The sequence below is a fragment of the Bacillus sp. Au-Bac7 genome, assembly GCF_021341655.1.
Lineage (GTDB): Bacteria > Bacillota > Bacilli > Bacillales > Cytobacillaceae > Niallia.
On sequence record NZ_JAJTTG010000008.1, the window covers coordinates 1 to 57,671 of the forward strand.

55 protein-coding genes and 1 other annotated feature (1 of these 56 running past the window's edge) are annotated in these 57,671 nt (G+C 37.1%); of the genes, 21 read left to right on the forward strand and 34 right to left on the reverse strand.

Annotated features, from left to right (window positions below; genetic code table 11):
- Nucleotides 1-123 precede the first annotated feature (123 nt).
- Nucleotides 124-777, forward strand: a complete 654-nt coding sequence (locus tag LXM54_RS19700; RefSeq protein WP_233316945.1) for an HAD family hydrolase — start codon at nucleotides 124-126, stop codon at nucleotides 775-777.
- A gap of 58 nt (nucleotides 778-835) precedes the next feature.
- On the opposite strand, the gene LXM54_RS19705 is transcribed toward LXM54_RS19700, so the two are convergent.
- Both LXM54_RS19705 and LXM54_RS19710 read right to left on the reverse strand, forming a co-directional pair.
- Complete coding sequence (locus LXM54_RS19705) at nucleotides 836-1,750, reverse strand: ROK family protein (RefSeq protein WP_233316946.1); 915 nt, start codon at nucleotides 1,748-1,750, stop codon at nucleotides 836-838.
- A gap of 580 nt (nucleotides 1,751-2,330) precedes the next feature.
- Entirely contained in the window at nucleotides 2,331-2,522 is a 192-nt protein-coding gene (locus LXM54_RS19710) for a hypothetical protein (RefSeq protein ID WP_233316947.1), read from the reverse strand.
- Nucleotides 2,523-2,836: 314 nt separating this feature from the next.
- Between LXM54_RS19710 and LXM54_RS19715 the strand changes: the two genes are divergently transcribed.
- Nucleotides 2,837-3,832 (forward strand): hypothetical protein, encoded by a 996-nt coding sequence (locus LXM54_RS19715; protein ID WP_233316948.1) that lies wholly within the window; start codon nucleotides 2,837-2,839, stop codon nucleotides 3,830-3,832.
- Nucleotides 3,833-3,899: 67 nt separating this feature from the next.
- Here LXM54_RS19715 and LXM54_RS19720 read toward each other — a convergent pair whose 3' ends face one another.
- The 4 genes from LXM54_RS19720 to LXM54_RS19735 all read right to left on the reverse strand — a co-directional run bounded on the left by LXM54_RS19720 (nucleotide 3,900) and on the right by LXM54_RS19735 (nucleotide 9,977).
- Nucleotides 3,900-4,769 (reverse strand): methyl-accepting chemotaxis protein, encoded by an 870-nt coding sequence (locus LXM54_RS19720; protein ID WP_233316949.1) that lies wholly within the window; start codon nucleotides 4,767-4,769, stop codon nucleotides 3,900-3,902.
- A 20-nt stretch (nucleotides 4,770-4,789) separates the two neighbouring features.
- Complete coding sequence (locus LXM54_RS19725) at nucleotides 4,790-6,247, reverse strand: aldehyde dehydrogenase family protein (RefSeq protein ID WP_233316950.1); 1,458 nt, start codon at nucleotides 6,245-6,247, stop codon at nucleotides 4,790-4,792.
- 462 nt (nucleotides 6,248-6,709) lie between these two features.
- The gene (gene pdxR, locus LXM54_RS19730; RefSeq protein WP_233316951.1) at nucleotides 6,710-8,149 is read right to left on the reverse strand and encodes a MocR-like pyridoxine biosynthesis transcription factor PdxR; all 1,440 of its coding nucleotides are present in this window, start codon (nucleotides 8,147-8,149) and stop codon (nucleotides 6,710-6,712) included.
- 241 nt (nucleotides 8,150-8,390) lie between these two features.
- Complete coding sequence (locus LXM54_RS19735) at nucleotides 8,391-9,977, reverse strand: catalase (protein WP_233316952.1); 1,587 nt, start codon at nucleotides 9,975-9,977, stop codon at nucleotides 8,391-8,393.
- Nucleotides 9,978-10,225: 248 nt separating this feature from the next.
- On the opposite strand from LXM54_RS19735, the gene LXM54_RS19740 reads away from it, so the two are divergent.
- Complete coding sequence (locus LXM54_RS19740; RefSeq protein ID WP_233316953.1) at nucleotides 10,226-10,939, forward strand: CPBP family intramembrane glutamic endopeptidase; 714 nt, start codon at nucleotides 10,226-10,228, stop codon at nucleotides 10,937-10,939.
- A gap of 57 nt (nucleotides 10,940-10,996) precedes the next feature.
- Here the strand turns inward: LXM54_RS19740 and LXM54_RS19745 are convergent, their stop codons facing one another.
- The 14 genes from LXM54_RS19745 to ssuE form a co-directional block, all read right to left on the reverse strand.
- Nucleotides 10,997-11,737, reverse strand: a complete 741-nt coding sequence (locus LXM54_RS19745) for an amino acid ABC transporter ATP-binding protein (protein WP_233316954.1) — start codon at nucleotides 11,735-11,737, stop codon at nucleotides 10,997-10,999.
- Nucleotides 11,734-12,444 carry an ABC transporter permease subunit gene (locus LXM54_RS19750; RefSeq protein ID WP_233316955.1) on the reverse strand — a complete coding sequence of 237 codons (711 nt, stop codon included), beginning with the start codon at nucleotides 12,442-12,444 and terminating at the stop codon, nucleotides 11,734-11,736. Before LXM54_RS19750 ends, LXM54_RS19745 begins: the two co-directional genes overlap by 4 nt.
- Nucleotides 12,445-12,461: 17 nt before the next feature.
- On the reverse strand, nucleotides 12,462-13,295 hold the full coding sequence (locus LXM54_RS19755; RefSeq protein WP_233316956.1) for a transporter substrate-binding domain-containing protein: 834 nt from the start codon (nucleotides 13,293-13,295) through the stop codon (nucleotides 12,462-12,464).
- Nucleotides 13,296-13,320: 25 nt separating this feature from the next.
- Nucleotides 13,321-14,088, reverse strand: a complete 768-nt coding sequence (locus LXM54_RS19760) for an amino acid ABC transporter permease (protein ID WP_233316957.1) — start codon at nucleotides 14,086-14,088, stop codon at nucleotides 13,321-13,323.
- An 18-nt stretch (nucleotides 14,089-14,106) separates the two neighbouring features.
- Entirely contained in the window at nucleotides 14,107-14,670 is a 564-nt protein-coding gene (locus LXM54_RS19765) for a GNAT family N-acetyltransferase (protein WP_233316958.1), read from the reverse strand.
- A gap of 241 nt (nucleotides 14,671-14,911) precedes the next feature.
- The gene (locus LXM54_RS19770) at nucleotides 14,912-15,976 is read right to left on the reverse strand and encodes an LLM class flavin-dependent oxidoreductase (RefSeq protein WP_233316959.1); all 1,065 of its coding nucleotides are present in this window, start codon (nucleotides 15,974-15,976) and stop codon (nucleotides 14,912-14,914) included.
- A gap of 32 nt (nucleotides 15,977-16,008) precedes the next feature.
- Nucleotides 16,009-17,643 (reverse strand): ABC transporter substrate-binding protein, encoded by a 1,635-nt coding sequence (locus LXM54_RS19775; protein WP_233316960.1) that lies wholly within the window; start codon nucleotides 17,641-17,643, stop codon nucleotides 16,009-16,011.
- A gap of 32 nt (nucleotides 17,644-17,675) precedes the next feature.
- Nucleotides 17,676-19,682, reverse strand: a complete 2,007-nt coding sequence (locus LXM54_RS28315) for an ABC transporter ATP-binding protein (RefSeq protein ID WP_325169589.1) — start codon at nucleotides 19,680-19,682, stop codon at nucleotides 17,676-17,678.
- Entirely contained in the window at nucleotides 19,682-20,575 is an 894-nt protein-coding gene (locus tag LXM54_RS19790; RefSeq protein ID WP_245400082.1) for an ABC transporter permease, read from the reverse strand. Before LXM54_RS19790 ends, LXM54_RS28315 begins: the two co-directional genes overlap by 1 nt.
- A gap of 14 nt (nucleotides 20,576-20,589) precedes the next feature.
- Nucleotides 20,590-21,516, reverse strand: coding sequence for an ABC transporter permease (locus LXM54_RS19795; RefSeq protein WP_233316961.1), 927 nt, complete (start codon nucleotides 21,514-21,516; stop codon nucleotides 20,590-20,592).
- A gap of 14 nt (nucleotides 21,517-21,530) precedes the next feature.
- Entirely contained in the window at nucleotides 21,531-22,862 is a 1,332-nt protein-coding gene (locus LXM54_RS19800) for an LLM class flavin-dependent oxidoreductase (protein WP_233316962.1), read from the reverse strand.
- Nucleotides 22,863-22,926: 64 nt separating this feature from the next.
- Nucleotides 22,927-23,184: a glutaredoxin family protein gene (locus tag LXM54_RS19805; RefSeq protein ID WP_233316963.1), complete on the reverse strand. Its 258-nt coding sequence runs from the start codon at nucleotides 23,182-23,184 to the stop codon at nucleotides 22,927-22,929.
- A complete protein-coding gene (locus tag LXM54_RS19810; protein WP_233316964.1) occupies nucleotides 23,184-24,212 on the reverse strand; it encodes an LLM class flavin-dependent oxidoreductase in 1,029 nt (342 codons plus the stop codon). Before LXM54_RS19810 ends, LXM54_RS19805 begins: the two co-directional genes overlap by 1 nt.
- A gap of 20 nt (nucleotides 24,213-24,232) precedes the next feature.
- Complete coding sequence (gene ssuE, locus LXM54_RS19815; protein WP_233316965.1) at nucleotides 24,233-24,748, reverse strand: NADPH-dependent FMN reductase; 516 nt, start codon at nucleotides 24,746-24,748, stop codon at nucleotides 24,233-24,235.
- A gap of 149 nt (nucleotides 24,749-24,897) precedes the next feature.
- Between ssuE and LXM54_RS19820 the strand changes: the two genes are divergently transcribed.
- Nucleotides 24,898-25,800 (forward strand): LysR family transcriptional regulator, encoded by a 903-nt coding sequence (locus tag LXM54_RS19820; protein ID WP_233316966.1) that lies wholly within the window; start codon nucleotides 24,898-24,900, stop codon nucleotides 25,798-25,800.
- A gap of 37 nt (nucleotides 25,801-25,837) precedes the next feature.
- On the opposite strand, the gene LXM54_RS19825 is transcribed toward LXM54_RS19820, so the two are convergent.
- From LXM54_RS19825 to LXM54_RS19850, 6 genes are all read right to left on the reverse strand, one after another.
- Nucleotides 25,838-26,314, reverse strand: a complete 477-nt coding sequence (locus LXM54_RS19825) for a DMT family transporter (RefSeq protein WP_233317076.1) — start codon at nucleotides 26,312-26,314, stop codon at nucleotides 25,838-25,840.
- A gap of 8 nt (nucleotides 26,315-26,322) precedes the next feature.
- Complete coding sequence (locus LXM54_RS19830; protein WP_233316967.1) at nucleotides 26,323-27,024, reverse strand: Crp/Fnr family transcriptional regulator; 702 nt, start codon at nucleotides 27,022-27,024, stop codon at nucleotides 26,323-26,325.
- 15 nt (nucleotides 27,025-27,039) lie between these two features.
- Nucleotides 27,040-27,465 (reverse strand): DMT family transporter, encoded by a 426-nt coding sequence (locus tag LXM54_RS19835; protein ID WP_233316968.1) that lies wholly within the window; start codon nucleotides 27,463-27,465, stop codon nucleotides 27,040-27,042.
- A 208-nt stretch (nucleotides 27,466-27,673) separates the two neighbouring features.
- Nucleotides 27,674-28,624, reverse strand: coding sequence for a hypothetical protein (locus LXM54_RS19840; protein WP_233316969.1), 951 nt, complete (start codon nucleotides 28,622-28,624; stop codon nucleotides 27,674-27,676).
- 1,142 nt (nucleotides 28,625-29,766) lie between these two features.
- A complete protein-coding gene (locus LXM54_RS19845; RefSeq protein ID WP_233316970.1) occupies nucleotides 29,767-31,203 on the reverse strand; it encodes a cell division protein FtsZ in 1,437 nt (478 codons plus the stop codon).
- The gene (locus LXM54_RS19850; RefSeq protein WP_233316971.1) at nucleotides 31,203-31,619 is read right to left on the reverse strand and encodes a hypothetical protein; all 417 of its coding nucleotides are present in this window, start codon (nucleotides 31,617-31,619) and stop codon (nucleotides 31,203-31,205) included. The genes LXM54_RS19845 and LXM54_RS19850 overlap by 1 nt, the downstream gene beginning before the upstream one ends.
- Nucleotides 31,620-32,746: 1,127 nt before the next feature.
- Here LXM54_RS19850 and LXM54_RS19855 point away from each other — a divergent pair.
- Nucleotides 32,747-33,172, forward strand: a complete 426-nt coding sequence (locus tag LXM54_RS19855) for a hypothetical protein (RefSeq protein WP_233316972.1) — start codon at nucleotides 32,747-32,749, stop codon at nucleotides 33,170-33,172.
- Nucleotides 33,169-33,756, forward strand: coding sequence for a hypothetical protein (locus LXM54_RS19860; protein ID WP_233316973.1), 588 nt, complete (start codon nucleotides 33,169-33,171; stop codon nucleotides 33,754-33,756). Before LXM54_RS19855 ends, LXM54_RS19860 begins: the two co-directional genes overlap by 4 nt.
- A 278-nt stretch (nucleotides 33,757-34,034) precedes the next feature.
- Here the strand turns inward: LXM54_RS19860 and LXM54_RS19865 are convergent, their stop codons facing one another.
- The 4 genes from LXM54_RS19865 to LXM54_RS19880 all read right to left on the reverse strand — a co-directional run bounded on the left by LXM54_RS19865 (nucleotide 34,035) and on the right by LXM54_RS19880 (nucleotide 39,590).
- The gene (locus LXM54_RS19865) at nucleotides 34,035-34,343 is read right to left on the reverse strand and encodes a hypothetical protein (RefSeq protein WP_233316974.1); all 309 of its coding nucleotides are present in this window, start codon (nucleotides 34,341-34,343) and stop codon (nucleotides 34,035-34,037) included.
- Nucleotides 34,344-34,405: 62 nt separating this feature from the next.
- Entirely contained in the window at nucleotides 34,406-34,750 is a 345-nt protein-coding gene (locus LXM54_RS19870) for a hypothetical protein (protein ID WP_233316975.1), read from the reverse strand.
- Between the two features lie 750 nt (nucleotides 34,751-35,500).
- Complete coding sequence (locus LXM54_RS19875; RefSeq protein ID WP_233316976.1) at nucleotides 35,501-36,940, reverse strand: hypothetical protein; 1,440 nt, start codon at nucleotides 36,938-36,940, stop codon at nucleotides 35,501-35,503.
- A gap of 1,234 nt (nucleotides 36,941-38,174) precedes the next feature.
- Nucleotides 38,175-39,590, reverse strand: coding sequence for a hypothetical protein (locus LXM54_RS19880; protein ID WP_233316977.1), 1,416 nt, complete (start codon nucleotides 39,588-39,590; stop codon nucleotides 38,175-38,177).
- 318 nt (nucleotides 39,591-39,908) lie between these two features.
- On the opposite strand from LXM54_RS19880, the gene LXM54_RS19885 reads away from it, so the two are divergent.
- A complete protein-coding gene (locus tag LXM54_RS19885) occupies nucleotides 39,909-40,673 on the forward strand; it encodes a MerR family transcriptional regulator (RefSeq protein ID WP_233316978.1) in 765 nt (254 codons plus the stop codon).
- Nucleotides 40,674-40,723: 50 nt separating this feature from the next.
- Here the strand turns inward: LXM54_RS19885 and LXM54_RS19890 are convergent, their stop codons facing one another.
- Nucleotides 40,724-41,044 carry a HesB/IscA family protein gene (locus tag LXM54_RS19890; RefSeq protein ID WP_233316979.1) on the reverse strand — a complete coding sequence of 107 codons (321 nt, stop codon included), beginning with the start codon at nucleotides 41,042-41,044 and terminating at the stop codon, nucleotides 40,724-40,726.
- Nucleotides 41,045-41,246: 202 nt separating this feature from the next.
- Between LXM54_RS19890 and LXM54_RS19895 the strand changes: the two genes are divergently transcribed.
- On the forward strand, nucleotides 41,247-42,212 hold the full coding sequence (locus tag LXM54_RS19895; RefSeq protein WP_233316980.1) for an NAD(P)H-dependent flavin oxidoreductase: 966 nt from the start codon (nucleotides 41,247-41,249) through the stop codon (nucleotides 42,210-42,212).
- 56 nt (nucleotides 42,213-42,268) lie between these two features.
- Here LXM54_RS19895 and LXM54_RS19900 read toward each other — a convergent pair whose 3' ends face one another.
- Nucleotides 42,269-43,039 carry an SDR family NAD(P)-dependent oxidoreductase gene (locus tag LXM54_RS19900; RefSeq protein WP_233316981.1) on the reverse strand — a complete coding sequence of 257 codons (771 nt, stop codon included), beginning with the start codon at nucleotides 43,037-43,039 and terminating at the stop codon, nucleotides 42,269-42,271.
- 214 nt (nucleotides 43,040-43,253) lie between these two features.
- Here LXM54_RS19900 and LXM54_RS19905 point away from each other — a divergent pair, with 214 nt between their 5' ends.
- From LXM54_RS19905 to LXM54_RS19920, 4 genes are all read left to right on the forward strand, one after another.
- Nucleotides 43,254-43,739, forward strand: coding sequence for a MarR family transcriptional regulator (locus LXM54_RS19905; protein ID WP_267913446.1), 486 nt, complete (start codon nucleotides 43,254-43,256; stop codon nucleotides 43,737-43,739).
- Nucleotides 43,740-43,743: 4 nt separating this feature from the next.
- Nucleotides 43,744-43,956: a binding site (T-box leader), on the forward strand.
- 43 nt (nucleotides 43,957-43,999) lie between these two features.
- Nucleotides 44,000-45,250 carry a tyrosine--tRNA ligase gene (gene tyrS / locus LXM54_RS19910; RefSeq protein WP_233317078.1) on the forward strand — a complete coding sequence of 417 codons (1,251 nt, stop codon included), beginning with the start codon at nucleotides 44,000-44,002 and terminating at the stop codon, nucleotides 45,248-45,250.
- A gap of 105 nt (nucleotides 45,251-45,355) precedes the next feature.
- Complete coding sequence (locus tag LXM54_RS19915; protein WP_233316982.1) at nucleotides 45,356-45,757, forward strand: hypothetical protein; 402 nt, start codon at nucleotides 45,356-45,358, stop codon at nucleotides 45,755-45,757.
- A gap of 157 nt (nucleotides 45,758-45,914) precedes the next feature.
- Nucleotides 45,915-46,862: a cation diffusion facilitator family transporter gene (locus tag LXM54_RS19920; protein ID WP_233316983.1), complete on the forward strand. Its 948-nt coding sequence runs from the start codon at nucleotides 45,915-45,917 to the stop codon at nucleotides 46,860-46,862.
- A gap of 50 nt (nucleotides 46,863-46,912) precedes the next feature.
- Here the strand turns inward: LXM54_RS19920 and LXM54_RS19925 are convergent, their stop codons facing one another.
- Nucleotides 46,913-48,334, reverse strand: a complete 1,422-nt coding sequence (locus LXM54_RS19925) for an NAD-dependent malic enzyme (RefSeq protein ID WP_233316984.1) — start codon at nucleotides 48,332-48,334, stop codon at nucleotides 46,913-46,915.
- A gap of 438 nt (nucleotides 48,335-48,772) precedes the next feature.
- Nucleotides 48,773-49,264 carry a hypothetical protein gene (locus LXM54_RS19930; protein ID WP_233316985.1) on the reverse strand — a complete coding sequence of 164 codons (492 nt, stop codon included), beginning with the start codon at nucleotides 49,262-49,264 and terminating at the stop codon, nucleotides 48,773-48,775.
- Nucleotides 49,265-49,517: 253 nt separating this feature from the next.
- On the opposite strand from LXM54_RS19930, the gene LXM54_RS19935 reads away from it, so the two are divergent.
- The 9 genes from LXM54_RS19935 to LXM54_RS19975 form a co-directional block, all read left to right on the forward strand.
- Entirely contained in the window at nucleotides 49,518-49,820 is a 303-nt protein-coding gene (locus tag LXM54_RS19935; protein ID WP_233316986.1) for a hypothetical protein, read from the forward strand.
- Between the two features lie 72 nt (nucleotides 49,821-49,892).
- Entirely contained in the window at nucleotides 49,893-51,311 is a 1,419-nt protein-coding gene (locus tag LXM54_RS19940; protein ID WP_233316987.1) for a right-handed parallel beta-helix repeat-containing protein, read from the forward strand.
- A gap of 179 nt (nucleotides 51,312-51,490) precedes the next feature.
- Nucleotides 51,491-51,943: a helix-turn-helix domain-containing protein gene (locus tag LXM54_RS19945; RefSeq protein ID WP_233316988.1), complete on the forward strand. Its 453-nt coding sequence runs from the start codon at nucleotides 51,491-51,493 to the stop codon at nucleotides 51,941-51,943.
- A gap of 206 nt (nucleotides 51,944-52,149) precedes the next feature.
- Nucleotides 52,150-52,539, forward strand: coding sequence for a MerR family transcriptional regulator (locus tag LXM54_RS19950; RefSeq protein ID WP_233316989.1), 390 nt, complete (start codon nucleotides 52,150-52,152; stop codon nucleotides 52,537-52,539).
- 42 nt (nucleotides 52,540-52,581) lie between these two features.
- Nucleotides 52,582-53,913, forward strand: a complete 1,332-nt coding sequence (locus LXM54_RS19955; RefSeq protein ID WP_233316990.1) for a hemolysin family protein — start codon at nucleotides 52,582-52,584, stop codon at nucleotides 53,911-53,913.
- Nucleotides 53,914-53,957: 44 nt separating this feature from the next.
- Nucleotides 53,958-55,010, forward strand: coding sequence for a hemolysin family protein (locus tag LXM54_RS19960; RefSeq protein ID WP_233316991.1), 1,053 nt, complete (start codon nucleotides 53,958-53,960; stop codon nucleotides 55,008-55,010).
- 21 nt (nucleotides 55,011-55,031) lie between these two features.
- Nucleotides 55,032-55,709 carry a zinc metallopeptidase gene (locus LXM54_RS19965; protein WP_233316992.1) on the forward strand — a complete coding sequence of 226 codons (678 nt, stop codon included), beginning with the start codon at nucleotides 55,032-55,034 and terminating at the stop codon, nucleotides 55,707-55,709.
- A gap of 205 nt (nucleotides 55,710-55,914) precedes the next feature.
- Complete coding sequence (locus LXM54_RS19970) at nucleotides 55,915-57,096, forward strand: pyridoxal phosphate-dependent aminotransferase (RefSeq protein WP_233316993.1); 1,182 nt, start codon at nucleotides 55,915-55,917, stop codon at nucleotides 57,094-57,096.
- 83 nt (nucleotides 57,097-57,179) lie between these two features.
- Nucleotides 57,180-57,671, forward strand: partial view of an SOS response-associated peptidase gene (locus LXM54_RS19975; RefSeq protein ID WP_233316994.1) — the 5' portion only. Its footprint extends 183 nt past the window's final position; 492 of the gene's 675 nt are visible here — the first part of the coding sequence; the start codon lies at nucleotides 57,180-57,182; its stop codon lies off the right edge, out of view.

The window sequence follows — 57,671 nt, forward strand, 5'->3', positions numbered from 1 at the left end:
CTTTGTGTGGGGTTTTTTTATGTTTATTTAGATTATGTTAATATTATGAAGTGTAAGGGTACGTATTGAACCCCTACATACCCTCATGTTAATGTTAACAAAAGTGTATCTAAGGAGGAACATATGATAAAAGGTATCATCTTCGACTTTGACGGGCTTATTTTTGACACAGAAACACATCAGTATCATTTATTGCAAGAGCTGTTTGCAGAACACAGCTGTGAATTGCCATTAGAATTATGGCAAAAGGAAATAGGCACACACACCGATTTTTCCCCATACGTATACCTGGAAGAGCAAGCTAAGAAAAAACTGGACTTAGCGGTAATAGAAAGTACCTTCAAAGAGAACTTTTTGAAAAAGCTGGCATCAGAACAGGAGCGACCAGGAGTAAGAGATTATCTGGAAACAGCCAAATCAGCAGGCTTAAAAATCGGCCTTGCATCCAGCTCCAATTATGAGTGGGTTTCAAGTCATTTAAAAAGATTAGGTCTATTTGATTACTTTGACTGTATCAAAACCTCTGATGATGTAGAAAAAGTAAAACCAGATCCAGCACTTTACATAGAAGCAGCCCGCTGCCTGGGATTGGAGCCGAAAGAATGTATCGCATTTGAAGATTCAGCACACGGAGCGCAAGCTGCAAAAACAGCAGGCTTGAATATTGTCATATTCCCAAACGAAGTAACAAATGCCATGCAGTTCTGTGAAGTGGATTACCGCTTTGATTCCATGCTGGCAATGCCGCTTAGTGAATTGGTTAGTAAGTATAAGTAATAGAGAGCAAAAGAGGAATACCCCCATACAGGAGGCTATTCCTCTTTTTCCATACCAGTTAAATTTCTTTAATCACTATTTCCTTTTCTCTATTAACAAAAAAGTGATAAAGTGCACCATAAAGATTAGCATCGTTTTGAAACTTACAGACTGTAATGTTAGGATTTGCCATATGGAGCGGGTTCTGTTTTTTTATTTCCTCTAATGCCCATTTTGTTCTTTCAATAAGTATTGGCTGTGCGCTGATACCGCCGCCAATCGCAAAGATTTCCGGATCTAATATATATTGCAAGTTTAATATTTGAGAAGCAAGATAAATACAAAATCCATCAAAAATAGCATTCGCTTCTTCATCTTGGTTGATGATGTATTCAAATACCGCTTCACCGTCCGTTGGATCGTCCAAATTCTTTGCTTCACCAATACGACGCACCATTTGCACTGCCGAACAATCAGAGCCAAAATATTGGGCTTTTCTTGTTTCCATGTTGATTTTATCCATTACAAAGCTCATTTCACCTGCTGAGAGATTAACCCCTCGATGCAGCTTGCCGTCAATAACTATACCTCCGCCTACACCGCTGCCAAGCACTAAGACAACTGCATCCTTAGCACCATTAATGCTGCCAAGCCATAGTTCAGCTAATGCCGCACATTTACCATCATTTTCAATGGTAACATCCTTTCCATATCTATCCCCAATTCTTTTCGCTAGATTCACTTCATGAAGAAACGGGAAAGATCCACCATGATAAATCGTGCCAGTCTCTACATCCACTGTCCCTGGACAGCTGACAGCAATTCCTTTTACTGCAGATAAATCATGATTATCCAAGATACTGAACAACACCTCTTCAAAATCAGCCAAATTCGTACGAGGCATTGGTTTTTTCCCTTTAGAAGAAATATTTCCTGCAGTATCCATCAACGCATATTTAACAAATGTTCCACCGATATCTAGTACGAAATACATGTATAATTCTCCTAGTCTTTTTTAATAATTTTTAGTTTATCAGAATAGTTGAAGTACTATTATATTTCGCCATAGAAATGGATTTTTCCTTTTTTAATGAATAGGCATTTTACTATTACTCATTCCTTCCCTAAAGCTAGGACTCATACTAAAAGTGCGAACACTTATAACCTAATTCCCCTATTCAAAAGCTATATATTTATCATAAAAAACACCTTGTGTTGTGAAAAGATAAGGACTAAACCAAAGAAAACTTATCCTAAAGTAAAGCAACTTATAATTTATTTTTGTTTTTTGAGGTAATTTTCCTATTCTCCCTTTATATAAAAAATGTTTTTGTCTAAATTAAGAACAAAATATACAACTATCCAAATTTTGATGTAAGTTTTTGATTTTTATAGTAAGTTATTTCGTTAATTCAGGAAATTTGCTCTAAAACCCTTTAAGAAAAACAACCCTTCAACAAATATTCAAACTTGTTCGTCCATATTGTGAACGATTACACAAGTTTATTTTAGACATGTTCAGATTAATATATGATTGTTTTGTAACATCAAAATATTTATAAAAGGAGTGTGGATTAAACAATGTCAAAGTTTGTAATTTCTTCTGCTCTCGCCCTTGGATTATTAGCAAGTTCAGTAAGTGCTACTGATGTATAAAATGAGGATGTTGAAGGACCAGCAATCACCTTAGAGGACGAGTCTAGTATTAGCAACAGTGCTTCAGCAAGAGCTGTTTCTTCAGGTAAGGGAACTTTAACTGGTTCCAATCCATTAGGACTTAAACCTCGTGCTTCTGCTTCAACAACTGTTAATAGCGGTACAGCTTATTTTTTAAAGGCTAAAGTTAATAGTAACAATAATGGTACTTCTACAAGTTCAACCGGATGGCATAGTTTAAATAATACTAGTAAGGTGAGTACTTCAAAACTAGTAGCCTCTACAGAAAAAGCTACTTTCCACGGATATCATGAATTAAAGAAAAAGAAAACATCATCGTTAGAAACAGCTAACACAACTTTAAAATTCTAAAATTAAAAGCTACAGACATTTCTGTAGCTTTATTTAACGGAAGGAGATGTCGTTGATTAATTTTCTATTTAGAAAAAAAACATTTTTTTTAGCTTTATTACTTTTAATTGTAGTGATTTTTTTAATTATACATTTAAATTTGTCTAAAAATTCAGAACGAAGAGAAGAAACAGGCAATATAAAGATTTCTAATGTACCTCAAGATAGCTTAGACCTAGGCGCAGGTTATTCACTAGAATTAAACAGTCTAGTCATAGAACAAGAAAGCCAAGTATATGGAACCATTGTAATGGATAGCCCGCAAGATAAATTAGAAGTTCACTTTGACAATCGAGGAAATACTGGTAACTATATTTTAAAAGTATTATATGATTACGAAGAAGTCGATTTTAAAATTGATAATAAAAATTATCTGAGCTCATACCCCTTTCATTTGGAGACAGGTAAATCAATTAGGTTTCCAATTGAGCTAGCCTCAAATATAACTGCAGATAAGCATTCACATAAGCTATTAGTGGCTGTCTATGCATCTCCTGAAAAAAATGCAAGTACAATTGAAGCCATGACAAATGAATATGGAATGACCCTAGACTATGAGATTACTTTTAATAAAAGCAATCAATCGTTTAACTCTAATAAGGAGTATACTTCTCCTGAAAAAAAGATAAAAGCTGAATATCAAGGATTAATGGTAAATGAAAATTTTAATAATTTTAAAGAAATATTATATCCGCCATACAACCTAAAAGCCAAAAAGGGTGAAAAAATTAAACTAGCTTATAACGCTGGAAAATATCCAGAGGCAAAGGATTATTTAATTATCAGTATGCTGGATTGGAAACAAACAGAGATGAATGGTGCACCTTATTTATTTATAAAAAATGATCCTAATTTTATTGATTACGGCACATTTTTTATTACAGCTCCGGATAAAGAGGGGTTATATGAATATTCTGCAGTTATTGTCCCAGATCCATATAAACATAAAAATGATGAGTATTATTCTTCTATAGAAACCGGTTATCGTTTTACGATAGAGGTTGAATAGCAATGAACAAACCAATTGATATAAAAAAAGAATTCACTGCACATAACAGTGAATTCTTTTTTTGTTTCTAGTTATTTGTCTGTATCGATTTCTCAGCTAATTCTGCCAGCTCTTGAGCGGTTTTGCTCATTTCTTGCATGGTTGCAGAGAATTCTTGAATGGAACCAGCCTGCGTATCTGTTAATTTATTAATATTATTAAACGCATTTCCCAGGTCTTTAATTAAGTTCTGAATGGTTTTTGTAATATCGTTAATTTGACCAACATTATCTTTAGAATTAGTGGCCAGTTTCCTAATTTCATTTGCTACAACTGAAAAGCCTTTACCAGAGTCTCCGGCTCTGGCTGCTTCAATTGCAGCATTTAGGCCTAACAGGTTGCTCTGGTCTGATATTCCTTTTACTACAGTCGATATGTTTCCAATTTCCTCAGCACTGTTGCTTACTTGGCTTATTTGAGAGGAAACTTCTGTTACTTGTTCAGAAAGCTGGGAGACAGATGTACTGATTTCCTCGATGGATGCTGCTGTCTCTTCCACAATAGCCGAAAAACTTTCAGCCATTTCATAAAGCTGGTTTGCCTTCTCTAGACTTGTCCCTAAACCAACTCCCCCTATTACTCTTCCATTCTCGTCATGTAAAGGGATGGCTCTTGCTATCAATGGAAAACCAAATAATTCTTTCGGTACCATCGCCGCTTTGGCTTCATTACGTCTCACTGCCTCTGTAATGATGTCACCTTCCGCTAATGGATCGCCAGGAGTTACATTCAAAGAAAAACTCTTACCAGGCACATTCATTAATAATTTTTCCGTATCATAAATTCCGATAGTGATATCGTCTTGGACTAAATTATTTAAATAAGGTGCTACTTTAATAAAAGCCTCCAGCAATTCAGAAGTTACAGCACCTTTATTTTCCTCTTTTACATCTATCATTTCTCCACCTCTTTCTATCATTAATAAGGGAATAACCTTTGTCCGTAATTAACGGAAATCCATTTTAATGTCGTAAACTCCTCTAAACTCCACTCACCGTTTAAGCGGCCAAGCCCTGATTGTTTTTCACCGCCAAAGGCTACGATTGGTTCATCGTTAATCGTTACGTCATTTACATGAATCATACCAGTATGGATTTTCTTAGAAATTTCTACTCCTCTTTCCACATTAGCTGTGTGAATAGCACCGCTCAATCCGAAAGGTGTATTGTTAGCAATAGTGATGGCTTCTTCATCCGTGCTGAAAGGTATGACACAAACTAACGGGCCAAACAATTCTTCTTGGGTTAGTTTAGATTCTGGATCTTTTACTTCAAGTATAGTAGGCTCTACTAATCTCCCTTTAATTTTTCCTCTTAACAATGGATTTGCACCTTCTTTTATCGCAGCTTCAATAATGTCTGCTAATACTTGTGCCTGTCTGTCATTGATTACAGGTCCAATTACTGTCTCTGGGTCTCTAGGATCCCCTGTTTTCAATGACGCTGCCTTTTGAACATATTTGTCAATAAATGTGGAATAAATGGATTCATGCACTAGAATACGATTTGCAGACATGCAAATTTGTCCTTGATGGGTAAATCGACTAAAAGTTGCAGCATTAACTGCATATTCTAAATCAGCATCTTCCATCACAATAAACGCGCTATTGCCGCCAAGTTCAAGTAATGGCTTTTTAAAGTTTTTCACAGCTAATTGGCCAATATAGCTTCCGACTTTAGTTGAACCAGTAAATGAAATGATCCGAGGAATTGGGTGTTCTACAAATGTATCTCCAATTTCTTTAATATCTGTGACTACTACATTTAATAGCCCTTTCGGAACTCCTGCTTCTTCAAAAATTTTGCCAATAAGTGTTCCGCCTGTTACTGGCGAATGTTCATGTGGCTTTAAGACAACACCATTTCCCGCTCCTAAAGCAGGTGCTACTGATTTAACTGATAAGAAGAAAGGAAAATTAAATGGACTAATTACCCCTACTACACCTGCTGGAATTCTATATAATCTGTTTTCTTTCCCATCCTCTACAGAAGGCAAGATTTTACCTTCCATACGCAATGGGAAAGTTGCAGCTTCCTTTATCATATTTTTTACTAAACCAATTTCAAACGCTGCTTTAAGTTTTGTGCCACCAAGTTCGTCGATGATTAGGTCTGTAATTTCTTCTTCATGTGCTTCTATGTAAGATACTGCTTTCTCGAGGATATCCCGCTTCTTATAAGGATTTACCTTATCCCATTCTTCCTTTGCCTTCTCTGCTGCACGGTATGCCAGATCCACATCGGATTTGTCTGCGATAATAAAGCTTGTTAAAATCTCATCATTATAAGGATTAATGTTTTCCATCGCTTTGCCGCTATTACCATCTCGCCACTCACCGTTTATAAACTGCTTTCCTAATGATTCAAAACTTAACATATTGAATATCCTCCTTTAATTGTGTAAAAGATTTGCTTGCAGATACATGCTCCTGCATTCCTCTAATAAAAAAACTAAGCACTAACTTTATTTATCAATCGATAAGCAAAATGTATAAGCAGTGCTAATTTGTTTCAAGAAGATACTGCATAAAAGAAAGTGCTACCATAATACTAGAAAATCGGTAAAAGCTTTTTCTAGCATACTGTTGTTATTGTATCCTCCTAAGCTATAATTTCTCGTAAAAGCTGTAAAGCACATTTACCATAATTACTAAATAACAACATTGTTGGTATATTATTCTTTAATAATTATTTCGTCATAAATAAATCGATCTTAATAGTTCTAAATACCTAATCGATAATGGTAATCATACTCATTAATACTGTTTTCCACACAAATAAGCCGATTAATGGATGATTAATCGGCTAAAATTTTATTTGTCATATATTAATTCTATGTTTAGGTGCTGGTTATTTTTCTTAATGCCTTAGCAAGCCTGTTTATACCGACCGGGATTTCTTGATCGTCTACTTTACCGTATGTTAACCGCATATAGCCAGATTTCGTGCCTAAGATAGAGCCGGGTGTGAATATAACCCCCTCTTCAATCGATTGTTCTAACAAGCGAATTTCGTCCATTCCGCCAGTTAATCTGCACCATAAATGGATACCTCCGTGGGGAAAATAGTAGTCAACTTGCTCTCCCAGAATTTCTGCGATACTATCTATCATAATATCCCGTTTTTGCTCCAATTTGCTTTTTAAAGCCTCAATATGCTCTGTAAAGTAATCAGAACGTAAGAATTCAGTGCCAATCCATTGGGAGAAGACAGAATGCCCGAAATCAAACTGCTGTTTTGCATCTGCAAGCCTCTCTATAACGGGAGTTGGTCCGATTACCCAGCCAATTCTGAAACCAGAAGCAGCAATTTTAGTTAAGGAGCTTATATACAGGACATTCCCATTTTCATCTAATGACTTTAATGTATTTGTATCTTCCTCTGTATAGTTAAGGAGACTATATGGATCATCCTCGACAATGGGGATGCCGAATTCTGAGGAAATATCTAATATTCTTTTCCGTTTAGCAGCAGGCAAAATCATCCCTGTAGGATTCTGGAAGATAGGATTCAAAAATATCATTTTTATTTGATGCTTTTTGTGCAAATCAATAAGCTCCTCTGGATTAATACCTTTTTTGCTTACATCCAAATGAAATACCTTTAGCCCTGCTGACTTAAAAATCGGTAAACTGTAGTGATAAGACGGATTTTCAATAACTACTGCATCCCCTGGTTTCAAAAGACATTCAATAATTAGATGAATAGCCTGTTGGGCTCCTGAAGTAACTAGAATGGAATCGGGGGTAGTTACTATCCCCTTATCGCGTTTTACATGATCACTGATCGTTTTACGAAGCTCAATATTCCCTTGTGGATGATCGTATCCTAAGTGGCCAGTAAAACTTTGGGAATTGATTATTTTTTTGACATAATCCTCCGGCATAAGTTCATTTGAAAGCTCACCGCTGGCAAAATTCACAAGACTAGACTCCTCAGATATATGTCTTATCCGCTGAGCAACAGGCATATTAGCCTGAAAAGAACCTCTTTCTATATATTTATTCCAGCTTGGGATTCGCCTTTTTGTCAGCCCCCATATATCCTTGCTGACAATCGTCCCGCTCCCTCGCTTTCTTTCGACTAGACCATTTGCTTCCAGCTCTGAATAGGCTGCAACAATTGTACTGCGGTTGACCTTATAAGCCTCTGCAAGCTTACGTTCGGATGGCAATGGTTTATCAATCGGAAACAATCCATTCTGTATCCCTTGTTCTATATGCTCTGCAATCTGCTTATAAACGGCTTTTCCTTTACTTTTATCTGGTTTCCAATCCATTTTTTTGAATCTCCAGTAATTAATTATTTTTCATTCACTATCATTTATTCTTCTCTTAATTTGCCTAGAATTAATATTATATACTATCCGTTTACTCCTTTTAAATATCACTTTTATAACTTTGGCACGTTATCATGGTTAATCACAAATAAAAAACCCTTCAGGGAGAAATGCAGCATCTCTCGTTAATGAGAGTTTATGCTGCTCTCTACCTAAAGGGTGTTCTTTACGTGTATATCAATTAATAAGGATCTGCATCATGCCCCTTCTCAACCGCTTGCTCTGGTGCTTTATCACTTTCCTTGTTTCCTAATGGATGACTGCTAGGCTTATCGCTTGCAGCATTAGCCAATCCTTCTCGCAAACGGTGCCCGTATTCCTCGTCTGCCTCTTCAGCAAGTGCAATCATTGCATCTTGAATTCTTTGATCACATTGAGACAAGTCTCCGACAAGATTGGAGATTAATTCATCCTTTTCCCATTGTTCAAATTCCCTGTACGTTTGACCTGCTTGTTTTGTATTGTCGTTTCGGTCAATAGATTCGCGGACAAGATTACCCTCAACTCTTGGACTATAATCCTTGCCAGAAGGCTCTGCTTCCTTCAAGCCGCCGAGAATAGAAGGTTCATAGTTAATATGCTTGTCCTTTCGGTCCACATGATACTGCATTTGACCGCCGCTTTGATTAGTAGCAACTCTCTTCTTCGGTGCATTGATTGGGAGCTGAAGATAATTTGCTCCTACACGGTGGCGCTGTGTATCAGAATAAGAGAATGTTCGTCCTTGAAGCATTTTATCATCTGAGAACTCTAAGCCGTCCACAAGGACACCTGTACCAAATGCTGCCTGCTCTACTTCTGCAAAATAATCTTCTGGATTTTTGTTAAGAACCATCTTACCTACTGGAATCCAAGGGAACTCATCTTTCGGCCACAGCTTCGTATCATCAAGCGGGTCAAAGTCTAGCTCAGGATGTTCTTCATCGCTCATAAATTGAACAAACAGCTCCCACTCTGGGTAATCCCCTTGTTCGATGGCATTGTATAAGTCTTGAGTGGCATGATTGAAATTAGTAGCCTGAATTTCATTGGCTTCCTTTTGAGTAAGATTCTTAATTCCTTGCTTTGGTTCCCAATGGTATTTCACCAGAACCGATTCTCCTTCGCTGTTCACCCATTTATATGTATTGACACCTGATCCCTGCATCATGCGGTAGTTTGCGGGAATTCCCCAAGGAGAATAAACGAAAGTCACCATATGGAATGTTTCCGGTGAGCTTGCACAAAAATCGAAGAACCGCTCTGGACTTTGAATATTCGTGACTGGGTCTGGCTTAAAGGCATGTATCATATCAGGAAACTTCATTGCATCACGGATAAAGAATATCTTCAAGTTATTTCCGACAAGATCCCAATTTCCGTCTTCTGTATAGAATTTCACAGCAAACCCTCTTGGATCACGAAGCGTTTCCGGTGAGTGCCCTCCATGTATGACAGATGAAAAACGAACAAAGACAGGAGTGCGCTTGCCTTTTTCTTGGAAAAGCTTAGCACGTGTATATTTGGAGATATGTTCATCCCCAGCTGTGCCATATGCCTCGAAATATCCGTGAGCACCTGCACCACGGGCATGTACAACACGCTCTGGAACACGCTCCCTGTCAAAATGACTAATTTTTTCAATGAAATTATAATTCTCTAACGTTGCGGGACCTCTGTTGCCGACAGTCCGAATATTCTGGTTATTCGTTACAGGATGTCCCTGTCTATTCGTTAACGTATCTTCGTTTTCCCGTTTATTTTCATTCTTTGACTGTTCGTTTCTCAACCTTCTTCATCCCTTTCTCATTACTATTTGGACAATATTGTCCAATTTTATCCTATGAAACTATTACCCCATTTTCATTAAAATAATCCTTATTTAAGAATAAATATAAAAAAGCCTCAGGTATTTTCCTTTAACCTTAACATTTCTTACATTAGCTTGATTACATACACCAATAACCACCCTTTTGCTATGAACTGGAAAATAAATCTAGTATAATTGTTTTATTATTGTTTTAAGGAGACATGCTTTTGAAAACACTCATCAAGAATAAATACATATGGATTTTTATTACATACTTATTGATAATGACAATTTTGCCGATAGGGATTAAATTACTTTTTTACTTAGTTGGAGTAGGAACAACGAAGGAGGTAGCTTTTGGGGATTATCAAATCAGCAGTCCAATGCTGAGCGTTGTACTTAACCTTCTCATTCTATTTTTCATATTAGGATTTATCGTTTTTCTCTATGTAAAAACGTCATTATTTCAGTGGAAAAAACCAATTGTAAAAGGTAAAGATCTGTTATATGCTGTTTATGTTTTTTTCGGAGGAAAAATAGCAACTGCGATTGTAGTTGTCATTATCTCTTTGTTGTTCGGTCTGAATATGGAGGAAGCTCCGCAAAACCAGCAAGCGGTAGAGCAAATGATTCGTACAAGCTTCATTACTGTTATTCAAGTAACGATACTTGCGCCAATTATTGAGGAATTTTTCTTCCGCAAAGTTATCATTGGACATATTTTCACCAAGCATAAATATTTAGGATTATTGTTTAGCTCCATATTATTTGGCGGTATGCATATGCTTGCCGGTTTCTCTTTGCCTGGGATGATATTGTACAGCGGGTTAGGATTTTTCTTAGGCTTAGTCTATATAAAGACAAATCGTTTAGAAACTTCCATCATTGCGCATGGTTTTAATAACTTTATATCCTACTTATTAGTACTTATTGTTCGATAGCAATAAATAAAAAACATCCCAATTGATTAGCTGCTTACACAATTGGGATGTTTACTGTTATCTTTCATAGGAAAACCTAGCAAGGAATTGTTTTGTTCGTTCTTCCTTTGTTTGTTCAAAAACTTCCTTTGGGGTGCCTTGCTCAACAATGACACCATCTTCCATAAAAACGATTCTGTCGGCAATGTCATATGCAAAGCTCATTTCATGTGTGACAATAACCATTGTGACACCACTTTCGGCAACCTTTTTTATGACATCTAGTGTTTCTCCGACTAATTCTGGATCAAGGGCGGAGGTAGGTTCATCGAATAGAATGACCTCTGGATTCAAAGCAAGTGCCCTCGCAATACCGACACGCTGCTGCTGACCGCCTGACAGCTGGTGGGGATAAAAATCCTCCTTATCCTTTAAACCGACCTTTTCCAGCAGTTCTAATCCAGTTTGATACGCTTTATCCTTTGACACCTTCCTAGCTATCACTAGTCCTTCCATAATGTTTTCTATCGCTGTTTTATGGAGGAATAAGTCATATTGCTGAAAGACCATCGCTGTCTTTCGTCTGAGCTCCAATATATCTTTAGAACTTGCCTTCTTGAAATGGACCCTTTTATCACTTATTGTCAGCTCGCCGGAATCTGCCCTTTCCAGAAAATTCAGGCATCTCAAGAAAGTTGTTTTACCTGAACCACTCGGGCCTAGTATGACGACAACCTCACCCTTTTTTATTTGCAGATCAATTCCTTTAAGAATTTCATTTTTCCCGAACTTTTTGGAGATTTTTTTAATTTCTATCATGCGAAGCCTCTCCTTTTGCTGCGGCTGAAATAACGTTCATAGCCGGATGATATTCCCTCTAGTGCGGCACAAACGGGCCAGTAAATTAAGGATGCAGCCACATAAGCTTCTAGGAAGCGATAATTGACGTTTGCCTCAATTAGCGCACCATTCAATATATCAACAACTGAAACCATCGATACTAAAGAGGATGCCTTGATCAAGGAAATTAGCGTACTGTTTATCATAGGAAAGGCAATCGGAAATACTTGCGGAATTACTACTCTCCTAATTACTTGTGTCCCAGATAGTCCTATTGAATATGCAGCATCAAACTGTCCTTTTGGGATGGCAGACAGTGATCCTCTAAAGATTTCAGACAAACCGCTAGTGGCGTATAATGTTAAAGCAAAAATTGCTACCCATCTTCTGTCAATATTTTTGAAGCTGATATCCCATGACCAAGACTTTGCCAGCTGATCCAACATATCGGAACTGATAATATAAGTAACTAATAAAATAAGAATGACAGGAATCGCTTTAAAGATGGTCACAAACCACTTAAAGAAAGTGGAAAGGACCGAGATTTCATAAAATCGTACAAGCGCAATGACAAGACCAAACACTGAACCTAATATCAAAGGCAAAAATCCTAGCAGCAAGGTTGTTGGCAAATATTGCAGTGCCGCAGCCAAAGCCTTAAACATAAATGGGAAATCAAAATCCATATCATTTCCCTCCTTTCTTACTTAGTAAAATCTCCTCCTAAAACTTCTTGTGAAATCTCAGAAAGTTTGCCTTCATCAATTAACTCTTGCAGAGCTCCATCTATATCTTCTTGCAGCTTTGTATCATCCTTGCTGTATAGATAATATGTTTTGGAAACATAGGCAGGCTCACCTGATGTTTTTAAATCGGCTTTAAATTGCTCATTTAATTTGTTTACATCAAACTTAGTCAGCAATGTTGCGTCAATTGTTCCAGTTTGTAGATCCTTTACAAGCACCTCATTAGCACCGGTGCCATATACTATATCTATTTTGTTGTCATGCTCTTCATTGTACTGCTCCAAAATATACGCGTGGTTGCTTCCTGTTGATGTATAAACTTTCTTACCTGCCAAATCATCTAATGTATTAAAATTGCTACCTGAATTAGCATCTACTACGATATAGCTTGTGTAATCCGTGTAACCTACTTTTCCATATAAGTATTTTGCTTGTCTTTCCTCATTCACTTCGTACTGATGTGCTGCCAAATCTACTTTATTTGCATCAAGTGCAGGCAGAATATTTTTAAATTCAAATGACTCGTATTTAAATTTATACTGCGTAAGTTTTTCATCGACTGCATCGAGCACTGCTTTTTCATATCCTGTCAGCTTCCCGTTCTCATCCAAATAAACAAATGGCTGATACGCATTGCCAGTTCCGACGATTATCTCTTTCGCATCAGAATCATTGTTGTCTGCGCTGGCACTTTCTGCATTATCTCCATTTCCGCACCCTGCCAGCACCAATCCTAATGCAGCTGTAATACCAATAACCTTCCACGATTTAAATTTCGGCAGTATTCTCATGACTTTTCCCACTTTCCCTTAATATTTAATTCACTTTGTTTTTTCCATTCGGCATCAAAAGCAGCTTTTTGCCATTAGTCAAAATAGGTGTTCTGATGCTTTTTTTGCTTCGTTTCGGGTAACGATATTTCTTCTCGAGAACACCAAATAATTGCTCTAATCCAATGCTCAATACGACAAAAATAACGGCAGCAATGAAATAACCTTCCATAACTCGGTAGTATAAAGCTCCTAAAGTCTGCACCTTGCCCATTACATCTAATATCCCTAAAGAAAAGGCAAGAGAAGTGTCCTGCAAAAGATTAATGATGGAGGCACCGAGACTTGGCATCGCAATCTTGCTCGCCTGCGGTATAAGCACTCTTCGATATGTCTGTCCTTTCGTCAATCCAATCGAGGCAGCTGCTTCATATTGTGATGCAGGCACACTCAATATGGCAGAACGGAAAATTTCAGAAAAGAATGCTGCCGTATTTAATCCGTAAGTTATATAAATAAAATAGATTTTATCCCATTGAGAAAGATCAATTCCCATGGCCCCAAGCAAGCTTGGTAGACCATAGAAAACGATAAACATTTGCACTAATATCGGTGTTCCTCTTACGAAGGAAATATATAGGATACAAAGTTGATTGAGTACAGGCACCTTTTCTATACGCAGATACGCAATTAGTAAGCCTACAGCAGCTCCAATCAGTGTGGCAATCAATACAATCAATAAGGTTGTCGGAAGAGCACTTAACACTTTAGGGAAGAGGGAAACTACGTATTCCCATTTAAAAAACTCTCCCATAGGTTGCCTCCTTTCTTGTTATACAGAAGTCTTTTCAGCTTTAGCGTCCACAAACGGCGGAGTTCCGAGAATACTCTTATCAAAGCGTTCTGGTATTAACACTTTATACATCAGTACTCCGATGTCTCCATCGTTTTCATGCTGGAAATATTCCTTGTAGCCTTTCCGTTTGTACATTTCCAATAGCCAAGGATGCTTTTTGCCGGATGTACCAAGGGTAAAGGCAGGAGCCTTAAATGTGTCACGCAGCAGAGTGTTTTCTACATAGTCCAATAATTTATTGCCTATTCCTTGTCCGCTTAAATCGGGTGCTGTCGCAAACCACCAAACAAACGGGTAGCCTGATACAGGAGTTTTACTTTCCCAAGGAAAGCGGATTGTAATTGTTGAGATAAGTCTGCCGTCCCGTTCCATGACGACAGCTGTGGAATTAACGATATTTTCCGTAACCATTTCAAGCGTGGCTCTTGTGGAAGGCCAGTTGATGCCTAATTCTCCAACCGACTTGAATGCACTGGACAATAATTCTAGAAATGCTGGGGCATCTTCTTTTGTTGCAATTCGAAAGATATCTTCACTCATACAAATTCTCCATTCTGTATATTTTTTCAATAAAGATGTTGATACTTTTTTCTAGTTATTGAAAGTCAAGTTGCATTTACCTACCTAAGCTCTCCGCTCCTTCCTTACTTGCTTTTATATCCATGTAATCTGATTGGATATGTATACTATAATATTTTTTTCACTCTTTGACTAATTAGTATTAGTAAAGCATCAATTCAATAAAACTAATAATTAATATAATCCCATAAGAATACTAGGTTTAAAGGTAGTTAGAAGCTGTTTTTTTCGGCTGATTCCAAATAAAATCGGGAATTTCCTTGCGCAAAACAGGCAGAATTTCTTCAGAAAATCGTTGAATTTGTTCTTTTTGTTCTGTTTCGCTAAGTCCATCCACACTTAACCCCTGCACTTGATGACCGAAAGCTTTGTGGTAAAGTAAAATCTTTTCAATGATAGATTCTGCTGATCCGACTAAAGACGGACCATTTTCAATATAATCCTCTAAATCATTAAAAGGTGAATTATTGTGCTTGGAAGCATCTGTATTCATAAAAGCATCATAATAAGGACGATATTTCTTTATAGCCTTCTCCTTCGTGTTGGCAATATATAAGCTGCCTGCTCCAGATCCGATTACTGCCTTATTAGAATCATGCCCGTAGAACTCCAGTCTTTCCTTATAATGATCAATCAGCTGCTTATATTTTTTCAGTGGATGAAAAACATTAGATGAGAAAATAGGATCACCATTTTTCGCTGCTAATTCAGTAGAAGCCGTGCTGGATGCACTTCCATGCCAGATGGGAATTCGCTTTTGGTATGGCCTTGGCTCAATTGTGACATTTTCTAAAGGCGCACGGTACTTTCCGTTCCATGTAACAGACTCTTCCGCCCATAGTCTTTTTAATAAATCATACCTTTCTGACAGTGATTCCCACTGTTCTTCCTCTGTTATTCCAAACAAAGGATAATGCCGCGGGTCATTGCCTTTTCCAATAATTAAATCAAGCCGTCCTTTTGATAATTGATCCAATGTAGCGAAATCCTCTGCAACCCGGACAGGGTCCAACACACTTAAAACCGTTACAGTAGTCAATAACCGTATTTTTGTAGTTTTTGCCGCAATCGTCGACAGTACAACTGCTGGAGAGGAGGAAAGGAATGGCGGACCATGCCTTTCCCCCACTCCAAAACCATCAAATCCTTGCTCTTCTGCCAGAACAGCTTGATTTATAACATTTTCCAGTTTCTGATAATCGGTAAATGTTTCACCGCTCACAGGATTCACGTGATTGCTGATAAGTGAAAATAAAATGAATTTCATGGCGATCCCTCATCTTTATAATTTTCTCTTTATTACTTATTAATGAAAACATCGTTGAACTGCGGATAGCCTTGTGAATCAAAGGTTAAACCTTTAACTTCATTAGATGTTGCTACAGTATATGGGAAGACATAAATAGGAATAAAGTATCCTTGCCCAATCAATTTTTGCTGCACCTTTTTGTATAAGTCGGCCCTTTTAGCTGCATCTGTCTCCAACTCACCACTCTCCAGCCATTGATCAATTTCACTGTCATGAAGTCGAGCGAGGCTTGAACCGCCATTTTCAGGCAGATTATCAGAATGGAAGAATAGCCGGAGCACATCAGGATCACCAGCTACCCTGCTGTTGCCAATTACATCATAATCCTTGCCATTTTTAGTGATATTATAATAGTCTGCTGATGTAGTAAACTCAAGCTTTACCCCTATTTCCTTTAATTGCTGCTGAATGATTGTAGCAATATCGTGGCGCTTCTCTCTGTTAACATTGCTGTCTATTAAACGAAGCACCAGTTGATTACCGTTCTTTTCTCTTATCCCTTCACTATTCTTCGTCCAGCCAAGGCTTTCTAATCGTTTATTAGCTTTCTCTATATCAATTTTCGCTGTATTTTCGAGGGCCTTGTCATATCCAAGAATTGTTGGTGTTATGACAGACCATGCGCGCTTATATGTTCCTAGATAAAGCGTGTTAACAATATTATCTACGTCTATCGTTTCCTTCAGTGCTAATCGTGCTTCTAATTCATTCCATGGCTCATTTTCCGGATTTACAAACAGACCATATGGCATCCCTGCTGTTTGTGTTTCATAAATTTGCAAGTTTCCATTTGCTTTAATAGACTTAAGATCTTGTGGCGGCACTGTTTCAACCGCATTTAATTGATTGCTTTGGACACTGCCTATTCTCGTTGCCTCTTCAGGAATAATTTTGTACGTAAGCTTATTTAAATAAGCTTTTCCTTCATGGTCAGCATAGGGAGCTTTCCGATTATAATCATCGAATCTTTCCAAGACAATTTCATTGTTCTCATCAAGATTCACAAACTTAAATGGCCCAGAGCCAACTGGATTTGTTGCTAGAGACAAGCCATACTTTTCAGCAGCTTCTTTTGAAACAATTGCCAATTTAGGCTGACTTAAATTACTTAAGAAGGTTGCAGCAGGCTCTGAGAAATGAATGGTTATGGTATATTCGTCTATCACTTCGGAAGACTCATAATTCTCAATCAAAGCATATGCACTAGCAGCTTTCGTTTCAGGATTTACGATGCGGTCAAAGTTATACTTAACTACTTCTGCATTGAATTTGCTGCCATCATGAAAGGTAACATCGTCTCTTAATTTGAATGTAAAAGACTTTTGGTCGTCCGATACCTCCCAGCTAGTTGCAAGCCACGGTTTTATCTCATTATTTTCTGTTTGATAAACGAGCTTTTCATATATGCTGTTATTCACCCTCGTGGATACAGCCATCCCGCTCGTATGAGGGTCAAGACTGTCCGGCGCTGTTGCCAGGCCATAAACCAGTTCGCCTCCTTCTTTGGGCTCTGCATCTTCACTTGCAGAAGTATTTTCGTTAGCATTACCGCAAGCAGTCAGCACCAGCAAAACTGCCATTATATAAAATAGGACAGGCTTTCGCAATCCAATTAATTGCAACATCTTTGTCTCCCCCTAATCTCTTTTTATCTACTTTAAATAAACGCTAAAGGATAATGGCATGCTGTAAATCTATCTTTCTGTATTTCCGTTAACACCGGCTCTTCCATGGCACATTTCCTATTCGCAAACGGACATCTCGTACGGAACCGGCATCCTGACGGCGGATTTGCCGGCGAGGGAATCTCTCCTTTTGCTTCAAGCTTTTTCTTGCCCTTCCTATTTGGAATAGAGTCAATCAATGTCCTTGTATAAGGGTGGGCTGGCTTTTCGAAAATCTCCTTACTTGGTGCAATCTCCACAAGCTTTCCTAAATACATAACACCAATTCTGTCAGAAATATGCTGGACAACACCTAAATCATGGCCAATAAACAAATACGTCAAGCCCATTTTCTTCTGAAGATCCTGGAGTAAATTAATAATTTGAGCCTGTACGGAAACATCTAAAGCAGAAAGTGCTTCATCTGCGAGAATAAAGGATGGATTTAAGGCAATCGCTCTAGCAATTCCAATTCTTTGCCTCTGTCCGCCTGAAAACTCATGAGGATATCTTGCAGTCCATTCGCGCTTTAATCCGACCTTTTCCAGCAGCTCTTCTACTGTTTCTTGTATTTCCTCCTTGGAAAGCTTTAAATGCCACTTTAATGGCTCTGCAATAATCTCTCCTATTTTTAGACGAGAATTGACAGAACTATTGGGGTCTTGGAAAATCATCTGCATTTCTTTCCGATATTTGCCCATTTTTCGGCTGTTAAGTCCTGATAATGGATTACCATTATAGAGCACTTCCCCGCCAGACAGTTTTTCTAGCTGCAAAATGGCCCTTCCTAACGTCGATTTCCCGCTTCCAGATTCTCCAACAAGTCCAAAAGTCTCGCCTTTTTTAATGGAGAATGACACATCATCTACTGCCTTGACTTGTTTTTTTGTAAATTTCAAACCACTTCCAAGCGGATAGTGCTTGCTGATTTGCTTAATATCCAACAAGATTTCCGGGTTATCGTTAGCCTTTTCCATAATGATGTCTTCTGCGAGCTTTTCCTCTTGTAGTTGATCACTTAAGCTCCATTCAGATTTTGTCACTAACTCCTCTGCATAGAAACAAGCAGAGTAACGGTCATTTACTATTTCAAGATTCGGTCTTACTCTTTTACATTTTTCCGTCGCAAATGGACAGCGGGGATGAAAAAGGCAGCCTTCTGGCAGGTCATTTAAACTCGGTATGCTACCTTCAATGGAATACAGCTTGCCAATACTTGCTGATATGCTCGGCATAGATTTCAGCAGCCCTCTAGTATAAGGATGATGCGGTGTTTGAAATAGCTGTGAAACAGTTGCATTCTCGACTATTTCTCCTGCATACATCACAACAATTCTGTCTGCGAGCTCGGCAGCAATCCCTAAATCATGAGTGATCAGCAGTAACCCCATATTAAATTCATCTTTTAATGATTTTAATAACTCGATAATTTGCTGTTGGATAGTGACATCCAATGCTGTAGTAGGCTCATCCGCTATAAGCAAATCAGGCTCACAAGATATCGCCATTGCAATCATAGCCCGCTGCAACATACCGCCTGAGAACTCATTCGGATACTGCTTCATTCGATACTCTGGCTCTGATATTCCCACTTTTTTCAGCAGTTCTATTCCTTTTTCCCAAGCTGCCTTCTGTGAAGTTTTTTGATGCTTTCTGATCATTTCCGTTATCTGATGGCCAATTGTGAAAACTGGATCAAAAGCAGACAAAGGTTCTTGAAAAATCATCGCGATTTTTTTCCCTCTAATAGACGTGAGCATCTTTTCATCACTGGTAGTAAGGTTGGTACCTTGAAAGGTTATATCTCCTTGTGAGATGATGCCATTCTCATACTCAATCAATCTCATAATGGCCTTTGATGTTATTGTTTTTCCGCTTCCTGATTCACCGACTAAACAGACAGACTCACCAGCCTTAATAGACAGGTTCAATTCAGACACAGCAGTAAGGAGCCCTGTTTTTGTTTTAAATTCTATATTTATCTTATTTATATCGAGCATTAGGCGTTTTCTCCTTTCTGCTGTTTCTTTGGATCAAGGAAATCACGGAGACTGTCACCAATAATATTTGCTGACAATACAAAAGAAGTGATTGCAATACCAGGAAATGTAGCAATCCACCAAGCGGCTGCTAAGTAGCCTCTGCCTTGTGACAGCAGTGTTCCCCAGTCGGGAACCTCTTGGACGATTCCTAATCCTAAAAAGCTTAGCCCTGCTCCCAAAAGAATGGAGGACCCTAGCCCATTAGTCGCCATAACTAACAGCGGGGAGTAAGCATTAGGCAAAATGTGGCGAAAAAAAATGACAAGATCGCTTACCCCGATTGATTTTGAAGCAATGACAAAATTCCTCCTTTTTAATGTGAGAATTTGTCCCCGCATCAATCTTGCATAGCCAGGCACTGCCGAGATCGATATGGCGAGAATAATATTCATCAAACTCGGTCCCAATGCTGCGGCAAAGGCAAGAGACAGCAGCATTCCTGGAATTGTCATTAAAATATCAATAATTCTCATGAAAATAAGGTCGATCATCCCTCCAGCATATCCAGCTACAGACCCGATGAGCATTCCGATAGTAGCTGCCACAATAACGGACAAAATACCGATAATGAGAGATGTCCTGCTTCCAAAGACAATCAAGCTGAAAACATCCCGGCCAAAGTAGTCTGTACCGAGAATATGAGTGGCCGAAGGTGCTTGCATAATTGCATCTGTAAACATTTTTGTGGGGGCATAAGGTGCTACCCACTGTGGAAATACTGCACAAACCAATAAGAAAAAAATAATACTTCCGGCCACATAGATAAAAACATGCTCGGGGTGGAAAATTCGTTTTTTCTTTTTAACTACAGTCGTTTTTTTGATTTGCCCAGCTAATACCGTTTCTTTCAAGTGAGTCACACCTCCTAAAATGATTTTCGGACACGAGGATCAATAACTGAATATAAGATGTCCACAATAAAATTTATTAATATATAAACAATCGCAGAAAAAAACACTACCCCTTGGACAACTGGCAAATCCTTTGCCGTAATGGCATCTGCCACAAGCCTTCCGATGCCTTGACGGGAAAATACCGTTTCAATCACTACCGCCCCGCCCAGCATATCACCGATCATCATTCCTATAATTGTAATCGATGGAATTAGAGCATTCCTTAAAGCGTGTTTATACATAACCACCTTTTCTGATAACCCCTTCGACCTTAATGTCAGGATGTATTGCTCAGTCATCACCTCAAGCATACTGTTCCTTACCATACGGACGATTGCACCAGAACCTACAAGTCCAAGTGCGATAGAAGGAAGTACTAATGTAATCCAACCGTCAGATCCTATGGAAGGAAACCAGCCTAAGGTCACGGAGAATATGAGAATTAGTAAGATGCCTGACCAGAAGGTTGGCATAGAAATGCCAAAAAGTCCGATTAATCTTGCAACATAATCAATCACGGTGTTATGGTGGATTGCTGAAAAAACACCTAAAGTAATGCCGAACACGATAGATAGAATCGCACTAACAACAGTTAAAGCAATGGTAGCGGGAAACTGTGTAATAATTTTGGATAACACGGGTGAATGATTAACAATGGAGTTCCCGAAATCTCCTCGCAAAATATTATTTAAATATTCAAAAAACTGAGTGTGGAAAGGTAAATCCAGACCTAGCTCTTTCCGTAAATTAGCTGCCATCTCAGGAGTGGCACCTGTCCCCTCAAGCATTTGATCGACTGCATCTCCTGGGAGGGAATAATTAATGATAAACACTAAAAACAAAGATCCTAACAAGACAAAAACAGCAGCAATCATTCTGTTAACGATAAATTTCCCCATAAACGCTACCTGTTTTATACTTCTAAAGCTTTATTGTTTTTTAGACTGTGCTGATTAATCGGCTTTTTTAGGCCTAAATGGTCTCTTAATGTGCTGCCTGAATATTCTTCCTCATAAATGCCTCTTGCTTGAAGAATTGGCACAACTTTTTCTACAAACACTTTAAATTGGCTTGGAATGTCAGAGTTGATGATAAAGCCGTCTGCACCGCCGCTTTCAAACCAGCTCTGAATCTTATCTGCCACAATTTCAGGAGTGCCGATAAAGGTGCTTCTTGGAACGGCAACCTGCTGAGCCACTTGGCGTAGTGTCAGCTTATTTTCCTTTGCCATTCTTTTTATTTTGTCTGTTGTGCTCTGAAAAGCTTCCTTGCCTATATCCCCTATATCCGGAAATGGTTCATCCAGCGGAAAAACACTGAAGTCAAATTGGTCAAAAAACCTTCCAAGATACGTAATCGCATTATCAATCGGCACTAAGCTGATAAAATCCTCATATATCTTATTTGCTTCCTCTACTGTGTCAGCTACAATAGGACTGATTCCAGGGAATATTAAAATATCATCATGACTGCGACCATTTTCAGCAGCCTTCGTTTTTACATCATGATAAAACGCAATAGCTTCTTCTAACGTTTCGTGACCTGTGAAAATCGCATCTGCTGACTCCGCCGCAAATTTTTTGCCCCTTTCAGATGATCCAGCCTGAAATATAACAGGATATCCTTGCGGTGATCTTTCCAAATTCAAAGGTCCTTTAACGGAAAAGAACTCTCCCTCATGATTTAACGCATGCATTTTTTCTTTATCAAAAAATTCTCCAGTGTCCTTATTTCTGACAAATGCACCGTCTTCCCAAGAATCCCATAGTCCTTTAACTACAGTGAGATGTTCAGATGCTTTTTTATAGCGCTCCTCATGGGAAGGAAGCTCTGTCTCATTGAAATTTTGAGCTGCTCCAGCTGATGGAGATGTTACAACATTCCAGCCTGCTCTTCCTGCACTTATATGGTCTAATGATAGAAACTGTCTGGCGACATTAAAAGGCTGGCTATAGGAAGTGGAAAGTGTCCCGACAATCCCTATCCTTTCTGTAGCACCTGCTATTGCAGTCAGTAAAGTAATCGGCTCAAACCTGTTTAAGAAATGAGGCAGTGACTTTTCATTGATAGACAGTCCGTCAGCCACAAAAATGAAGCTGAAATTTGCTTTTTCTGCAAGCCTTGCTCGTTCTTTATAGAACGGTAAACTAACACTTGCATCTGCAGGAACAGATGGGTGACGCCATCCATCTGTTGTCCCGCCAATTCCATGAATCATTGCACCAAACTTTATTTTCTTCACCATGTTTTAGCCACCTTCCACAAATTTTTATTATTCCAATGAAAATAGTCAACTTTAAATTAAAAAATTAAGCTAATGCTTCTTTTAATGCTTCCAGGTCTACTTTAAAAACGGCTTTATATTCTGCAGAATCCCCGTCACTTACCTCTACTACCGGTACATAGCGAATACCATATTTAACTTCAAGCACATCTCTTAAAGAATCATTTTCTGTCACATCAATTGTTGAATACTCAAAATTATTATCTGATAAGTAAGATTTGACTTGTTCACAATAACTACATCCAACTTTGCTCCACACTACCACTTTTTTATTTTGACTCATTATATTCCCACTCCTTCATTTTCTTTTTCTATGTGAATACTCTCTTCTGCAAATGCCTCACTTAATAGCTTATAAGAACTTAACCTGTCATTAATGTCCACAATTGGTGATAAGGAAATGATTTCATCGATTTCATGCTCTTTAGCAAGACTGCTAAGAGCATCCCTGACACTTTCCTTCGAACCTGCAACATAACCCGCTTTTTGAACGATAAGCTGATAATCTGATTCTTCATACTGGCTGATTACCTTTTCCGCCTGCTCCAAAGAACCTACATTTAACTTCTTCCCATCTGCCAGTATTACCTTGACAGACTCTCTTTGCTTAATAAAGGAATCAGCTTTTTCATCAGTTTCAGCAACAGCTACTGTCAATGCCACTATAAATTGCCCACCACCAGCCGGTGAAAACTGCTTAAACCGTTCTCTTGCTTCTTTTAGAACATTTTGCTCTCCATTTATAAAGTAAGCAAACACAAAGGATATTCCAAGTTTTGCAGCCAGTTCTGCACTTTCTGCACTTCCTCCAAGAAGTATAAGATCTGGTCTCACCCTTGGAGTAGGAGCAGCCACTAAATCTAAGTCACGCTCCTTATGGTAAATATATTGCTTTAAATCAGCCAGTTTTTCTTCAAAAGACTTTTGGGCTTCTACTTTGTCTTCCTGCAGTGCTTTTGTAGATAAGTTTAAGCCACCTGGTGCTTTGCCCACACCAAGATCGACTCTTCCTGGAGCGAGCGATGAGAGCACATGAAACACTTCGGCAACTTTATATGGGCTGTAATGCTGTAGCATTATGCCCCCAGAACCGACTCTAATATTTTTAGTAGTTGCCAGCAGAAAGCCGATTAAGCTTTCTGGTGCAGACCCAGCTAATTGACCGTTATTATGATGCTCTGAAACCCAAAAACGATGATAGCCCAACTGATCAGCTGCCTGTGCTAACCTCACCGTATTTTGGAGCCCCTGTTCTGCTGTTTCTCCTTCACCAACAGGACTCTGATCAAGAATGCTTAATTTAAATGCCATATTTTTCACCTCACGATTGATTAAACAAATTGGGATAATGATTCATTTAATCTTGATATTGTTTCATCTGCCAGCGTAAAAGTATTATCATCCTGCTTTGTCACTTGTGTATCCTGTATATAGACACCGCCATATATATTTGTTGTTCCTAAGTTGATCAGCACCGGTTTAAGCACATAATCGATCACTAATAGATGACCGTATGTACCTCCTAAAGCTAGTGGGAGCACTGCCTTGTCTTTTAAAGCCTTCTGTGGCAGAAGGTCAATATATGTTTTCAAAATACCAGAGTACGCTGCCTTATACACTGGGGTTAGAAAGATCACACCATCACTCTTTTCAATTAATTGATTTACCTCTTGAATTTTCTCATTTTTGAAATCGGCCTTGATTAATGCTTCACTTGGAAGCTGATGAACTTGAATAATTTCAACATCAATACTGTTGCTTTTCAAAAATTCCTCTGCATAATTCAATATGCCTGTTAAACGAGAGTGAATAGAATTCCCACCAGCTACGATTGTAATTGTCGGCATTTTACTTCCCCTTTCAAAATTCCCTCTAAACCACTTGGATTAGTTGATAATATAGATTATAATAAAGCAAATAATTCAGAAAGTATAATCAGTAAAATTAAAGCTGGGATTCAGAATTACTAAATTTATAACTTAAAGAGGTGTTTAACATGGAGATTCGTGCAATCCGCACATTCACGACAATTGTAAAATATGGAAACTTTTTAAAGGCGGCAGAAGCATTAAATTATTCGCAGCCAACAATTACACTTCATATTAAACATCTGGAGGAAGAAGTCGGCGAAAAACTGCTAGAGCGAGGCAAAACATTAAAAATGACAGAAGCTGGCCGGCTGTTTTATGAACGCGCCAATGCTTTATTAAGAGAGTATGATCGCCTTGATAAAACATTGCAGGACTTGGAAGGCGGTTTGGCAGGTTTAATTCGCATTGGTGTTTCAGAGCCTACAGCAAGTCTTGAACTCCCAGCCATTATCGCTGATTTTGTTGAAAAGTTTCCAAAAGTAGAAATTTCTCTTCATGTTGCTGATGCCAATACATTAAGTACAATGCTTTATCAAGACGAGATTGATTTTGCCATTTGCGGAGCACCGGAAGTTTCAATGGAGAATGTATTTAAACCGTTATATTATGATGACATTGTTCTGCTAGTTTCTGAGTCGCATCCGCTTACTGAAAAGGGAATAGCAGAAGTGGAGGATTTACTGGAGGAGACCATTCTATTTACACCTCATAATTGCCCGATAAGAATAAAAATTGAACAATCAATTGTAGAGAAAATCGGTACAAATTATAAAAAGCTTGAGATTTCGAGCAGTATGGCACACAAGCATTATGTTCAGGCTGGCCTAGGGATATCTCTTTTTACCCGTACAGCTCATTCCTTCCCCTTTCCTGGCACAAAAGTATTAGAGATTAATGGGATAGACGCTGCACCTGTAATCGGGCTATTACGAAGAACAAACAATTTAAACGGCAAAGCCTCCACACATTTATTATCATTAATTGAAGAAGCCTTCTTGAAGAAGAATATATTGCAAAAAAATGTTTAAACTTATTTACAAAATAAAAAAGGGCTATCAAGCCCTTTTAACTTGCTTTCTTTAACACTCCAGAAACGTTACCTTTCTTGCTGTCGCCTAACTTAAACATTAAAATACCGCCAATAATAATCAATACCCCTAGCTGCTGTTTAAAGGTGAATGGAATAGGCTCTGTACCGAACCAGCCAAAAGTATCAGATAATACAGCAAAACCGAGTTGTGCAAACATCACTATTGCAATAGCGAATGTTGGCCCAAGCAGCTTTACTCCTTTCGTTACACAATAAACGACACAGACACCAATAAAGCCGCTAAATAAATACCATAGCTCCATATTAGAAAAGTCAAAAAGGCTTTTCCCTTCCACAGCTAAACCAATGAAGAACGATGCAGCAAATCCCATTCCAAGAACTAATGTCGTTGTTGTCCATGAGCCAGCTTTCACCATCACTTTGTTATTAAAGATATTTTGCACTCCAACAAGCGCTCCTGCCATAATAGCCAGTATCATTCCCAGCATAATATTCCTCCTTATTGTTCGTAAATATTATCCTTTGCCATCTTCATAAGTCCAGCACTGTCTTTAATCGTAATAACACCTTTCTTTTTCTCTATTAACCCGTCCAAACAGAATTGTTTTATTACCCGATTCACATGCCGATAGCTTGTGCCGATGAAGTTAGCTACATCCTTTAAATCAAGCCAATCCAGTTTTTCAGCTACTGTATGTTCTTTCATTGTTGAAACAGAAAGTAAATAGCTAGCCAGTCTGACTTCAACTGGGTACATTAAATTAAAACTCATCGTCGTGGACTTTCTGTAAAATTTATGAGATATAATATTGAGCAGAAACTGAAGAAATTCAGCATCGTTATAACCATATCTTTTAAGCCATTCAAAACTGATTCCAACCATCATTACACTATTTGACACAGCCTCTACAGTATTGAGTAGTTCTGCTCCATTTACGAACTCTACATCACCTATAATCTCTAGCGGCTGCTTGAAGGACAAAATAAGTATTTTACCATCCAAGGAAGTTGTATATACTTTAATCTTGCCGCTAACTAGCACGTAAAGGAAATGTGCTGATTCTCCTTGTGTACAAATTGTTTCCCCTTGCTCAAATTCACATAACAGAGCATGCTTTATTAAATGCTCATTAAAAACGGCTGTTAATCCATATTGCTCCAAAAAAGAATTTAGCTTTACATCATCTTTCCATTCCTTCATTCATACTCCCGCCAGTCACAGTTTTAATAACAATACTCCACCTATCATCATCGCAATTCCTATAAAATCAGCAGCTCTTAATTTACGCTTCTCCATTCCAAACCAGCCATTTATGTCTATTATAAATGTTAGCAAAAGCTGGGATATGAGAACAAATGATACAGTAAATGTAACACCAATATGCTTTATTGCTTCCATATTACTAAACAGGATTATCGCTGCAAATGCTCCCCCAAACCAATAGATAGGCTGAACATTTCCAACACTTTTCCAATTTATATCTTTAGAAAAATAAAGAATTATTAAAGCCAGCACAAATCCAGAGAACTGAGTTAAACTGGCTGTTTGCCAAATACCAATATCCTCCCGTATATGGGCATTTGCTATATTCTGAATTGTAATAAAAACACCGCCAAGTAACGCAAAAAGAATACCCTTCATCTTATCCTTCCACCCTTCTTCCTCTATTAAATAGAAAAACAAGTAAGTTAGAAAGGACATATGTCCCTTTTTAAAATATACGTTCGACTGCAGTCATATACATTTATATCCACCCATATATATTTCAAAAGAACATAAAAAAACCCAGCATCGCATCAAGAGAGATATCCCTCTCTCCAAGCACAATGTCTGGGTAACTAATTTAACATTATTCAACCGTTTCAAGATCGGCAGCAGCCTCTATCATTCTGCCACTGTTGCTGTCAGAAAGCATATATTTTTGCTGTTCTGTAAGAACTAACAGTTTCTTTTCATCTTCAGTCAACTTCGTAACTAAAGATTCCCTTTTTTCACTGTATGCTTGTATATCTGATTTCAGCTGCGCTATTTGGTCTTTTATAGCATCCATCCGTTTTTCCTTTAGCTGCTTATCTACTTCATCTGTGATTAAGGGCTCATCATCACTTTCCTTTTTAAACAAGGAAAATATCGAGGTCTTTTGTTTTTTCCTTAATGAGGCAACCATAATATGATTCTGCCGATCTAGTAAATAATCCTGATAGGCAGATGATTCTAATTGCTTAATTTCCTGATTACTTTCACTCATTTCTCTTTCAAGCTGGGTAATTTCATATTTCAGCTGATTTACGGAACGATCCATCGAAAGGATTTCAAGCAGCAAGTTTTGATAGTTCATATTACTGTTATATAAATAATTTACTGCCTCTTTAAAGTTAGAAATTTGTTCAAGCAAAGCATCGTTTGAACTCTTTCTATTGGATTCAAATGTAGGCTCGGCACCTAATTCCACCAACAGCTGGTTTGTTGTCATCCCTACCTTTTCCATTAATAATGAAATAAGGTGAATCCTAAATATAGTTATGTAATTCAGGCGATAGTACCTACCGTGCTTTTGCGGTTTAATGTATATATCAGAAAGTTCACTCCGTAAATAATGCCTAATAGTGGCATCATCTCTGCCTATAAATTCGCTAGCCTTAATCGCTACATAATGAGTATCTGGATTAATGGATAAGATTGAATCTGTCCAAATATCCTCTTCAGAAGTATGGGATAATGCTAGATTATAAATTTGGTCAAATTGAAATTCTTCTAGTAATAATTCCTTTAATTCCTCACGTTGATGTTTATCTTCCACTTTGCTCACCTCCAGTTGCTCAAAAAAAACCACTTTATTTGATTTTACACTTAGTTTCTAAAAAAATCAAAGCTTGTAAACGGTATTTTTACGGTTCGTTTACGAATTTTCTCTTTATAAATCTATATAATTGCAACGTTGTATTTACGTTGAAGAGAAGTTGTTTATCGAACTGGAAAACATAAACACCTCAATTCATTTCGTAAATAAACATAATATTTACGACATTGACCAACTATACAAATCAAAAAACGTCGTAAACCCTAGTTTTACGAACCGCTTACGAAAATAACTTAGTTATCAACGTATATTATTTACGTAATTCGTACGTAAAGTAAATCATTCAACAATACTTCAATCTCATCAACCACTATTCGATTTACGTAAATATAATTTAGTTTTTACATAAAGATACTTTTTACGAGATGTTTACGAATTATAAAATGACTTGCACTTTGTCAATTTACATTAGCCGTACGATGGTATGTTTTTATATTTACATACTAGTTACGTAATTAAAATTTGGATTTATTATCATTTACGTAAACAAATACATTGGATTTACATAAAATACACTCTTACGAATCATCTACGATTTAAGTTATTGTAAATACATACGGTATTTATAGAATAATTACGTAAACGTAATATAGTTTCCAAATAAAGCTATATAAATATAATATTATTTTTACGTAGTTTTACATATATAGTTTTCTGCTTTTTATGTAAATTATAGATTTACCTATCATTTACGATGGATTTTATATATAAAGATCGTTAAAATCACATAAATATGAAGTTTTCTAATAGACAATTAAGCGAAGTTTTACGTATATGCACGAATGAAAAAACGGTATTTAAGTAGTCATTTATATAAAAATATATACATTTACATAAATGGATTCATTTATGAATCGTTTACATTACAAAAAATACACCTACTAATACTAAATTAGGGGGCAATATTGGTGGAAAAACAGCGAAAGGGGCCTTACCAAGAAGTTTTAATAGGATAAACCTAATTAAATTCCTGTAAAACAAAAAAACTTCAGGCTTTATACCTGAAGTTTTCTTAGAAAAGCCCAAATCCCAGTCTAAATGTACGATAGGAAAGGGGAATTCAATAGCTTTTACCTTTAAAATTAGTCATCTAGCAAGCTTAAATCGATATCATCTAAATCTATATCACTGTCAGTATCGTTTTTATCAGCCGGTTTTTCATTACTCATAAATTCTGCTAAGCCTAATTCTTCAAAATCAAGATCAAAATCCTCATCATCATTGGCAGCAGCGATTGAGCTGATTACTGACTGCTGGTAGCTTACTTCCTGCTGTCTTGCTTTAAAATCTTCATATTCCTTTACTAAACCTTTAGCTAAGCGTTCTGGAAGGGCATCAGCTTTAAAGAACGTATAAACACTCGTTGAAAAGTTGTTTTTTTCCTCCAAATATCCACTAAAAACTGTACCGTTTAACGGAAGTTTTTCAATAATTTCTTCTCTGGCATCATCAATAAAAGAACTGCCAATATCATTGGATTTATCGAGGATTGCAAGCAGTCCAATATGATGAATTCTTGCTGATGTATTCGTTTCTTTATCAAACAGCTGTATAGGCTGATGTAAATTACTGCTCTCGATCGCTTCTTTAAACATTGCAGTAACATCATGACCATTTCTCACCGAATTGCTCGGCTTAGAAAATCTGCTGATAACAAGTGATCCTGTATGCTCCAGTACAACCCGTCTAAAGTCAGCACTATCAAAAGTGACCGCTGTTCCGCCGCCAGTAGTAGCAGTGTTCAATTCATGGAAAATCTCTGCGATTTCATTGTTTGCATAGTCTCTGTAGTTATCAATACCATTTCTGCTGTTTTCAGGCAGCTGTTTAAACTCATCATAAAAATGCTGATTGTCTGCAAAAACTACAAAAGCAACGCCTTTATTAGGGTTTTTTGCGATATCCCAAATCTGTTGAGCAAAATTATTTACTTGTCGAAGGGCATCAGGACCATCCGCACGTGTAGGTATTGTCACAACAACACCAATCTTAATGAATTTTCTTCTTGCTCTAATAGAAGCTTCTTTTAAGTATTTCTTGGCATTTGCCTTTACTTCAGCATCACCGATTTCCTGACGAATTAGATTAAATTCTTCTATGATTTTCGGTTTGTTGTTGTAATCATAAAACTCCTCAATTGCTTTAACGATAGTAGAAGTGCCTGTTCCGCCGCCAAGACCAGCGAAGAACATAACTAGATCATCCTGCGGTCTGATTCTTTCTTGTATAAAGGACTTCAGCTTTTCCTTCGCTTTTTCATTTTTCTCTAATATATGTACAGCTTCTTCTGGGTTTTTGCCTAATCCGCCAAGCTCCAGGCTTACTCTGTTATTTGTAGATATGTTTTTTAAACCGGCTAAATCACCATCATTGCTGTTTAAAGCGATGCAATTGTAAACAGATGTATTATCCTCTCTTTTAAAAGCAGCAAAACGGTCTGCCATCCTTGTTCCGGCTTGTCCAAATCCCACCATAGTGATATTTATTGCCGGCTGGTTCTTAGTGAATGTTTTTGCCATTATTTACGCAGCTCCTTGTCCTTCGATTTATTCTCGACTAGTTTGGCTATAAGCTGTTTTCCTCGATTTGTAAGAAACAGAAACTTATAGGGCTTAATTGCTTCATGATATATAAGCGACATAAACATAAGCTTATCTACCATTTTTTCAACATTTTTACGTTCAATGTTCGTAAATACTTCCTCATATACGTACTTGTTTTTGCCAACAGTTTTCCTGACAAGACGTTCAACTTTTACATTTTCAATTATATGACTTATAGACACACCTCGTTCTTTATTTCTTTGCTCCTCAATAGCTATGTACTGGAACACTTTAAGTAAGCTGGGGTCTTGGCCAATAATATCAATGAACATTGCCAGTACCTCATCACTAAACTTAACATGCTTATGTAACTCATGAAGGTTATGATCCAAGAATCTTCCTCCTAACATATTACTTATAAACTCTATAATAACTAATTATAGTCTCTAATACAAGTGTCTATATAGCATATTTATAGGTGTTTTTTTAACTATATATCTATAAAAGTCCTATAATATAGGCGTTTATTTATAGTGTCTATATAAAGACACCATATAGTGATATTCGTTATTTTTATAGCTTTTTCGAATGGAAAAAACACCATAAATCTCTAAAATACCGATAATCATGCAAAAACAATTGATTTTTCATGTTTTTTTAATTGTTTTTTAGTTGTATTTTTTCATATTTATTTATAATAGTCTCTTTATATAGTGACCATAATTAAATCCTTATATAACAAGTGATTAGATGTAATTATTTTTTTATAAATTAGTATAGACACTATATAAGCCCACTTTATATAGTGGGGTTATATAGTGTCTATACATTCAAATTTATAGTAATATTTTTAGTTAAGTTCTTAGTCAAAACGTTCCCAGCTATTTAAAAACCAAGTTTTTTATTTACAAGGATCATTCGTTCAAATCCCCTTTTCTACGTAAAAACAAGATTGTTTTGACAAGACTACTTCATTACTGAAGATAGTATGTACGTAAATAACATGTTATTAACTTAGTTTTTTACGTAAAACCAACTTTTACATTCTATTTACGACGATATTTTCAAGGTGTTTATATTAGGCTATGAAGGTTTGAATGATTATATTCCACCTTATTTGCTTCTTCTAATTGTTGGTATTTTTTAAGCTATTTAGTTATCGTAATGACGTAAATTGTACGCTGATTTATAGTAGTCATTACATCTATGTATTACCTTTGAACATAAATACTAAATTTATTTTACGATTCCTTTTTTTACTGTTTTAGATTTTTTTGCTAACTCAGCTAACTTTCTCAATTTATCATTTTCAATTCCTGTATTTTTTCCTTTTCCAGAAGCCATATTATTTACCTCCTAATCGATAGTAATATTCGTATGATCATAGTTTGTCCAAAAAACTTAAAGTTTATACGTTCTATATTCATAGACCTCATCATAGTCTAGAACTATAACATTCTGACAATTTGACACTAAGATAAATGAAATAAAAGACAAAAGGGAGGAAGAGAGGGAGAAGATGGAACCAATCAATCCGATATTTACGAATAAAACAAGCAGATCTATATTAGAAACAAAAAAAGAAATAGTTCGGAAAAAACCGATTACGAAGATGGAAGGAAGAAAAGAGAGAAGCGATAAAAAAAAGGATGTGAAAATCCCTTTTAATCCGCAAGAACGGAGACTACTGAAAATATTAGCCAAAAAAATGGGACTTGATCCGACTCCTTATTGTTCCATATTAGTAAAGAAGGGACTCCAGGAATTTAAAGATTTCCCTATACGTCCTTATGATCCAAAAGGACAACCATATCCAGCTAAGTTAGAAAAGGTTTATCATGATCAACTTTTTGAAATGAAGGTAAGATGGGACTGTAGCTTGAAAGAGGCAGCATATCGAATACTTGCATTTATGCTCGAAGAAGAGGTGAAAAGGAACAGGTGAAAAAAAGCAGATTTCCTATTTACGATGATGAAATACGGGAGCTTTCCTATAGTCCCTATAATTTTTTTGATAAATGGTTCATGAAAGCTACGAGAAAGTTAACGACACCAACATTGTTGTCTTATACTTTTTACGTACCTGTTTCCGAATATTTACGTGGAGAGCTCTTCTGTGATGATGTTTCTGAAGCTGCCAATGAGAAATTCACTCATATTGATTTAGTAACATTACTGTTGGATGATTTTTTATACCAAGCAAAAAAGAGAAGCAATCCTGTCGAGCTTTATCATGAACTGACAGCGCGCTCTCAAAATGCCATAAAGGTTAACTCCTATCAAGAGGAAGAAAGTGAAATATTGGTTCCTGTAAATTCCCCAAAAAAGAAAATGATAAAATGCTTAATCAATCGAAAACAAGCTTTGAGGCTAGAGGTAATGCTAAGTGACATTGCAGAGTTGAATATGGAGTATAGCTTTGAGGTGAAAGATGTGCTTAGAATGTTATACAGTGATTTCATACTACAGTATAAAAACGGAAATTTATCCAATGTTGTAGACAATATTATTTTAAGACTGTCCCAATAATAGAAATGGCTATATGGCTTTTGAGGAGGCAGCCATATAGCCATTTTATCTATTAAGAAGTAAATGCTACTTGAACAGTTTCAGCAATACATTTTGTAATTTCCGCTCCATATCCGAACCCCAATTTCTTATATGTACTTCACAAGGCTTGTGACGGCACTACAAGCCTTGTTAGTTAATATGCTAAGTTAGACTCTCATTTGAGGTTTTTTAGTGATTAGAATAGAAACAGAAGGGACTTCATTTAAGAGAGACCTTAAGAGTTAGATAATTTCTTTCTAATTATCCTTCAAAGGACCAAAAAATCGTAATCCAGGAATATGCTTTTTTTGTTTCTTTGTTAATTTTTCTAAGTTTTTTATCGCTTCTTCAAATTCGAAACGGGTAATTTGCTTTGTGGCCAGTAATGAGGACAACAGTGCATAAGCAATAGGTTTTGTATCTATCTCAATATTTACATATACATCGACATCTGAATTGCCGCTTTGGCCGATTTGTGCGTTGTTCGTATCAAGTTCAGCATTCCCGTTATTACGAAACTGATAGATATTGTTTTCCTTATCTATTTGTCTGCGATGGGGAGACATGAACAACTCTCCTTACATAAAAATGGGCGAGACATGGTTATACCGTGCTCGCCTTCGTTGTATTATTCTTGGTCTTGGTCATTATCTTGGTTGTTGTCTTGATCTTGTTCTGTGTCTGCATTTGCTCTGGAACGAGAGCGTACACGAGCATTTGAATCTGAATCTACGTCGATTTTCAAATCAATCTTCGCATTACCAGAGTCGTTTACCTTTGCAATATTAGTATTTTTATCAACATTTTTTAAATCATTGCGGTTATCAACATCAGTATCATTTCTTAAGTCATTATCAGATTCAAAATCTACATTAGCATCGGAGCGGCTATCACTGTCACCTGAACGTGAATTTGATTTATTTCTTTGATTATTATCACCATTTCTTCCACCTGGAAACCAAACATTACTCATTAAAATTCCTCCTTAACCTTATTTAATTTTATTTTATGCATAAATTAAAAAGTGTAATAGATTAATATAATAGGGAAAGAATGGATTTTTTAGATTTATTACTATTCATAAAGTATATCCATGTATGTTGGAAACTTTTTTGTTTGAAATAGGAATAATTGAATGCTAGACGAATATACTATAAGTAGACGTTTTGCTATAGTTAAATGCCAATTACAAAGAAATAGCGATTTTCATTATATATAGCAAAAAATGGGTGGTAAGCTTTATTTCCTTATTTTAGATAACTATTTAGAATAATATTTAGGACATTAATTAGAACAATAACTTAGAACCATTAACAAAAATCCTCAACAAACCTTCCTATTATCCAATTTTCTAAAACCAAAAAAAGCAGTAAAATGCCAGTCACAAGTAAAGTTTTTAGATAAACAGACAAAAAATTCTCGCTAACAGAAAAAATTATCTTTCCACAAGTTAACAATAACCAATAACAAATTAAATAAATTAAATCACATTGTAATAAAGCAAATAACAATAAATAAAAAACTAATAACAAATATTAAATTACAATTCACAGCCTTAAAAAAGGGCAAAAAAAATAGAGTTTTTACAATATATGGTTTTTTTAGTAGTTGAAAAGTTTAATGAAGGGGAATAAATGTTGGAATAAAAAGGATGCTGATAAATTAGTATTTTTGTGGGCAGCACAAGATCCACTCGCCTAATAGCCAGTGTTTGCCTGTGTCGTTATAGTGGTTTTAAAATTTTTTCGGTATGTATCGCAAAAAAGGAAGCTAAAGAATCTTTAGCAGTTGTTATGGATTTAATGCGTTCATCCTTTTCAATAGCTTTGTTTCCATATGTTATACATTGGTTTATTAGCTTGTTAATTTGCTCGTAAGACTGCTCCTTTAATGTTTGGATATGATTCTTCGCCGCTTCTGCATCACTCCAGCCACGTTTTTGCTTTATTTCCTGCTTTTTATCTTCATCTTTTGAAGATATCAGTACTTGTGAATCCTCTATAATTGATTTTGTACGGGCAATAACCCAGTTCTCAGACCAACTTTTTAGAACATCAAAGATATGATTTGCCTTTTCAAAGCGCTGTTTAATTGGTTTAATTTGATCTTCAATCCCAACATGCATAATATCTCTGCCGGTTTCTTTTTCTACAATTGTTTTATGTAAATAATGATTGTCTAGAAGGGATTTAATGCTCTCTGCCTGATGACCGTATTTACCCATCTCATTAATAAGCACATTGTATATAATCGTGCTGAAATAAGCTGAAGCCTGTTTTGGATCAGTCAAAAAATGAGTATTCGAAGGAAGTGCTGTTGCCAGCTGCTCAATTGCTGTATCATAGATAAATCGAGCTAATGAAAGTATCTCATCTTTTGCATCAGTAATAACCCTCTGTTTAGCGATTATTTTTTCATTGCTAAATAGAGAGTTATATAAATATTTGCCTACACTTTCGATTTCCATGCAAAAACTGTCATTAAGGTAGCCATGATAGCCTGCTTGGAACATTTTTTTGCGCAAAAGCGTTCTTTCTGTGTAATTGCTGGCAAATTCATTTAAAGTTCCTTGTACAAATTCAAACGATACAGCAAGCTTTCTTGTGTAAATATTACCCACTAATTGAACTTTAACTGTATCGGCAATTTTAGAGTTGTTGATTTCACTAATCGCTTCGTAAAGACGGCCCTTTGTAAAGTAAGGATGACCATATGTATACTTAGAAGGCACAATATCATGATAATCGAACATCACGGATTCAGCTTTTTGCACAGACATGCGAAAAGCTGCCATCAAAAGCAATCTTTTAGAATTGATTGATAGATTCTGGAAGGACTCTTCATAAAAGAAGGAATATTTTTTACAATAACGATCAGTTTTGCTGTTAAATCCTAGATTCCTTGAAAGGCCGCGCTTAAATTTATATTTCACTCCTTCTGATGTTTCCACAGGAATATAAATATTGCCCCGTTTAAAGGAAGTGAATTTTTTAATAATCTGCTTTAAGTATTTCTTTTTTGTACCGGCTTTAGCTGCAATAACAGAAGCTGGTGCCTGGATTATTCCGTCCCAATCCGTATGAAGAAGGGAATATAGACAGACGTCAAATTCCTTTGATGAAACATTATGTAATAAATATTGATACGTTTCCTCGTATATCACTGGTTCTAACCTCCTTTCTGAAACGATAGAAAAAAATAAATCATTATAAAAGACCGAAAATAGCCTAAGGCCTTTCGATTTTTGGTTTGCGCTGTTAGCCATAAAAAAAGTCTATAAACTAATATCTATATTTATCTATGTTTTATTATATACACCGAAAAAAAGGGGTGTAAATGGCACGAAAAAATGGTGAAAAAACGTGTAGAAGGCTATATTACAACAAATATTGAAGCACGAAGAAATGGTGAAAATTTATTGAGAAACGTATAATAGCAAGGTTTAGGGGAGATTTTTTCTGTGTAAAAAAATTTTTGCACGAAAAAATGGTGAAAAGATTGCGCATTCTCTCCAATAAAGAGCAATAAAGTAAATTAGCACGAGAAATTTGTGAAAAAAAGTTGTAGACTACTATAGCGTTTGTCGAAATTTGTCGAAAAAAATCTTAAGAAGTCCACTATTATGCACGAAAAATAGGTGAAAATTTTATCCATTAAACAAGACTTAGAAAAAAGCACGATGAAATGATGAAAAAAACTTAAAAGCACGAAGAATTAGTGAAAAAAAGATGAGATTGATATAGAAAAAGAAGAACCAATAAGTACTTTCGTATTTAAACATTCCAGTAAAGAAAAAAGCACGATAAAACGGTGAAAAAAAACTCTGCTTTTTCCTATTTCTATGTAAAAACAACGAAAAGCACGAAGATTTGGTGCAAAAATATCGATTTATATAAAAAGCACGACAAAATGGTGAAAAAAAATTAAGGTTTCATTATATTACTTCAGTTAGCATTTGTGAATTGCCAATAAAAAGGGTGTTTAAAGGATGCAGTATTAAGCAATCTAAAGTAGAAACCGAGCTTATTGCCATTCTTAACGAGAGAATGTATATAAAAAGCACGAAGAAATGGTGAAAAAAATATAAGTTATATAAAATGCACGATAAAATGGTGAAAAAATTTAATGGATTTAATTAATAGAAGCTTTTTGAAAAAAAAGCACGACAAAATGGTGAAAAAAAATTGCTGTTTTGTTTGAGAAAGCTCTTTGCCCAAAAAAGCACGAAGAAATGGTGAAAAAAATTAGGGATATTAGCTTTAAGAAAAAAGCACGATAAAATGGTGAAAAAAATTGGGGCTATTTTGTATCTGCTCCAAATTAAAAATGCTTTTTCATGATAAATGGTACTATTATAAAGCAAAAACACCCCAATTATTCACTAATTGGGGTGTTCATTATGTTTCAAGGAATAAAACTTTCTGATGTTTAGCGTCAATTAAATCCTCTGCTTCATGTTCGGTGATAGGCAGGAATTCAATGTGAAATACATCGTTAACACGGCGAAAGCTTCTTATCGTCACTTGGTTGTCCACAAGCTCATGCAGAGAGTTTTCAACTTTAGCTAAAGCGTCTTTTTTTCTCGTCGGTAATCTAAGCCGTCTAGTAAAAAACGCGAGGGGATAAGCAACTGATTTTTTCCCGTCGATCGAGTCATCAGAAAGGGAGCTCTTTGCAAATCGCTCTTTCTGTAATATGAAGACAATATTCTCTGAGATTTCCAGCTGGAAATTTTGGATTTTATCACTATAGATTTTCGTCACTTGATTATCTATATAGCGCTGATGCATAAATTCATTTATCTTTATCTCTGCTTTCGTTTCCGCTTCATCTAAATAAGTAATATGATCAAAGAGGTCAAAGATGTATTTTTTTCCATCATCTGCTTTAATATCGAAGCTTAGATGCTTTAGCTTTTCCAGTCTTTCTCTAATACGTTTATATTCTTTGACACCCCTAGAGGAGTACATATTTTTTACAATGTCTCCGATATCGACATATATTTTTTGTTTTTCCACAAATTCATAGTCTCGTTTGGAAAGAATAAAATTGAATATTTCATAATCCATCGGAGTTAATGCAATTGAATTTTTTTCTTCTGTTAAAGTTTTGCCGAGCAGTGTTCGGATGGACAGATTGCCATCTTCATATATTTCGGCTGTTACACTATTTTCGACTGCTGGATCTTCATGAAAGTCCATAAATTTTGTTCTGCTTGTTTTTCCTGGTAAAGGAAGCTCACTGAACAAGTCGTTAACCTCTTTGACAATTCGGTTAAAGTCACCGCCGAACTCTTCAATAACAAGGCTTGTTACAGTAATAATAGAATCAATTTTTAACGTGTTTTTTATTTGGTTTTTCGTTTTGTCTTTAATATATTTGTAATCTGATAAGAGTTTTGTATCATCATTGACCCATTTATCAACTTCACTTAAGCGGTCTGCAATCAAGTCTTTTATATCGGTGACATGATAGTTATTCACTAAGTCAATAAATCCTTTTTCAATACCTTCATGGATGAATTTAACTTCAGCCATCAATTCCTTAGGGTTCTTGCTTTTTTTATTAATGCTTTTAATAAGAGCAGAATACCAGTTTTTCTTCGTCCTTTTGAACTTATCTCGATAATAATGAGAACGTAGTTCTTTTAAGTTCCTTTGTCTGCCGGTTTCAGGCTCAATCAGTTCCTCGAAGAAGATGACTGCCAAAAATTCTCTAACATCATCGCCGATTTTGCTGTTATATAAATCCAAAAAGGATGTTCCCAACCGTTCAAGTGTTGCGTCTACTAGATAGTTTTTTGGTAAGGCCAATAATACCAACTCCTTTGTTGCTCCCATATCTATATTATAAACTGCTTTGTTTGCTCACCTCAATTTAATTTAAAGAGAAAGTCCGATTCTCATATGTGATGATTATGTATAAAAAAGAAGAGCAAATAATTGTATGGAGGCAGCTGCCCTGCAAAAAAAGCAGGCCAGACATAGTCTAGCCCACTTTATTATACACACTAACTCCTGTCTCACTCAAGAGTAGATATTTTAAGACAATATTTAATTTATTTTTTCTCTTGAACCTCCAGTAACGTTAGGAATTATAATAAAAATATACTTTTTATGGGAGGTATGTAAATGACAGGGAAAGAACAATTTACGATTGGGGAATTTTCAGCTAAAACTGGCATATCTGTGCGCACCTTGCATTATTATGATGAAATAGGCTTATTAAAGCCAGAAAAGCATGCGATATCTGGTCATCGTATTTATAAAATACAGGATATTATAACCCTACAAAAAATAATAAGCTTAAAATTTTTAGGGTACAGTCTTGAGAAAGCAGCAAGTTTATTAGATGAATCCAGCTTTACGGTGAGCTTGAATGAAACTTTGCAGTTACATCTTCAAGCATTGGAAGAAGAAAAAGAAAAACTTGAATTGTCTATTAAAGCAATAAAAAGGATTGCTGCTCTGCTTAAACAAGAGGATGAGGTTGACAGCAGCTTATTATTTACTCTAATTCAAGCAATCCAAATAGAGAACCGCCAAAAAAAATGGATGGAAAAGAACCAGTTAGCTGAAATAGGCGAAAGCCTGTTTCAAAAATCAGAGAAAGAAACAGCAGACTTAGATAAAAGCTTTATCCAAATGGCAAAAGATTTAAAGGAACTTTATGGAAGACCTGTAGATGATCCTCAAGTGCAACAAATGGTTGCCGCTTATTTACAATCATCTTTTGCTTTTATTGGGGAGGATGTCATAGAAAAGCTAGCTGAAGTTGACCTTGAAAGCATCAATATTGATGAGTTGGAGGAGATGGCGCCTTCCCCTTTTACCGAAGCAGAAGAGAAGTGGCTGCACGAAGCGATAATATATAGTATGGCAGGTGGTAACAGTTAAAGAGGAATTCTCCTTAGCGAAAAACAGTGGGGTTTTAATCCCACTGTTTTTTAGGCTTGCACTTTATTCTTTACATCTAATCTAAAAGTATAAATTTGGCTGGCACCTACTAAGCGAAAACCTTGACCTTCTACATAATCAACCTTTAAATCCTCATTGATATGACTTATCGTCATCTTATCTAAATAAAGAACAACGCCATTATCCTCAAATTTTGTATCTTCGTCTTTCTCATGATCAATCGCAAGATCATAATTGTATGTGTAGCTGCAACCTCCGCTAAAAATGCTTGTTAATTTAAATGCTGCACCTTCTGGCTGGTCATACGCGCGCAATTTTGCTGCAGCATTATCTGTAATGGTAACCTTCATAGAAATCGCTCCTTCATAGAGAAACAAGTAATTGTATACAGTGTTAATTATAATATGAAAGGATTGCTTAATAAAATATTCTGCCTTTAGCTGCTCTTTTTAATCTTCCCCATACAAAGATACTAAAACATGGAGATATAGGTGACCGGTAAAACTATGATATGCTTAACTCAATGTAATTTATGATGGAAAGGAATACAATATGAAAACAACAGTCACTGATTTATTAAATATTAAATATCCGATTATTCAAGGCGGTTTGGCATACTTAGGAAATGCAGAGCTTGCTGCAGCAGTATCAAATGCTGGCGGTCTTGGTCAAATAACGGCCATGACTTTATTTACGCCAGAGAGATTGCAGGAGGAAATTCAAAAGGTACGAAGCATGACGGATAAACCTTTTGGAGTCAATTTTGCAATTGGATCCTATAATGGAGCATATATGGAGCTTCTTGAGACAGCAATTAAGGAAAAAGTAGAGATTATTTCTATCACCGGAGGCAATCCACAGCCTATTTTAGACCGCATTAAAGGGGAAAATATTCAGTCGCTAGTACTAGTATCGACTGTCAGACAAGCAAAGAAAGCAGAGCAGCTTGGTGCCTCTGCTGTCATAGCAGTTGGTCAGGAAGGTGGAGGGCATATAGGCAAGGATGATATTGGCACAATGGTTCTCATACCGCGGGTTGCTGAATCTGTGTCTATTCCTGTCATCGCAAGCGGAGGAATAGGAGACGGCCGAGGATTCTTAGCTGCTTTAGCATTGGGAGCACAAGGAATTGAGATGGGTACGCGTTTTATTGCGACTGCAGAATGTGTTGATGCAGTGAAATCTTATAAGGATGCCCTTGTGGCAGGAACGGAGATGGATACCGTTGTTATAAAACGAACCTTTGGGACTCCTGGAAGGGTGCTGAAATCTGACTATACACAGAATATCATAGAAAGGGAAAAGCAAGGGGCTGCTTATGAAGAGTTAAAGGATACTATCAGCGGGAAAGCTAATTTGAAGTTTATATATGAGAGCGATCCAGTAAATGGATTTGCCTGGGCTGGCCAAGTAATCGGCTTGATTCATCATGTGCCGACAGTCAAGGAATTGATCCATACAATGGTGGAAGACGCAACAGCAGGAACAGAACGTTTGCAAAGTTTATTTAAGCAGTAAAGGAATCGTAGCAAAAGATAAGGAGATGCCGGTGTGGCATCCCTTCTTTACTTTAATTAAGCTGAAGTAGCACCTTGTCCACCATCTATTCGGTAATAAGTACCGGAAATAAAGGATGCTTCTTCAGAAGCCAGGAATGCCATTAAGTTAGCAATTTCTTCTGCTGTTGCATAGCGGTTCATTGGAACAGAAGCTTCAAATTGCTCTTTAGCATTCCCCTCATTGCCAGGCATTGCATTAGTTTCAATAGAGCGCATCATTTGGGTATCAACTCCAGAAGGAGCTACTGCATTTACGCGCACATTATATGGAGCACCCTCAAGCGCTGCTGTTTTTGTTAAGCCAATTACCCCGTGTTTAGACGCAACGTACAGACCCATACCTGGAGCTCCAAGAAGCCCGCCGTTTGAAGCTGTATTTACGATAGCTCCGCTTTTTTGTTCATTCATCACTTTTAGCACATATTTAAGGCCATAAAATACACCTTTTAAATTAACATTAATAACAGCATCGAAGTTCTCTGCTGTTTGATCCACCAAGTTAGCAAACTTGCCATTGATACCAGCATTATTAATGAAAACATCAATTCGTCCGAAATGATCTTTCGTCGCTTCAACAAAGTTTTTCACATCTTCTTCAATCGCAACATTACCTTCTAAAAGCAGGATATCTTCGCTACTAATCTCTGCAGCTACATTTGCAAGGCTTTCTTTTTTTAGGTCAACTAATGCAAGTTTTGCTCCTTCAGCGGCAAACTTCTTAGCTGCAGCAATACCGATTCCGCCAGCAGCCCCTGTTATTAAAACTACTTTTTCAGAAAAATTCATCCCAATTCCCTCCTGTATTAAAAAAAGGTTATTTTTAATAACCTATATTTCATTATAAAGCTTTTCGGGTTGCTAATCATTAATTTTGCCTGAAACATAAAAATATATTGCATTCAATTTATATATTTGATAATATCGTTTCAAAGCTAATGATTTTGAAAATTTATAAGAGAAGAGGTGGTTCGGTATATACTCATTTGATGATAAAGGGGAATTGCTTCCTGAAGAAGTGGACACCATCAATCGAATCACTAAAATTCCGATTGAGTCTTTAAATCTTGATGCAATTGCTGTTGTTACTAATATTTACCGAGTTGCACAAGGATTAAAAAATAAGATGGAGCAGCAAGTTCTGTCTGAATATGGTCTGTCTTGGACAGCGTTTTCCATGCTTTATGATTTATGGGTATGGGAGTCCATTGAGACAAAGAAACTAGCTGAATCAAACGGCGTTTCGAAAGCCACAATCAGCAATATTACAAAAACATTGGAAAAAAAAGAGTATTGTTATAGGAAAAATGACATCAGAGATAGAAGAATTACTTATGTGGCAATCACAGACAAGGGAAAGCAAGTAATGGAGGAGCTTTATCCACGCTTTCATGTTGGTGAAGTAGACATTGTTGCACATATGTCAGTAGAAGAGCAAAAAAACATGTCAAGTTTACTTCGTAACGTAATCCGTAAAAATAATTTTTAATATGGAAAAAGCAATGAAAGGAAACCTAGTAGTAGTTATCTCCCTGTTTAAAGAGAGTCGGTGGCTGGTGCGAATCGACACATAGATAACACGAATTACATTCCTGGAGCTGTCTTTGTGAAAGCAAAGAACGGGCGATCCGTTAATCGTTTAAGTGGAAGGACGAAGAAGTTCTTCAATAAGGGTGGTACCGCGTGCAAGAAACCACGTCCCTTTTTTGGGATGTGGTTTTTTTATATTTTCATTTAGGAGGAATCATGATGAAAAAGTTGATAGAGCAACTGACAGAAGGACAACGAAATGAAGTGAAGCGGCAAATGGCAATATACAGCCAAGGGGTGCAAGAGATAATCCCAACAGAAGAGCTGGAAAGTAAGATAGCAAGGTCAATCATGGAAAATAGACCGCTGAAAATAAAATTAGGATTGGACCCATCTGCTCCTGATGTACATTTAGGACATACAGTCGTCCTTAATAAAATGAGACAATTTCAGGAAAATGGTCATACAATCCAGCTAATTATTGGTGACTTTACTGGTAAGATCGGTGATCCTACAGGGAAGTCGATTGCTAGAAAACAACTGACTGATGAAGAGGTCAAGCATAATGCCAAAACATACTTTGAGCAATTTGCTAAGGTTATTGATATGGATAAGGTTGAATTGCATTACAACTCAGCATGGCTTTCTAAGCTGGACTTTGAAGATGTAATACAATTAGCAGGAAAAATTACGGTGGCAAGATTGCTGGAAAGAGATGATTTCGAAGAAAGAATGGCATTTAATAAACCTATCTCCTTGCATGAGTTCTTCTACCCGTTAATGCAAGGCTATGATTCTGTTATGTTGGAATGTGATATTGAGCTGGGCGGAACAGATCAGCATTTCAATATTTTAATGGGAAGGCATTTTCAAGAGAAGTTTGGGAAGGAAAAGCAAGTGGCGTTACTGATGCCATTATTAGAGGGGCTCGATGGTGTTGAAAAGATGTCCAAATCAAAGAAAAACTACATTGGCATTGACGAAAGCCCGACGGAAATGTACGGTAAAGCGATGTCCATCCCAGATGGATTAATGAGTAAATACTTTGAATTGATAACAGATTTCAAACCCGAAGAAATGAAAGAAATAAAAGGTCAGTTAGAGTCAGGCAGCCTTCACCCGAGAGATGCGAAAATGCTCCTAGCTAAAACAATTGTCAGGATGTACCATGGTGCTAACACAGCTGAAAAAGCAGAGCAGCACTTCATATCCGTCTTCCAGCAGGGCGCTATGCCGGAAGATATCCCAACTATTACATGGGATGGAGAATCTAAAGTTCCACTGATTGACCTGCTCGTGAAACTTCAATTATTAAGCTCTAAAAGCGAAGCACGAAGAATGATTGAAAATAGAGGAGTCAAGCTGAACAATATTAAGGCAGAAGATACAAAACTTGAAGTAACCGTTAGCGCTGGTTTAATCGTTCAAGTCGGCAAACGCAAATTTGTGAAAATAATTACTGGTGAGTAACAGAAAAAGGTGCGATTTCAAATCGCGCCTTTTAATATTTTTCCATATGTAACAATTAATGGTTTCTGTAAGTCTAATGTAATAGAAAGAAATGGAGGGCTTATTATGAGAAAGATATGGTTTTTGTTATTAGTATTCGTAATTGTCTCACTAACAGGGTGTCAAAAAGAAACGGATGGATTAGCTATTCAATGGGATAATAGTGACTTAACCATTACAGTTTCGGAGCTTGCTGATAGCAAAAACTTACTTCTTATCAAGGACCAAGATTCCTTGCAAGACTTTCAAGCTATCTTTTCTCACGCCATTAAAAAGGACGGCATTGTTAATTTAACATCAGCAGAATACCGCATTAATATAAAAGCAAATGATCAAACTGCAAATGTTTATGTTTGGGTTGGTGAAAAAGGGCAACAAAGCACATTAATGAAGGAAGGAGACTCCCATACGATTTATATTGTCTCAGAAAAATGGACAAATTTATTGTCCCAGCTAATAATGTTTTAAATGAGACTAAAGGGGGAAAACATAGAAAATACCTTTGACTTACGGTATATATAAATGTATTCTATATATGAATATATGTTCATATAAACAATATTAAAATAAAATGCTTATGTAAAAACAATTTAGCGGCATAATGTAGCTTAAGGGGGAATGAAAAATGGGACATAACCATAGTCATGGACACGCTCACAATTCGAATAAAAAAGTGTTGTTAATATCTTTTATCATTATTACGAGTTACATGATTATTGAAGCAGTCGGCGGCTTTCTTACAAACAGTCTTGCCTTGTTATCAGATGCTGGACATATGTTAAGTGATTCAGTTTCATTAGTAATTGCGCTTCTTGCTTTTCAATTAGGAGAGAAAACAGCAAGCTACAGCAACACATATGGGTTTAGGCGGTTTGAAATAATTGCGGCCATGATAAATGGTGCTACCTTGATGCTTATTTCCCTTTATATTATATACGAGGCTATCATTCGTTTTGCTAATCCACCGGAAGTTGCAACAACTGGAATGCTCCTTATCAGCATTATTGGATTGCTGGTCAATCTGGTCGTAGCTTGGATCATGTTTCGCGGCGGAGATACCGAACATAACTTAAATATGAGAGGAGCTTTCCTGCATGTGATAAGTGACATGCTGGGCAGTGTCGGGGCGATAATAGCAGCCATTTTAATGATGGTGTTTGGATGGGGCTGGGCTGATCCCCTTGCAAGTGTCATCGTAGCAGTCTTGATTCTAAGAAGCGGTTACTTTGTGTTGAAGGATGCCCTTCATGTATTAATGGAGGGGACACCAAAGTCGGTAAATGTTGAGGAACTTATTAAAGATATAGAAAAAACAGAAGGTATTCAAGGCATTCATGACTTGCATATATGGTCGATTACCAGTGAAATGCATGCGTTGTCCTGTCATGCTGTTGTAGACAGTCAGCTTACGGTAGCGGAAAGTGAAGCGATTTTACGCAATATTGAACATGAACTGGAACATAAGGGGATTTCTCATGTGACAATCCAATTAGAAACTGCGTCTCACCGTCATGATAATGCTATCCTTTGTCAGGCTAAAAATAAGCCGCTTCATGTTCATCACCATCATTGAGTTATGCTAAAAAGAAGTAAAACTCACCATTTGGTGAGTTTTACTTGTAACTATTTACTAATCTTAGGGATTTTTCTTGCAACGCCTGTATCGACAGCAGCCTTAACGACAGCGTCACGTATTTTATCGACAACAGTATTATTAAAAACAGAAGGAATAATGTAAGATTCATTTAATTCTTCATCTGAAACCGTTGAAGCAATTGCTTCAGCAGCTGCTAATTTCATCGCTTCATTTATTTCACTTGCCCGGCAATCCAATGCTCCGCGGAAAATACCAGGGAAGCATAATACATTATTAATTTGGTTTGGATAATCCGAGCGGCCTGTCGCCATCACTCTTACATAAGGAGCTGCTATATCAGGATCAATTTCAGGGATTGGGTTGGCCATTGCGAAAACGATGGCATCATTGGCCATTTTTTGGACATCTTCGGCTTTTAAAGCCCTAGGTGCAGAAACTCCGATAAAAACATCTGCACCTCCGATAACATCTGACAGGCTGCCTTGAAGGTTGTCAGGATTAGTCATTTCCGCATATGCTTGCCAATGGGAGTTTGTATAGCCTTCACCGCGGTAAATCGCACCATTGCGATCAACACCAATGATATTTTGCACACCTGCAGCTAGAAGAATTTTTGTACAAGCTATTCCTGCTGCACCGATGCCATTGATGACAACTTTAATATCCTTTACATTTTTTTGCACAATTTTCAAGGCATTAAGTAAACCTGCATAGATAGCTACAGCTGTGCCATGCTGATCATCGTGGAAGACAGGAATATTAAGCTCTTTCTTTAAGCGTTGCTCTATTTCAAAGCAGCGAGGAGAAGCGATGTCTTCAAGATTTATCCCTCCAAATGTTGGGGAAAGAGCTTTGACAATCTGGATAATTTCTTCTGTGTCTTTCGTATCCAAGCAAATCGGAAATGCATCGACATTTGCCAGCTGCTTGAATAACATTGCTTTACCTTCCATTACCGGCATTGCCGCTTCTGGTCCTATATCACCGAGACCAAGGACAGCTGTACCGTCTGTCACGATAGCGACCGTATTGCTTTTCATGGTGAGAGAATAAACCTTGCTGGGGTCAGCATGTATTGCTTCACTGACGGCAGCTACACCAGGTGTATAAACCCTTGACAAATCATCACGGTTTTTAATCCGCACTTTCGTTTTCATTTCAATTTTGCCACCTAAATGCAAAAGGAAGGTGCTGTCAGAGACGTTGACAATATGAACTCCAGCCAATTCGGAAATCTTACTGACTACCTTTTGCCCGTGATCATTATTATGTACTCGCACTGTAATATCGCGAACTGTATTTGTTTTACTGGAAGAGATGACGTCAAGACCGATAATATCTCCATCAGCATCTCCGATTACATTAACAATTTCTCCTAAAGAAATGATGCTAGTCTCTAACTGTATCCGAATAATAATGTTCATGCTTGCCCCGCTCGGTATAGACATTTCATCCACTCCCATTAACAATTATTAAGTATCTACATCATAAATAAATGGTAATAAACATGGTTGTTATGATCAAAATGTTGGATACTGTATATCCAAACCTTAGATGAGGCAGGAAACCTCAGTAAAAGGCCTTAAGTTATATAATCATCTCCCTTCCTATTCATTGTCCATTCTATGAAACAAGGCCTTCTTAGGAAGTGTTATAAAATGTCAGTGGGAAGGCAAAGAAGGGACGAGATTAACTGCTTTCTTTTCATTAAAATAATAATGTAAGCGCTTATAAAAAGCAATTGATATCCTAAAAAAGGAAGGATTTAAATGCTGCATTTAGGTATATGCTGCTTTTTGGCGCAATATCCTGATTCCTTTTCCTTAAAAGTAAAAACCAGCCTGTTCAACTTAACTAAACAGGCTGGTTGCTATGAAATCAATAGATTAGCACCAAACAATGATTTTGTAAGGAGTTGTTAAGGCTGGAATGCTTTTAGTGGAAGCTCCATAAAGGACAATGAGGTTTCGGTTCATAAGCGTCCCTGTAAAAGGCTGATCATTTTTTAAGCGTAGTTGGGTGCTTGAAGCAATATTTAATTTCAAGGTTCCGTCACTGCTGACTAATTGGCTGTTAAAATAGTCTGCTTTCACATTTTGATATGGTAATTCCTTTGCTATAGCAATGGCCTCATAACGGGGGGGATAAATAAGGGGGACAGGAGCATTACCATCATAAAATCCAGTTACCCGATCACCAGGCTGCACGATTAAATGGTCAATAAAATAAGTGGATGGGGCGATGACGAAGTGAACGATGGACCCTGTATGATCTTCAACGGTAAAAATTTTATGACAACCGTTCCCCTCATTATTTTGGCTGGTTGGAAAATCAGATATATTGGTGACAATGCCTTGAAAAAAATAAAATTTAACCATTTTTATTCCCTCCAATTAATAAAAAAAAGACTTTCTGTTGCTTGTTAACAAAGCATAGAGTTCATATTTTTTACAAACCGTAATAATCACTATTTACAACTAAGCATAATTAAAATATGATAGAGAACATAAAACGAAATGGTTCTTATTTATTTAAAAAGCAAGAGTAAGTGATTATTAACGTGAAATGGATGGTGTTAAATAAAAATATTTTTATGCTCATGGCGGTCATTTTAGTACTGCTTTTAGCAGCATGTTCAAATACATAACAGCATTCGTTTTAGGAATAATTCTTTTAGCAAGTACGGACCAGTTGGACTGGGCTGTTAGAGTTTTTACGGGAGCTACTGAAGTTGGTTATGTGAAAAATTCGATGATAGGCGCCGTTCTGCTCTTTTTCCTGATTCTGTTACCTGCAGCACATGCTTGGGGAAACCACGGATTGTGGCTTGCCTTTATCCTTTTTAGTTTAGCAAGATCCGTTCTTCTGCTGTTATATTTGCCGAAATTAACAAAATGGTTTACCAGTATCTTGAGCAAGGATGGACCTATATGACTTCCCTTGCCAAGCAGCTGCATTTCCCTCAATATAAGAGGGAAAGTATATATAAAAGAAAAGGGCGTTATCATGAAAAAGTTATTAGTAATACTTGCAATTATCGGCATTGCTGTATGTCTTTTTGTTTACCTTCAAAGAGATGATGCAGAAGAACAAGAGATCAAGATAGCAGCAACTAAACAGTCATTTTTTATAGCAGAAGATGGGGATGACGCGAATGACGGTAGCATAGAAGAACCTTTTCAAACATTGGAAAAGGCAAGTGAAGCAGCAATTCCCGGCACAACTGTATATATCCGCGGAGGGACTTATTACGAGTCTTTACAGGTGAACCACAGCGGAACAAAAACAGAGCCGATTGTTTTTCAGGCCTATAACGGCGAAGAAGTTATTATAAGCGGAGAAAAAATGGATGATGCAGAGGAGGACACAGCCCTCGCTTCCATTAATGATAAAAGCTATATTACAATAAAAGGCCTGACGTTTACTAATCTCTCCACAGAGCTGGCAGATGAAACGGTTATAGGTATATACGTTACTGGCAACAGCAGTCATATTTCGATTGAGAATAACACTGTCCGAAATATTGAGACATTCCATGATGAGGGCAATGGCCATGGAATTGCTGTTTATGCAACAGAGGCAATGAAGGACATAACAATAAAAGATAATCTCGTGGAAAATTTGAAGCTTGGTGCAAGTGAAGCACTAGTTCTTAATGGAAATATTGATGGATTTCAAATATCTCATAACACTGTAAGAGATAATGACAACATCGGTATTGATATGATTGGTTATGAAGGCACTAGCGAGGAAAATGATTACGTTAGAAACGGAGCTGTTGAAAGCAATATTGTTTATAATAATAGTTCCTACGGCAACCCTGCATATGGGGAAGATTACAGTGCTGGCGGAATTTATATTGATGGCGGCCGTAACATTACTGTTGATCATAACATTGTGCATCATAATGACCTTGGAATCGAAGCAACCTCTGAGCATCATAAAAAATATGCCGTCCATATTGATATTACAAGTAATACTGTATATGAAAATAATTATACAGGCATCTCTATCGGCGGTTATGATACAGAAAGAGGAGGTACAAAAAACTCTACGATAGCCAAAAATATTTTGTATAAAAATGATACAAAAGGTTTGGATGGCGGTCAGCTGATGCTGCAGCATGATACGAGCAGTAATAAAATCGAGAAGAATGTTTTCTCTTCAAGTGAAAATGGACTATTTATCATTAATTATTTTACCGCGAACAGCAGCAATACCCTTTCAAGCAATGTATATCATCTAGAAGAGGATAAGGAGACAATCTGGGTTTGGAAGGATGAGGAATATACTAGCCTCGCTTCCTTCGAAACAGCAGCAGATAGTGACAGTAATTCAAGCATACTTGATCTTGGTTTTGCGGATCCAGAAAATGGTGATTTTACATTAACGTCTGACTCGCCAGTTAAGAATATAATAGAATAGATGATGTTAAGGTTAATGTGTAGAACTACTATGCATTAACCTTTTTTCGCTGTATAGGAGAATTTTCACCATAAATATCAAGGAGCAACCATTAGTTGCGCCTTGGTGCGCATAGAAGTATCTTTACTTTATGACTTATCGCATTAATATAAAAAATGTAAAGGCAGGCGAACAATAAGATGATTTTTAGTGAGCGACTAAAAAAGGAAAGGGAGAAAAAGGGATGGTCTCAACATGATTTAGCAGAAAGAATTCATGTAAGTCGTCAGTCTGTTTCAAAGTGGGAAACAGGCAAGAATTATCCCAGTATTGAAATGATCATTCATCTTAGTGATTTATTTGGCGTTACAATTGATGAATTGTTAAGGAGCGATAAAGAATTGAAGGATAAAGTTATTAAAGACAGCAAGCAGCTTGCCCACCCGAAATGGAAGGTTTTTTTTGAAAGTATATTTTCCATTGGTGTCCTGTTGTTGGTTGCAAAATTAATTATCTTACTGTTAAATCATTTCGGTGGGACAGCTATAAGTTTAGAAGGAATACCAACAGGAATCGTATCGTTTTTACCATTAGTTTTGATGCTTGTCGGCGGAATTGGGGCAGATCAGCTGAAGAATAAATATGTAGAGTAAGCAATACAAAATACAGCTAAAGCCTGCAGGCAGTCTATAATGCCTGCAGGCTTAATTTAATTAATCTTAAAGCATATGCCAGAAAAGTTTAGTATAGAAGCTGTTGGGGAAAACTTAAACCATAACGTTATACTGTACAGTTTCTGGTTGCTATGATATATTATATATAAATAATGAACGGAAAGGGTGAGTAATTTGGGAAGGCGTTGCTGCGTATCGGAAAAGTGGCTGAATTAAGTGGTTTGTCAACACGGACAATAGATTATTATTCTCAAATTGGTTTACTGGAGGTACAACGGTCTTCTTCTAATTACCGCTTATATCCAGAGAACGTCCTTGAAACATTGGAAAGAATTAAGCTATTGAAGCAGCAAAGGATGTCGATGGAGGAAATAAAGGAAGCCTTGAAGTCAGATGTTTCTGGAGACATCGAACCGATTATTTGCGATGTTCAAGATGAAATAAACTGCTTGCAAAGGAAACTTTCCCTTTTGGAAGAAAAACTAAAAAATGTGCCTCCAGAAGAAAGAATGAAGGTTTATAAAAGAATTGAACCAAAAATGACAGCAATTATGACGCTGTTAACATTGTTATAACTATTCATACGGAGGTGAATCCCTCAACCTTGAGGGAATTGATTGGACATAATTACTCTTACAAATCTGTTCATACTTGCAATATTGATCGTGCTTACGGCATTCTTTGTCGGCTCAGAGTTCGCGGTCGTTAAAATCCGTCTGTCACGAATTGATCAACTGATTGCAGAGGGGAACAAAAAAGCAGTAATGGCTAAAAAAGTGGCGAGCAATCTCGATTATTATCTTTCCGCCTGCCAGCTTGGTATTACCGTTACGGCACTAGGTCTTGGTGCCCTTGGAAAGCCGGCTGTAGAGCGAATTCTTTATCCTATTTTTGATTTGTTGAATGTGCCAGGGTCGGTATCCTCGATTGCTTCTTATGCAATCGCATTTATTCTTGTAACCTTCCTCCATGTCGTTGTTGGTGAAATGGCACCGAAAACATTAGCTATTGAATTTCCAGAAAAGCTGACATTAATGCTGTCAGGTCCATTGTATTGGTTTGGTAAAGTAATGTACCCGTTTATTTGGGCACTAAATGGAGCATCTGGCAGAATACTGCGCGTATTCGGAGTAAAACCAGCCGGACACGAGCATGCCTACTCAGAGGAAGAGCTGAAGATTGTTATGGCGCAAAGCTATCAGGGCGGTGAATTGAACGAGACAGAGCTTGAATATATGGAGAATGTCTTCTCGTTTGATGAACGTGTTGCTAAAGATATCATGGTGCCGAGAACATCCTTAATTACATTGGACCAAAATATGGACCGGGAAGAAATCATAAAAGTTCTTGATGAATTTAACTATACTCGTTATCCAATAACATTAGACGGAGACAAAGACAATATAGTCGGTATGGTAAACATAAAAAAAATGTTAGCCAATATGGCTACAGGAAGAAACCGTCAGCTAAATGAATTTATCCGTGAACTGCCAGTTGTGCTGGAAGTTACTCGCATACAGGACATTTTGTATAAAATGCAAAAGGAAAGAATTCATATGGTATTGGTTATTGATGAGTATGGAGGAACATCTGGAATACTGACAATGGAAGATATCCTTGAGGAATTAGTCGGCGAAATAAGAGATGAATTTGATGCTGATGAAGTGGAAGATATTCAAAGCATTGGAGAACACCGTTATTTAGTCAACGGCCGTGTGTTGCTGGAAGATTTGGAAGATCAATTCGGCATCCGCTTTGAAGAAAAAGAAACAATTGACACAATCGGTGGCTGGATGCAATACCAATTAGTTGATAATGTTCAATTAGACGACCAAGTTGAATATGGAAAGTATGTTTGGACTGTCACTGAGATGGACAATTATCAAATAAAACAGGTTACACTTGCTAAAACGGAATCAACTGATGATGTCGAAATGGTCCTCAACTGATCAGTTACTAAGCATGAAAACTTTTAAAAATAGGAGCGCATGAATTGGACGGATTAATAGTTTTGAATTTGTTTCTTGTGGCCGTATTTATCGGATTGACTGCATTTTTTGTTGGTGCGGAGTTTGCGATATTAAAGGTAAGGATGTCACGAATCGATCAATTGATTGCAGAGGGTAATAAAAAGGCTCATATCGCGAAAAAAGTTGCACAGAATCTTGATTTTTACTTGTCAGCCTGTCAGCTGGGTATTACGATTACTGCCCTAGTACTTGGTGCATTAGGAGAGCCTACAGTGGAGAAGATGCTTCATCCTTTATTTGAAAGGTTTAATGTTCCAGAAGCATTAGCCACTGTCCTGTCTTATGCTATTGCCCTGTCAATTGTTACATTTCTCCATGTAGTATTAGGAGAGCTTGCACCTAAAACATTGGCAATTCAATATGCTGAAAAAATGACACTTATGCTTGCACCGCCTCTTTACTGGTTTGGTAAAGTGACAAAGCCAATTATCTCCGCATTGAACGGATCTTCCCGCATTCTCCTGCGTATGTTTGGGGTTAAACCAGCTGGGCATGAGACGGTCCATTCAGAGGAAGAATTGAAGCTCATTGTTACACAAAGCTATGAGAGCGGAGAAATTAATAGAACAGAGCTTGAATACCTGGAAAATATCTTTGCCTTTGATGAGCGGATTTTGAAGGATATTATGATACCGAAAGAGAGAATTATTTCAGTTGAAAAAGGCATGCCTTTTGATCAAATAATAACTGTTTTAGATCAGTATGAATATACGAGATATCCGGTTACAGATAAAGGGGAATATATCGGATTTATTAACACAAAAGAAATGCTTACAAGTGTTGTGGCAGGCAGGAAGCTGACAATGGATTCTGTTGTCCATTCACTGCCTAGTTTTAAAGAGACAGCACCAATTAAAGATGCATTATTAAAAATGCAGCAAAGCAGTACACATTTAGCGATTGTAAAAGATAAGAACGGCAAAACAGCAGGTATTGTTTCGATGGAAGACATATTAGAAGAAATCGTCGGAGAAATCGGCGATGACTTAATCGAAGCAGCCGTTCCAGCTAAATAATTTTAGGAAGGGAGAAGCAGTATGTTTATCATATATTTTTTGATTATCCTAATTGTCCCTATATGGGCACAATTCAGAGTAAGAAGCGCTTATAAAAAGTATTCTAATGTAACAGCGTCATCCCAAATGTCCGGGAGAGAGGTAGCCAGAAGAATTCTTGATTCCAACGGCTTGTATGACGTTTCTATTGAGGAAACAAGGGGAGTATTATCTGACCATTATGATCCGCGCTCTAAGGTTGTCCGCTTATCTTCTGACAACTATCATGGCCATTCAGTGGCAGCAGCGGCGATTGCAGCCCATGAGGTCGGCCATGCGATTCAAGACCAGCAAAGCTACGCGTTTTTAAGATTCCGTCACGCTCTTGTCCCTGTAGCGAATATCGGCAGTAACTTTTCCTGGATCTTGATTCTAATCGGAATGATCGCAGGCATGAGCAATTTATTACTTCTTGGAATTGTATTCATGGCAGCAGCGGTATTATTTCAGTTTGTGACATTGCCTGTAGAGTTTAATGCCTCTAACAGAGCGATGGATGAGGTCGTTTCCCTTGGTATTATTCGCAATGACGAAGAAAGAGAAACGAAGAAAGTGCTAAACGCAGCAGCATTGACATATGTTGCAGCTGCAGCAGTTGCTGTTCTGGAGCTGATTCGTTTGATTTTAATCTATACTGGAATGCAGCGAGATGAAGACTGATTAATCAGGAGGCACCTATCTAATAGGTGCCTCTTTTTTATGCCCTATTAAGCGGCCAAACTCATGACTTAAAAAAGGTATGTATTTCTTCGTTTCAAAAATAAATATTAATTATTAATTATGAATATGGTAGAATTTAATAAATTGAATATTTGGAAAATAAAGAATATACATAGAATGCTTCTATTCGGAAAGGAAAAAAAGTATGAAGGAGTTATCAACCAAGGTTCAAGGAATTAAAGCAGCAAAAGTAAGACAAATGTATGAGCTGTCACAAGGGCTAGAGGATGTGGTCAGTTTTGTTATTGGAGAGCCAGAGTTCGATACCCCGAAAAACATAATAGATGCTGCTAAATCAGCAATGGATAATGGCGAAACCCACTATACTCCTAACTCTGGGTTACTTCCTTTGCGTGAAGCAGTTAGCAAACACTTTGAGAATTTCGATAAAGTCAGCTATGATCCTGCTAATGAAATTTTTATTACTGTTGGCGGTATGCAAGGATTGTCTTTATCTTTGTTTATTTTAACCAATCCAGGTGATGAGGTGATTGTAAGCGACCCATGCTATACGAACTATTTTGGCATGATTGAGATGAATAATGCTGTGCCTGTTACAGTGCCTGTTTATGAGGAAGAAGGTTTTAACTTTACAGAAGAGCGTCTGAGAGAAGCGATATCAGCTAAGACAAAAGCAATAATTCTGAACTCCCCGTCTAATCCGACAGGTGCTGTCGCAGGCAAGGAAACAATGGAAATGATTGCTCGGGTGGCGATTGAACATGATTTATATGTTATTTTTGATGAGGTATACAAATATTTGACGTATGACGAGCCTTTTTTTAATATAGCGAGAATCTCGGGCATGAGAGAAAGAACCATCATCATTGACTCTGTTTCTAAATCCTATGCTATGACAGGCTGGCGCGTCGGCTATTGTCTCGCACCGAAGCCAATAATTGCTCAAATGCAGAAAATCCAGGAATTTATGCTGTCATGTGTAAATACACCAGCTCAATTTGCAGCAATCGAAGCGTTGACAGGTCCGACTGAAGCTTATGCTTATATGAATGAGCAATATAAGGAGCGCAGAAGCATCATGGTGGGGCGTATTAACAAAATAGATAAGATATCCTGTGTAATGCCTAAAGGGGCTTTCTACGTCTTTATGAACATAAAAGAAACAGGCTTAACTTCCGATGAGTTTGCTATAAGGCTGCTTAACGAACAGCGCGTAGTTGTGTCACCTGGCGATTGCTTTGGCAGTATGGGAGAAGGTTATGTTAGGCTGTCATATGCGTCATCTGTTGAAAATATTCATAAAGGATTTGACCGGATTGACAGGTTTGTTCAAGATCTGTTTACAGAAGAAAGAAAGACAAATTAGTAAGGTGTGGGGGCATGAAGATTTCATGTCTCTATTCTGTTATTTAGGCTAAACTATAAAAAAAGCAAAAGAGGTGGAGCCTGATGTGCGGTCGATATTCATTAGTAAGTGAGCTGTCCCAATTACAAGCAGAATTTGATTTTGAGTTTTCTGCTGAGCTTACGCCCAGATATAATATTGCTCCAGGGCAGGATGTCCTTGCAATAGGATATAACAATGGAAGACGGATAGGGAGCTACTTAAGATGGGGACTAGTCCCTTTTTGGGCGAAGGAAGAAAAAATAGGCTATAAACTAATCAATGCCCGTATGGAAAGCCTGGAAGAAAAGCCTTCATTCAAACATGCCTTTCAAAAAAGAAGATGTTTAATCATTTGCGACGGTTACTATGAATGGAAAAAGACAAAGAGTGAAAAGCAGCCTTTTCGGTTTGTCATGAAAGATAGGCGGCCATTTGCGATGGCTGGCTTATTTGAGGTTTGGAAAAAAGCAGATGGAACGAAGCCTCTTGCTACTTGTACCATTATAACAACAGAAGCAAATGCTAGTACAGAAGATATTCATGATAGAATGCCG

Excerpts from the sequence above, each read along its gene's own strand:
- LXM54_RS19775 (WP_233316960.1), bottom strand. The coding sequence starts at position 17,643 with ATGTTGCAATTAATTGGATTGCGAAAGCCTGTCCTATTTTATATAATG.
- LXM54_RS19750 (WP_233316955.1), bottom strand. The coding sequence starts at position 12,444 with ATGGATTTTGATTTCCCATTTATGTTTAAGGCTTTGGCTGCGGCACTG.
- LXM54_RS19940 (WP_233316987.1), top strand. The coding sequence starts at position 49,893 with ATGAAAAAGTTATTAGTAATACTTGCAATTATCGGCATTGCTGTATGT.
- LXM54_RS19935 (WP_233316986.1), top strand. The coding sequence starts at position 49,518 with ATGTTCAAATACATAACAGCATTCGTTTTAGGAATAATTCTTTTAGCA.
- LXM54_RS19770 (WP_233316959.1), bottom strand. The coding sequence starts at position 15,976 with ATGAAATTCATTTTATTTTCACTTATCAGCAATCACGTGAATCCTGTG.
- LXM54_RS19755 (WP_233316956.1), bottom strand. The coding sequence starts at position 13,295 with ATGAGAATACTGCCGAAATTTAAATCGTGGAAGGTTATTGGTATTACA.
- LXM54_RS19745 (WP_233316954.1), bottom strand. The coding sequence starts at position 11,737 with ATGATAGAAATTAAAAAAATCTCCAAAAAGTTCGGGAAAAATGAAATT.
- LXM54_RS19925 (WP_233316984.1), bottom strand. The coding sequence starts at position 48,334 with ATGTCTATACCGAGCGGGGCAAGCATGAACATTATTATTCGGATACAG.
- pdxR (WP_233316951.1), bottom strand. The coding sequence starts at position 8,149 with ATGGATTGGAAACCAGATAAAAGTAAAGGAAAAGCCGTTTATAAGCAG.
- LXM54_RS19895 (WP_233316980.1), top strand. The coding sequence starts at position 41,247 with ATGAAAACAACAGTCACTGATTTATTAAATATTAAATATCCGATTATT.
- LXM54_RS28315 (WP_325169589.1), bottom strand. The coding sequence starts at position 19,682 with ATGCTCGATATAAATAAGATAAATATAGAATTTAAAACAAAAACAGGG.
- LXM54_RS19705 (WP_233316946.1), bottom strand. The coding sequence starts at position 1,750 with ATGTATTTCGTACTAGATATCGGTGGAACATTTGTTAAATATGCGTTG.
- LXM54_RS19810 (WP_233316964.1), bottom strand. The coding sequence starts at position 24,212 with ATGGCATTTAAATTAAGCATTCTTGATCAGAGTCCTGTTGGTGAAGGA.
- LXM54_RS19855 (WP_233316972.1), top strand. The coding sequence starts at position 32,747 with ATGGAACCAATCAATCCGATATTTACGAATAAAACAAGCAGATCTATA.
- LXM54_RS19800 (WP_233316962.1), bottom strand. The coding sequence starts at position 22,862 with ATGGTGAAGAAAATAAAGTTTGGTGCAATGATTCATGGAATTGGCGGG.
- LXM54_RS19845 (WP_233316970.1), bottom strand. The coding sequence starts at position 31,203 with ATGGCAAAAACATTCACTAAGAACCAGCCGGCAATAAATATCACTATG.
- LXM54_RS19865 (WP_233316974.1), bottom strand. The coding sequence starts at position 34,343 with ATGTCTCCCCATCGCAGACAAATAGATAAGGAAAACAATATCTATCAG.
- LXM54_RS19765 (WP_233316958.1), bottom strand. The coding sequence starts at position 14,670 with ATGAGTGAAGATATCTTTCGAATTGCAACAAAAGAAGATGCCCCAGCA.
- LXM54_RS19820 (WP_233316966.1), top strand. The coding sequence starts at position 24,898 with ATGGAGATTCGTGCAATCCGCACATTCACGACAATTGTAAAATATGGA.
- LXM54_RS19970 (WP_233316993.1), top strand. The coding sequence starts at position 55,915 with ATGAAGGAGTTATCAACCAAGGTTCAAGGAATTAAAGCAGCAAAAGTA.
- LXM54_RS19760 (WP_233316957.1), bottom strand. The coding sequence starts at position 14,088 with ATGGGAGAGTTTTTTAAATGGGAATACGTAGTTTCCCTCTTCCCTAAA.
- LXM54_RS19900 (WP_233316981.1), bottom strand. The coding sequence starts at position 43,039 with ATGAATTTTTCTGAAAAAGTAGTTTTAATAACAGGGGCTGCTGGCGGA.
- LXM54_RS19915 (WP_233316982.1), top strand. The coding sequence starts at position 45,356 with ATGAGAAAGATATGGTTTTTGTTATTAGTATTCGTAATTGTCTCACTA.
- LXM54_RS19890 (WP_233316979.1), bottom strand. The coding sequence starts at position 41,044 with ATGAAGGTTACCATTACAGATAATGCTGCAGCAAAATTGCGCGCGTAT.
- LXM54_RS19725 (WP_233316950.1), bottom strand. The coding sequence starts at position 6,247 with ATGTTAAGTTTTGAATCATTAGGAAAGCAGTTTATAAACGGTGAGTGG.
- LXM54_RS19700 (WP_233316945.1), top strand. The coding sequence starts at position 124 with ATGATAAAAGGTATCATCTTCGACTTTGACGGGCTTATTTTTGACACA.
- LXM54_RS19965 (WP_233316992.1), top strand. The coding sequence starts at position 55,032 with ATGTTTATCATATATTTTTTGATTATCCTAATTGTCCCTATATGGGCA.
- LXM54_RS19720 (WP_233316949.1), bottom strand. The coding sequence starts at position 4,769 with ATGATAGATGTAAAAGAGGAAAATAAAGGTGCTGTAACTTCTGAATTG.
- LXM54_RS19795 (WP_233316961.1), bottom strand. The coding sequence starts at position 21,516 with ATGGGGAAATTTATCGTTAACAGAATGATTGCTGCTGTTTTTGTCTTG.
- LXM54_RS19930 (WP_233316985.1), bottom strand. The coding sequence starts at position 49,264 with ATGGTTAAATTTTATTTTTTTCAAGGCATTGTCACCAATATATCTGAT.
- LXM54_RS19885 (WP_233316978.1), top strand. The coding sequence starts at position 39,909 with ATGACAGGGAAAGAACAATTTACGATTGGGGAATTTTCAGCTAAAACT.
- LXM54_RS19920 (WP_233316983.1), top strand. The coding sequence starts at position 45,915 with ATGGGACATAACCATAGTCATGGACACGCTCACAATTCGAATAAAAAA.
- LXM54_RS19805 (WP_233316963.1), bottom strand. The coding sequence starts at position 23,184 with ATGAGTCAAAATAAAAAAGTGGTAGTGTGGAGCAAAGTTGGATGTAGT.
- LXM54_RS19835 (WP_233316968.1), bottom strand. The coding sequence starts at position 27,465 with ATGAAGGGTATTCTTTTTGCGTTACTTGGCGGTGTTTTTATTACAATT.
- LXM54_RS19870 (WP_233316975.1), bottom strand. The coding sequence starts at position 34,750 with ATGAGTAATGTTTGGTTTCCAGGTGGAAGAAATGGTGATAATAATCAA.
- LXM54_RS19830 (WP_233316967.1), bottom strand. The coding sequence starts at position 27,024 with ATGAAGGAATGGAAAGATGATGTAAAGCTAAATTCTTTTTTGGAGCAA.
- tyrS (WP_233317078.1), top strand. The coding sequence starts at position 44,000 with ATGAAAAAGTTGATAGAGCAACTGACAGAAGGACAACGAAATGAAGTG.
- ssuE (WP_233316965.1), bottom strand. The coding sequence starts at position 24,748 with ATGCCGACAATTACAATCGTAGCTGGTGGGAATTCTATTCACTCTCGT.
- LXM54_RS19945 (WP_233316988.1), top strand. The coding sequence starts at position 51,491 with ATGATTTTTAGTGAGCGACTAAAAAAGGAAAGGGAGAAAAAGGGATGG.